The sequence below is a fragment of the Streptomyces sp. NPDC007157 genome (assembly GCF_040634235.1).
Classification (GTDB): domain Bacteria; phylum Actinomycetota; class Actinomycetes; order Streptomycetales; family Streptomycetaceae; genus Streptomyces.
Window position 1 is genome coordinate 115,343 of sequence record NZ_JBEYFE010000003.1, and the last position, 55,597, is coordinate 170,939.

Genomic DNA, 55,597 nt, shown 5'->3' on the forward strand with positions numbered 1-55,597 from the left:
CCAACCGCCTCTACCTGTGGACCGGCACCGCGGGCCCCGGCACCGACGGCACCACGGGCCCGTGGACCGACAACACCCCGGTCACCGGCAACCCGGTGGCGGACTGGACGACCTACGCCGAACGCCTGGAGCAGGCGGGCGTCAGCTGGCGCGTCTACCACAACCCCGACGGCACCGACGACCGGTACGGCGACTACGACGACAACGCCCTGTCGTACTTCCGACAGTTCCACGAGTTCCCCAAGGACGACCCGCGGTACGTCAACGCCATGACGAAGTTCGACCTCACGGCGTTCGACCAGCACTGCAAGGACGGCACCCTGCCCACCGTCTCGTGGCTGGTGGCGCCGTACCTGTTCTGCGAGCACCCGGCGGCCAGCCCCGACTACGGCGCCCACTGGGTGAACACCGCGCTGCAGTCGCTGTTCGCCAACCCCGAGGTGTGGAAGCACACCGTCTTCCTGCTCATGTACGACGAGAACGACGGGTACTTCGACCACGTCATCCCGCCGTCGCCCGAGCCGGGCACCAAGGACGAGTTCGCGAACGGCAAGCCGATCGGGCTGGGCAGCCGGGTGCCGCTGTGGGCGGTCTCGCCGTGGTCGCGCGGCGGCTGGGTCAACTCGCAGGTCTTCGACCACACGTCGGTGCTGCGGTTCCTGGAGCGGGTCACCGGGGTGCGGGAGCCCAACATCTCCGACTGGCGGCGCACCGTCTGCGGTGACCTCACCAGCTGCTTCGACTTCACCCGGCCCGACTACAGCATCCCGAAGCTGCCGGACACGGTCGCGCTGATGGCGAAGGCCGACGCGGGCAACGCGCTGCCGACGGTGAAGATACCCGACCAGCAGTCCATGCCCGCGCAGGAACCGGGACAGCGCCCGCACCGCCCGCTGCCGTACCGCCCGTGGGCCGATGTCACCGTCGACCGCACCACCGGCAAGGTCACCTGCACCCTCACCAACGACGGCGCCGTCGGCTACCACTTCACCGTGCTGCCGAACATCGAACTGCCCTTCACCGGCGTACCGTTCACGGTCCCGCCGCGCTCCTCCCGCACCTACGTGTGGGACGCCGCCACGACCGACGGCCGCTACGACTTCTCGGTGCACGGCGCCGACGGGTTCGTCCGCCGCTTCGCCGGGACGGTGGTGCGCGACGGCCAGCACGATGTGGCGGCGCCGTCCGTGAAAGCGGCGCTGACGCACACCGCACGTCCCCAGGACGCCAGGATCGAGCTGGAGCTGCGCAACGACGGCGGCACCGAGGCGGCCTTCACCGTCACCCCGAACGACTTCGCCGGCCGGGAACAGACCGTGTGGGTCAAGGCGGGCGGCCACTCCCGGCTGACCTGGCACACCGACGAGGGCCGGTACGACATCACCGTCACCGCGGGCACCGGGACCCGGTTCGCCCAGCGTTACGCGGGGACCGTGCACGCAGGCTGAGCGATGCGAGGCGGGGCCGGACACGGGCTGTCGAGTCCGTGTCCGGCCCCTTGTGTGGTCCGGCCCCTTCTGTCGTGGGGAGTCGGGGGGGCGGTGTGCTCAGTGCGAGCCGGTTTCGCGCCGGCCGGGTGGGGTGCCCGGGTGTCCGCCGGGCGGGTGGAGGGTGGTGATGCCGGTGAGGACGAAGTCGATCCCGGCGAGGAACTGCTCGCGGTCGTCGTGCTCGCGCATCTGGTCCGCGACGGCCCGGGTGAACGGGTAGTCGTCGGGGTCGAGCTCCTTCCACGCCGTCGAGACGGCGCCGAGAAACTCCGCTCGGTCCGTGTCGGGGCCGGGGACACCGGCGTTCACGGCGTTCTGGCCCGCGGCGCCGAGGATGTAGTGCAACAGCGCGGAGGTCGCCGTGAACCAGCTGCTCTCGGGCACGCCGAGCGCGCGGACCTGTCGGCCGATGCTCTCGAAGATCCGCGCAGTCACCGTCCCCCAGGGGTTGCGGGAGAGCTGCACGGCGAGCTGGGTGGCCAGCCAGGGGTGTTCCTCGATCGCACCGGACAGGCCGAGCGCGACGGCGCGGATCCCGTCCTGCGGTGAGCCCGCGGGATCGGCGGTATCGATGAGACCGGGGGGATCGGCGGCATCGGCGGCATCGGCGGCCAAGGCTGCCGCGACGACGCCCTCGGTGGCGGCGCCGAGCAGCTCGTCCTTGTTCGCCACGTGCCAGTAGACCGCCCCGGGGCCGGTGGCGAGGCGCTCCGTGAGCGCCCGGAACGTCAGTCCGCTCTCACCGGCCGCGTCGAGCAGTTCGACGGCGGCCTCGACGATGCGTTCCCGCGAGAGCGCCTCTGTGCGCCGCTGTGACCGGCGCGTCCGCGTTGCCATGCCGCCATGTTGACACATCTGGAGCACCGTTCCAACATGGAGCACTGTTCCATTCTGGAACGCCGTACCAGAGATATGGGGGAGAGCCACCATGCGCACTCACGTCACGATCATCGGCGCTGGACTCGGCGGCCTCACACTCGCCCGCGTCCTGCACGTGCACGGAATCCCGGCCACGGTCTACGAAGCGGAGCACTCCGCGACGGCGCGGGCGCAGGGCGGGATGCTCGACATCCATGAGAACAACGGCCGGCCGGCCCTTGAGGCGGCCGGCCTGATCGAGGAGTTCCGCGCTCTCGTCCTGGAGGGCCGCCAGGCGGCCCGGGCCCTCGCCCCGGACGGTGCGGTTCTGCACGACGAACCCGACGACGGCACCGGGGGCCGCCCCGAGGTGCTCCGCGGCGAGCTGCGGAGGATCCTGCTCGACTCGCTCCCGGCCGACACCGTCCGGTGGGGCCACAAGGTCAGCGGTGTCCGTGCCCTCGGCGACGGCCGCCACGAGGTGACCTTCGCCGACGGCGGCTCCGTCACCACGAGCCTGCTGGTCGGCGCGGACGGCGCGTGGTCACGGGTCCGGCCGCTGCTGTCCGACGCGGTGCCCGAGTACGTCGGCACGTCGTTCGTCGAGACCTACCTCTTCGACGCCGACACCCGGCACCCGGCCACCGCGAAGGCGGTCGGCGGCGGGGCGATGTTCGCGCTGGCGCCGGGGAAGGGGATCCAGGCCCACCGGGAGAGCGGCGGGACCCTGCACACCTATGTGGCACTCCGCAGGACGCTGGACTGGTTCGCTGGTGTCGACTTCACCGACACCGGCGCGGCGGCCGCGCGGATCGCGGCGGAGTTCGACGGCTGGGCACCGGAGCTCACCGCGTTGATCACCGACGGCGAGACCGCGCCGGTCCTGCGCCCCCTCCACACCCTGCCCGTCGAGCACCGGTGGGACCGAGTGCCGGGGGTGACGCTGCTCGGCGACGCCGCCCACCTCATGGTCCCGAGCGGCGAGGGCGCCAACCTGGCCATGTACGACGGCGCCGAACTCGGCAAGGCCCTGGCCTCGCACCCCGACGACACCGAGGCCGCGCTCACGGCGTACGAGCAGGCCATGTTCGCCCGCAGCGCCGAGGAGGCCATCGAAGCCGTCCAGCTCCACGAGCTCATGTTCGGCGACGACTCGCCCCACGGCCTGATCGCCATGTTCACCGGAGCCGAGCGGACGTCGTGAGCCACTCGCCGTGCGGCCCGTGAGATCCGTGAGGCGGCCGGGCTGCTCGGCGCCGGGCCGCGTTCCCGAGTGGCGGCACCGGCCCGGTGGGACCAGGCTGGATGCCGGACAGCCCGGCCCTGCCGCGTCGACCCGGCTCCTCGGGAACCGGGCGCACGGGTTTGCCCGGGACCCGCAGGGTCACCCGCAGACAGTAGGAGCCCGAAGACTCCGGAAGCCAAAGACGCGAGCACATCCGTACGGCACCCCCCGGGGCGTGGCCACAGGTGCACCCGCCGGTCCTGGGACAGCGGGAGGACCGGCTGCTCCGTGTGGAGAAAGGCAGACTCATGACGCAGAAACCACCCCTCACCACCACCGACTCCGGTGCCCCCGTCGAGAGTGACGAGCACTCGCTGACCGTGGGCCCCGGGGGGCCGGTCCTGCTGCAGGACGCCTACCTGATCGAGCAGATGGCGCAGTTCAACAGGGAGCGCATTCCCGAGCGCCAGCCGCATGCCAAGGGAAGCGGCGCGTTCGGTCACTTCGAGGTGACCGAGGATGTCAGCGCCTACACCATGGCCGGCGTCTTCCAGCCCGGCACCCGCACCGACCTGGTCATTCGTTTCTCGACGGTCGCCGGTGAGCGGGGCAGCCCCGACACCTGGCGCGACCCTCGCGGCTTCGCGGTGAAGTTCTACACCAGCGAGGGCAACTACGACATGGTCGGCAACAACACCCCGGTGTTCTTCATCAAGGACCCGATGAAGTTCCAGCACTTCATCCGGTCCCAGAAGCGCCGCGCCGACAGCAACCTGCGCGACCACGACATGCAGTGGGACTTCTGGACGCTCTCCCCGGAATCCGCCCACCAGGTCACCTGGCTGATGGGTGACCGGGGCATCCCGCGGACCTGGCGCCACATGAACGGCTACACCTCCCACACCTACATGTGGATCAACGCCAAGGGCGAACGGTTCTGGGTGAAGTACCACTTCAAGACCGACCAGGGGATCGAGTTCTTCACCCAGCACGAGGCCGACCAGATGGCAGCCGTCGACACGGACTACCACATGCGCGACCTCTTCGAGCACATCCGTGACGGCGAATTCCCGAGCTGGACCCTCTACGTGCAGCTCATGCCGTACGCGGAGGCCGCGGGCTACCGCTTCAACCCGTTCGACCTCACCAAGGTGTGGCCGCACAGCGACTATCCGCTGGTCCCGGTCGGCCGGATGACCCTGGACCGCAACCCGACCGACAACCACGCCGAGATCGAGCAGGCGGCCTTCCAGCCCAACAACTTCGTCCCCGGCATCGGGCCCAGCCCGGACCGCATGCTGCTGGCGCGGCTGTTCTCCTACGCGGACGCCCACCGGCACCGGATCGGCGCCAACTACCAGCAGCTCCCGGTGAACGCTCCCGTCGTCGACGTCCACACGTACTCCAAGGACGGGGCGATGGCCTACCGGAAGACGTCCGATCCGGTGTACGCCCCGAACTCCAAGGGCGGTCCGGCGGCGGACCCGGCCCGGTTCGGCCCACCGCCGACCTGGGAGGCCGACGGCAGGATCACCCGCGCCGCCTACGTGTCCCACCCCGAGGACGACGACTGGGGGCAGCCCGGCACGATGGTGCGGGAGGTACTGGACGACGCCGCCCGCGACCGTCTGGTCGACAACGTCGTCGGGCACCTCCTCGACGGCGTCACCGAACCCGTGCTGCAGCGTGCCTTCACGTACTGGTCGAACATCGACGAGACGATCGGCAAGCGCATCGCCGACGGCGTACGGGCCAAGGCCGACGAGAAGGACCCCAAGGCCGCCGAACAGGGCAACCCCGCACGCGGTTCCATGCAGCACAAGGCCTGACCTCGTCCGACTGACCGAACCCCACAGAACAGGAACACGCGCCACGGGCCGAGCGATCCGCTCGGCCCGTGGCGGCGCGTCCGGCCTGTCGTCGGCCATTCCGCCGACGGTTCGGTCGGTGCCGTGGACCCGGCCGGCGCGCGCCTGCACGGCCGCCGGTGCGAGCACCGCGGTGGTGCGCGGACGTGTTCGCCGTCGCGGTGGCGATCGCCGTGGCTGCCTGGTCCCGACTCAGCCGGGTCCACTGACCGGCGGCGTCCGATTCACCCACACCCCGACAGCAGCCCACGCTCCCGAACTTGGTCTGAACCAAAAAGGGAACAATTGTTGACGCGGTCGAACAGGGTGCGTAGGTTCCGGGCCGAGCCGATCGAAGAGCTGTGTCGCCGCGCCGTCGGTGCGGCCCTCCCCCACTCCGGCCTCGAAGGGACTTGCCATGCGTGGTGCCCCGTCCCCCTGGAATGTCATGACCTCGCCAAGACCATGCACCGGACCACGGACGTGGCGGGCGCGCGTCATGGCCGTGCTGGCCTCCCTCGGGCTCGCTCTGGGGCTGCTGCTCGGGCTTCCGGCCGTCTCACAGGCCGCCGGCTCGCTGCCGTGCGACATCTACGCCGCGGCCGGCACCCCGTGCGTGGCCGCGCACAGCGTCACCCGCGCGCTGCTCTCCTCCTACGCCGGCCCGCTCTACCGGGTGACCCGTGTCTCGGACGGCGCGACCACCGACATCGGGCTGCTGACACCGGGCGGGTACGCCGACGCGGCGGCCCAGGACGCCTTCTGCGCGACCGGCGGAGGCTGCCGGATCACGAAGATCTACGACCAGAGCGGCCGGCACAACGACCTGACGCCGGGGCCCGCCGGTACCGCCGGCATGGGCGACGACCGGGGCGCCGACGCCTCGGAGCTCGCCGTCACCGCGGGCGGCCACAAGGTGTACGGCGTCTGGATCTCCCCGGGCGTCGGCTACCGCTACACCGGCGTCGCCTCCGGAGTCGCCGTCGGCGGTCAGCCCGAGGGCGCCTACATGGTGGCCAGCGGTACCCACGTCGGATCCGCCTGCTGCTTCGACTACGGCAACGCGGAGAGCACCCCGGCCGACACCGGCAACGGGCACATGGACGCCGTGTCGATCGCCACCACCTGCTATTTCGCGCCCTGCACCGGGAACGGGCCCTGGGTGGAGGCCGACCTGGAGAACGGCATGTTCCAGGGCGACAACGGCTCCAACACGGCGAACCTCGGCAACAGCAGCACCTTCGTGACCGCCGTCCTGAAGAACAACGGGCAGACCCGGTACGCCCTCAAGGGCGGTGACTCCCGGTCCGGCGGGCTCACCACCTGGTGGGACGGCGCGTTGCCCACCCGGGGCGGCTATCAGCCCATGCACCAGGAGGGCGGGATCATCCTGGGGATCGGGGGCGACAACAGCAACTGGAACCGGGGCACCTTCTTCGAGGGCGTCATGGTCTCCGGCTATCCCACCGACGCCGCCGAGAACGCCGTCCAGGCGAACATCGTCTCCGTCGGCTACAACGGCCGGACGGACGTGCCCAACGGTCCGCAGGGGACGATCACCGGTCCCGGCGGCAAGTGCGTGGACGTGGCGGCGGACGACACCGGTACCGATGGCGCCGCCGTACAGCTGTGGGACTGCCAGACGTATGCCGAGGACCAGCACTGGACGCACAACCCGGACGGTTCGCTGTCCACGCTCGGGCGTTGCCTCGACATCGAGAACAACGGCACGACCGGCGGGGCCAGGCTGGAGCTGTGGGACTGCAACGGGGTCGGCGGCCAGAAATGGGTCCAACAGGCCGACGGCTCCCTCCTCAACCCACAGTCCGGACGCTGCCTCGACTCCCCCAGCGGCGCCACCGCCAACGGCACCCGCCTGCAGATCTGGGACTGCAACGGCTCCACCGCACAGAAGTTCTCGGTGAACGGCGGAGGGCCGGTCAAGGGTCCGGGCGGCGCGTGCGTGGACGTCGCCGCCGACGACACCGGCGCCGACGGGGCCGCCGTACAGCTGTGGGGCTGCCAGTCGTACGCGGTCGACCAGCACTGGTACCACGGTTCCGACAACTCGCTTGCCACGTTGGGGCGTTGCCTGGACGTCGTGGGCAACGGCACGGCGGGCGGCACCAAGGTGGAGCTGTGGGACTGCAACGGGGTCGGCGGCCAGAAATGGGTCCAACAGGCCGACGGCTCCCTCCTCAACCCACAGTCCGGACGCTGCCTCGACTCCCCCAGCGGCGCCACCGCCGACGGCACCCGCCTGCAGATCTGGGACTGCAACGGCTCCACCGCACAGAAGTTCAGTCTGAGCTGAGCGCGGGCGCGAGCCAGGGGCCTCTTCCCGGCCGTGGCAGTTTTCCGTCGAAGGGTGTCACCCATGCCACTGGGAGGTGAAGAGGCCGCTGGCTACGTTCGGTGCGTACCCGGCGGCGGCCGGGTGCTCCGCACTCGGAAGGGCCCGTCATGCACGCCCAGATCGTCCTGTTCGACGGCTTCGATCCGCTCGATGTCATCGCCCCCTACGAAGTACTGTCCGCCGGCGGCGCCGCCACGGACGGGGCGGTGACCGTCGAACTCGTCTCCGCCGAAGGGCCGCGCGAGGTGGTCAGCGGTGTCCTGGGGATCGCGCTGCGCGCCACCGCCGTGCTCCACCCGGACCGCGCCGGACTGGTGCTGGTCCCGGGTGCGGCGGGCCGGATCGGGGACGCCGGTGACGTGCCCGAGCACGCGGCCGGGGCCGCGGAGGTGCGTGCGGACCCGACCGTCCCCGAACTGCTGGGCCGGACGCTGAGCACCGGTCTGCCCACCCTGCTCAAGGCCGCGGCGGAGAATCCCGAGGTGACCCTCACCGCTGTCTGCGGCGGCTCGGTCGTCCTGGCGATGGCAGGTCTGCTGGAGGGACGCCATGCCACCACGCACCACTTGGGCCTCGACCTGCTGGATGCCACCGGTGCGCACGCCGTGCGGGCGCGGGTGGTCGACGACGGCGATCTCGTCACCGGCGCCGGTGTCACCTCGGGGCTCGATCTGGGCCTGTATCTGCTGGAGCGCGAGGTCGGCCCGCGGGTCGCGCTGGCCGTCGAAGAGCTGTTCGCCCATGAGCGCCGCGGCACCGTCTGGCGGAACACCGGGCCGCAGGCCGCCCGCTTCTGAGCCGACGCACCGCTCTGCCCCAGCACCGCACCCCACCGTGAGGAAGTACAACACCATGTCCGCCGAAGGCACTTGGGACCTGTCCATCTCCACCCCCATCGGCACCGTCGAGGCCGTGGCCGAGTTCCGGTACGAGGACGGCGTCCTCGTCGGCACCGCGCGCGGGGCGGGTGAGGAGGTGCCGCTCAGCGATGTCGTCCTCGATGACGGCCGGCTCACCTGGAAGCAGGCCGTCACCAGGCCCTTGCGGCTGAACCTGGCCTTCGCCCTGGCCATCGACGGCGACACGCTGACGGGAACCTCCAAGGCCGGCCGCCTCCCCGCGTCCAGGGTCACCGGCCGACGCCGCACCCTCCCGGCTACTGGTTGCTGAACGCGGCGTCGAAGGACGCCTTCGGCACAGGCCACAGCAGCGAGCGTACGAAGGTCACCGCCTCCGCGGCGCCGTGCAGGCGGTCCATGCCGGCGTCCTCCCATTCGACGGAGATGGGCCCGTCGTAGCCGATGGACTCCAGGGCACGGAAGGCGTCCTCCCAGGGGACGTCGCCGTGGCCGGTGGAGACGAAGTCCCAACCGCGGCGCGGATCGCCCCACGGCTGGTGGGAGCCGAGGACGCCGGCCCGGCCGTTGCGCGGGCGCAGCCGGGTGTCCTTGCAGTCGACGTGGTAGATGCGGTCCTTGAAGTCGGTGATGAACCCGACCGGGTCGATGTTCTGCCACATCATGTGGCTGGGGTCCCAGTTGAAGCCGAAGGCCTCCCGGTGGCCGATGGCCTCCAGGGTGCGGACGCTGGTCCAGTAGTCGTACGCGATCTCGCCGGGGTGCACCTCGTGGGCGAAGCGCACTCCCTCCGCGTCGAACACGTCGAGGATCGGGTTCCAGCGGGTGGCGAAGTCCTCGTAGCCGGCCTCGATGACGGTGGCCGGTACCGGCGGGAACATGGCGACGTAGGGCCAGATGGCGGAGCCGGTGAAGCCGACGACGGTGTTCACACCCAGTTTGCGGGCCACCCGCGCGGCGCGCTTCATGTCCTCGGCGGCGCGCTGCCGTACCCCTTCCGCCTCTCCGTCGCCCCAGACGTACGGGCGCAGGATCGCCTGGTGGCGGAAGTCGATGGGCGCGTCACAGACGGCCTGGCCGGCCAGGTGGTTGGAGATGGCGTGGACCTCGAGGCCGTGCCGGTCGAGGATCTCCAGGCGTGACGCAGCGTAGGCGTCGTCCTCGTCGGCGCGCTTCAGGTCGAGGTGGTCGCCCGACGCGGCGATCTCCAGGCCGTCGTAGCCCCACTGCGCGGCGAGGCGGGCCACCTCCTCGAAGGGGAGGTCGGCCCACTGTCCGGTGAACAGGGTGACGGGGTGGGTGGCTGCGGTCATGTGCGGTCCTCCGTCTCGGGTGCGGTCGAGATCGTCTCGGGTGCGGTCTCGATCGTCTCGGGTGCGGTCTCGATCCAGGTGCCGCGTCCGGCGGCGGAGGCCAGGACGGCCTCGGTGAGCCGGGCGGCGCGCAGTCCGTCGTCGAACGTCGGCATCCCCTCGGGGTGCTTTCCCCGTACGGCGTCGTAGACGTCGGTGACGAACGCCGTGAAGGCGTCCTGGTACCCGAGGGCGTGGCCGGGCGGCAGCACCGACAGGCGGGCCGAGTCGGGGGCGGCGGTCCCGGAGTCGCGCAGCAGCAGCTGCGATCCGTCACGTCTGCCGATCCACAGTTCTTCGGGGCGTTCCTGTTCGAAGCGCACGCTCTGCCGGGTGCCGTGGAGTTCGAGGGTGAGGCTGTTCTTGCGGCCGGGGGCGAGCTGGCTGACGAGCAGGGTGCCCAGTGCCCCGTTGCCGAGTTCGACGAGGAGGGCGGCCGTGTCCTCGTTGCTGACGTGGGCGCCGCCGCGCTCGGCGAAGACCGTCCGGGTGCGCGCCGCCAGGCGGTGGATGCGCTGTCCGGAGACGAACTCGACGAGGTCGCACAGGTGGGAGCCGATGTCGGCGAAGGCCCGGGAGGCGCCGCCCGCTTCCGGTTCGGCGCGCCAGTTGGTGTCGCCGGGGTCGAGGAGCCAGTCCTGGAGGTAGCCGGCGTCCAGGGTGAGGACGGTGCCGAGTTGTCCGTCCGCCACCAGGGCGCGGGCCTGCCGGGCCATCGGGTGGTAGCGGTAGACGAAGGGGACCGCCGCCACCCGGCCGGCCTCCCGGGCGGCCCGGACCAGCAGTTCGGCGTCCGCCGCGGTGGTGGCCAGCGGCTTCTCGCAGATGACGTGCGCGCCCGCGGCCAGCGCCGCCAGGGTGTGTTCGGTGTGCAGGCGGTTCGGGCTGCACACATGGACGACGTCGAGGTCGCCGGCCGTGGTGAGGCCGCGGGCGTCCGGTTCGGACCGTTCGACGCCGAGGGCCTCGGCGGCCCGCTTGCCGCGTTCGGGGGTGGAGCTCGCGAGGGCGGTCGGCCGGCCGCGGGCGGCCCGGCTCGCGCGGGTGTGCACGGCCGCCATGAAGCCGCCGCCGATGAATCCGGCGCGCAGCGGGCGGCTCACAGGGTTGCTCCGTAGGGGTCCCGGTCCTCGGGGACGAGCGGTATCTCGCCCGCGGTACTGGCGACTTGGACGGTCTGGCCGGAGGTGACGGACTCGTCGACACAGACCATGGTGTCCAGGACGTGGTAGCCGAGGTCTCCGGAGGCGATGTGCGGGCGTCCGCCGCGGATGGCCCGGGCCATGTCCAGGACGCCCAGTCCGCGGCCGGCCTCGATGCCGACCGGCGGGACCGTCTCCCATACGGGATCCTGGCCGCGTTGCTGGACCCGGGTGATCCGCACCTCTCCCGCGAAGGTGTTGGGGTCGGGCAGCACCAGCGTGCCCTCGGTGCCGGTGATCTCGACGAACCCGGTGCGGGTGAGCGGGGAGTCGAAGCTGAACACGCTCTGGCCGACCCCGCCGTTCTCGAACTGGGTGAGCGCGGAGACATGGGTGGGTACGGCGACGGCGAACTCGGTGCCCGCCCGCCGGCCGCTCCTGACCGTGCGCACCGTCCGGGCGGTGGAACCGACCGCGGCGACCCGGCTGACCGAGCCGAACAGGCAGACCAGGGCGGTGAGGTAGTAGGGCCCCATGTCGAAGAGCGGACCGGCGCCCCTGGCGAACAGGAACTCGGGGTCGGGGTGCCAGAGGTCGGGTCCCGCGTACTGCATGACGGTCTGCGCGGACAGCGGGGTGCCGATGTCCCCGCGGGCGACGGCCCGCAGTGCGGTCTGCAGTCCGGGGCCGAGCACGGTGTCGGGGGCGACTCCGACCCGCAGCCCGGCCGCGGCCGCCAGGTCGAGCAGGGCGCGGGCGTCGTCCCGGTCGACGGCGATGGGCTTCTCGGACCAGACGTGCTTGCCCGCGGCGAGGATCGCCGAGCTGACCTCGGCGTGGACGGCGGGGACGGTCAGGTTGACGACGATGTCGACGTCCGGGTGGGCGAGGACGTCCGCGGCGGTGCCCCACTCCTCGACGCCGTACTTGCGGGCCTGGGTCTCGGCGCGCACGGTGTCGAGGTCGCCCACGACGGCCACGTGCAGGTCGGGGAAGCGGGTGAGGTTGGTCAGGTACTGGTCGCTGATGTTGCCGGCGCCGACGAGGCCGACGCCGACCGGGTGCTCTGCCGCCATCAGGCGATGCCCTTCCCGTTGAGGTAGGCGACGCCCGCCGCGATGCCCTCGAAGATGTCACCGTCGTAGTGGTCGAACTCGATGACGGCGTACTCGGCGTCCGGGGCCGCCGCCAGCGAGGCGTCGAGCGGTATCTCCCCCCGGCCCGCGGGTACCTGGCGGGTGTCGGCGGCGTCGAAGGGGGCGCCGGAGGTGAACGGGTCGTCGATGACGGGGCCGTCCTTCACATGCAGGGCGCGCACCCGGGAACCCAGGCGGTTCAGCAGCGACACGACGTCGTAGCCGCCGGCCGAGGCCCAGAACAGGTCTATTTCCAGGGCGACTTCGGGAGCGAGCAGGTCGGCGAAGCGGTCGAAGGCGTTGACGCCGGCGACGGTGTGGACGAACTCCTGCGAGTGGTTGTGGTATCCGACGCGCAGCCCGTGGTCGGCGGCCCGTTTCGCGGCCTCGTTCAGGAGCCCGGCGGTACGGGCGATCTCCGTCTCGTCGGCCCAGCGGGCGGCGGGGACGAACGGGTCGAAGAGGATCTCCACGCCCAGTCGCCGGGCGGCCCGGAAGGTCTCGTCGAGGGTGGGCGCGGGTGCCCCGTCGGCCGTGGCCCGTTCCGGGGAGAGGAAACCGGCGTGTCCGGTCGGCGCGGACAGGCCGTGCCGGGCGAGCGCGTCGGCCAGTTCGCCGGCGCGGTGCACGAAGCCGAAGGCCTCGACCTTGCTCAGTCCCAGAGCGGCGAGGCGGCCCAGGGCCGCGTCCTCGTCGGCTTCCAGAGCGTGGCGGACGGAGTAGAGCTGCACCGACATCCGCGGTGTCGACATGTTGGGCTCCTCTCGATACGGACGGCCGCACAACAGAATACCGACAGGGGTGCTGGTTTCTAGAGGGCGACTAGCATCTCCGTATGGCAAAGGCGACCGCGCGGCAGGGGACGGCCCCACGGAACTACCCCAAGGGGGAACGCCGGCGCGCCCAGATCATCGAGGCCGCGTTCACCGCGTTCGGGCAGGTCGGCTACCGCAACGCGAGCATGGTCCAGCTCGCCGCGGCCTGCGATGTCTCGCGCGCCGGCCTGCTCCACCACTTCCCGACGAAGGAGTCACTGCTCGAAGCGGTTCTGGAGGAGCGGGAGCGCCAGGACGACGCGCACTTCTTCGGGTCGGGCGCGGTCAACCGCGACGGCCTGGAGTACTTCGCCAGCATGATCCGGCTCGTCGCGCACAACCAGGCCAACCCGCTGATCGTGAGTCTGTTCGCGGTGCTGTCGAGCGAGGCGACCGCGGCCGACCACCCGGCGCGCCCGTACTTCGTCGCACGCTACGAACGCACCCGCCGGCAGATGCAGTTGGCCGTCGACGACCTGGTACGACGCGATCTGCTGCGCCCCCACGTGGACGCGTCGGGGCTGGCGGCGGACCTGATCGCGTTCATCGACGGCCTGCAGATCCAGTGGCTGCTCAGCCCGGACGCCATCGACATGCCGGACCACCTGCGCAAGCTGCTGCGTGGCCTCATCAGCGTCGAACTGCCTTAGGCCGCCGCCGGAATCGGCCCGGGAGCGGTGTGCTTGAAGGCCGGCCATGGACGGCTCCGCCCGCGCACGACGGCCGTGTCGTCCTGCTGCGCCGCGAGACCGTCACCGACTTCGTACCCGCCGAGCGGGACGGTCACCGGCAGCCCGTCGCCCTGATCGACCGCACCGGTGACCGCGGCCCGGTCACAGCCCGAACAACCGGGCCGCGTTGTCGTGGCACACCGCCCGCAGCCACTCCTGTCCGAGGTCCAGACGTTCCAGGGCCTGGAGCTGGTGGACATACGGATAGGGGATGTTGGGGAAGTCGGATCCGAGCAGGACGCGGTCGCCCAGGTCGGCGACCCGGGACAGGGCGCCGCGGGGGTACGGCATGAACCGCTCGGTGAAGTCGGTGAACACCATCGTCGTGTCCAGCCGTACCTCCTCGAACCGTTCGGCGAGGCCGAGGAAGTCCTCGTACTCGGCCATCCCCATGTGGGCGACGATCAGCCGCAGCCCAGGATGCCGCGCCAGCACCCGTTCGATCGGCTCGGGGCCGGTGTGCTCGCCGGGCGAGGGACCGGAACCGCAGTGGATCACCACGGGAATCCCGGCCTCGGCCAGCAGTCCCCACGCCGGCTGGAGGAGTTCGTCGGCCGGGTCGTACGCCCCCACCTGGACATGCGCCTTGAAGACCCGGGCGCCTGCCTCGACGGCCTCGCGGACGTACGTCTCCACGCCCGGTTCGGGGTACAGGGTCGCGGTGTGCAGACAGTCGGGGGTGCGCTGGGCGAAGTCGGCGGCCCACTCGTTCAGCCACGTCGCCATGCCGGGCTTGTGCGGATAGAGCATCGCGGTGAAGGCCCGGACGCCGAACTCCCGGAGCAGGGCGGTGCGTTCCGCCTCCTCCTTCCGGTAGGTGATCGGCCACTCCAGTCCGCCGAGCGACTCGCCGTTCGTGTCGAAGTAGTTCCAGACCTTGCGCAGGACACGCTCGGGCATGAAGTGCGTGTGGACGTCGACCAGTCCGGTCAGTCCGAGCCGCTCCCGGAAACGGCGGATCTCGGCGGCCTCCGCACGCGTGGCCGCCTCGCTCATGCCCTCCGGCGCGCCGGTGGCATCGCCCGGCACCGGTACTCCCGGGCGGTCGGAGGGGGCCTGGACGGGGACCGGTGCGGCAGGGCCTGCGGAGGCTGCGCGGTGATCGTTCATCCCCCCACGATCGGTGCTGGTGAACGCCGAGTCCAGGGGCTTCGCCCACAGTCCGTCCACGGTGCGGGCGGGAGGGCGGCACCCCGTCGTGCGGGGGCCGTCCTCCCTACACGTCGGCCCGAGCCGCGTGCGGTCCTCAGGACAGGTAGCCCTCCACCTCGGACGCCGAGCGGACGTTCGCCTCGGTCGGGTCCTGTCCCGCCGCGACCCTGGCCCGGCGCTGCCGGAGCAGGTCCCAGCACTGGTCGAGCTCGGTCTCCAGGTGTGCCAGGCGGGCGTGCTCGGTCGTTCCGTCGATCTCCTCCTGCGCCAGGCGCTCACGCAGGTCCTTCTCCTGACTGATCATTTCCGTGATGCGGCCGAGTATCTGCTTCTCGGCGTCGGCCTCTGGTCCTGTCATGGCTGCCTCTTTCCTGGCGACGGGGGCGGATCACCCCTACGACGGGACGCTCGCCGTTTCGTCCGCCCCTCTCCCCCACCTTCTCCCACTCGGCCCCCAGCCGCATCGGTCGGTCGACCGCACCTGCCTGACCCGCGGGCGCCGGGTGTACGGTGACCGGCGGAAAGCGGTTGCCGCAAGCCGGAAGCGCAGGGAGGACCACCGCCGATGGCGTCGACGTCGGAACGACCGCTCGACCACCGCTACCGGGGCGAACATCCCGTCCGCACCCTCCGCTACCTCCTGCGCGCCGACCGCCGCAGCCTGACGGCGGCGGTCCTCGTGTTCACCGTCAAACACAGCCCCGTCTGGTTGCTGCCGCTGATCACCGCCTCGGTCGTGGACACGGTCGTACAGCACCGGGAGATATCCCGGCTCTGGACGGCGGTGGGGATCATCATGGCGATCCTGCTGGTCAACTACCCGCTGCATGTGCTGTATGTGCGGCTGCTCTACGGCAGCGTGCGCCGGATGGGCACCACGCTGCGCTCGGCGCTGTGCACCCGCATGCAGCAACTGTCCATCGGCTACCACTCCCGGGTCAGCGCCGGTGTCCTCCAGGCCAAGGTCGTGCGGGACGTCGAGACCGTCGAGCAGATGGTCCAGCAGACCGCCGAACAGGGCCTGGGCGCGCTGACCGTGCTGACCGGCGGGCTGGTGATCATCGCCGTCCGCACACCGGAGTTCCTGCCCGTCTTCCTGGTCGTGGTGCCGGGCGCGACCCTGATCGTGGCCCGGCTCCGGTCGCGGCTGCGGACCCACAACGAGCACTTCCGGCACGAGGTGGAGACCCTGTCCTCCCGGGTGTCCGAGATGACGCGGCTCATCCCGGTCACCCGCGCCCACGGTCTGGAGGGCAAGGCGCTGCGCCGCATGGACGGCACCCTGAGCCGACTGCTCACCTCCGGGATGCGCCTGGACCTGGTCAACGGCCGCTTCGGCTCGCTGGCCTGGGTGGTCCTCAACACGATCGGCGTCGCCGTGCTCGCCGCCGCCGCGCTGGTGTCGTACTACGGCACGTGGGGCGTCTCCGCCGGTGACGTCGTCATGCTGAGCGCCTTCCTGACCACCCTCACCAACTCCACGACGACGCTGACGAGCCTGGCGCCGGTCGTCACCAAGGGGCTGGAGTCGGTGCGTTCGGTCGGTGAGGTGCTGCAGGCGCCCGAACTGGAGGACAACGAGGGCAGGGCGGAGGTCACCGCCGTCCGCGGTGCCGTCGTGTTCGAGCGGGTCGGCTTCGCCTACGAGGACACCGACCGCGCGGCGGTGGCGGACTTCACCCTCGATGTGGTGCCGGGCGAGACCGTCGCCCTGGTGGGCGCCTCGGGTGCCGGCAAGTCCACCGTGCTCAACCTCGTCATCGGGTTCATCCGGCCCACCGCCGGCCGGCTGCTCCTGGACGGCACCGACATGAGCGGCCTCGATCTGCGCACCTACCGGCGGTTCGTCTCGGTCGTCCCGCAGGAGTCGATCCTCTTCGACGGCACCATCAGGGAGAACGTCGCCTACGGCATGGAGGACGAGGCCGACGAGGGGGCGGTGCGCGCGGCGCTGCGCGACGCCAACGCGCTGGAGTTCGTGGACCAGCTGCCCCAGGGCCTGGACACCGTGGTCGGCGAGCGCGGCGCCCGGCTCTCCGGCGGCCAGCGCCAACGCCTCGCCATCGCTCGGGCGTTGATCCGTGATCCGCGGGTCCTGGTGCTGGACGAGGCCACCTCGGCGCTGGACACCCGCTCCGAGGCGCTGGTGCAGCAGGCCCTGACCCGTCTGCTGCGCGGTCGTACCACCTTCGTGGTGGCCCACCGGCTGTCCACCGTCCGCGGCGCCGACCGCATCGTGGTGATGGACGACGGCCGTATCCGCGAGATCGGCACCCACGAGGAACTGCTGCACCGGGGCGGCGCCTATGCCGCGCTGCACGGTGGGCAGGTGGCCTGACCGACGCGCCCGGGGACCCATGGCGACCCGGCATCCCGGTCCACGGAATCCGCCTACCGGCATGCGGGTGACCGGAGCGGTCGGGGCGGCCCGCGTGCCGCGCTCGGAGAGAGCGCCGGGCCCGCTCACGGCATGCTGGAACCATGATGGTGCTCGCCGTGGTCTTCGCCGTCCTGGGTGCCGTCAGCAACGCGACGGGCACGGCCTTCCAGCGGAAGGCCGCGTCGACGCTGCCCAGCGGGGGCGGGGTGCGCCTGCTGCTCGCCCTGGCCCGGCGGCCCGCCTGGGCCATCGGGATCACCGGTGTCGTGGGGGCCGCGGTGTTCCAGGCGCTGGCCCTGGTGAACGGCCCGATGGCGCTGGTCCAGCCGCTGTTCATGCTGGAGCTGCCGTTCGCCCTGCTCATCGCCATGCCGCTGATGCACCGGCGGCCGAATCCGCAGGGCTGGTGGGCGATCGCGGTGGTGGTGTCCGGCCTGGCCCTCCTGCTCGGCTCGGCGGCCCCGTCCGGCGGCCGGGAGCAGGCGTCCATGCAGCGCTGGATCCCGGCCCTGGCCCTCACCGTGGGGGCCATCGCCTGCATCGTGCTGCTCGAACGGTCCTCGTCGTCGCCGCTGTTCCGCGCGGCGGCCCTGGCATCGGGTGCCGCGATCGGCAACGCGCTGACCGCCGCGCTGATGAAGTCGGCCACCGGCCGGCTCGCCGACGCGGGCCTGCCCGCCTTCCTCACCACCTGGCAGACCTACGGCTTCGCACTCGCCGGGGTCGCGGCGCTGATCCTCTTGGAGAACTCGTTGCAGGCCGGCCCGCTCGTCGCGTCCCAGCCCGCGCTGACCATCGGCGACGCGTCGGTGAGCCTGCTGCTGGGCGTCGTCCTGTTCGGCGAGTCGGTGCGCACCGGCTGGTGGCTGCTGCCCGAGGCGCTCGGCGCGGGGCTGATCACGTGGGGCGTGGTACGGCTGACCCGCGTCGTACCCCACCTGACGGACGTCGTGCACTGAGACGTCATGCCGTGGGGGGCGGTTCAGTGGCCGTCGACGGTGAGCCTCGGGGCGGCGGTGACGATCGCGTGCACGGTCTCGGTGACCAGGCGCCGGTCCAGGGGGGCCTCGTCGAAGGCGCGGTGCATCGGCCAGCCCTCGATCAGCGCGTCGAGCGCGCGGGACACCCCGGGCGTGAAGTGCAGGGCGAGGCTGTCCCTGCTGCGTTCGAGCCAGGTGCGGGTGGTCGCGGACACCGCCGCGTTGTGGTTGGCGTAGGCGTACATCTCGAAGATGAGCGTCATGTCGCGTTCCGTCGCGTACGCCGGTCCGCAGATCAGCTCGACGACGGCCGCCTCGGCCTCGGCCGTCGAGGCGGCGGACTGCAGGGTCCGCCGGTAGAGCCGGGACATGGTGTCCGACAGCCGGGCGAAGGCCTGGGCCAGCAGGTCCGCCATCCCGTCGAAGTAGTACGTCAGCGAGCCGAGCGGGACCTGCGCCCGCGCCGCGATCCTCCGGTGGGTGGTGGTGTGCACACCGCCCTCGGCGATCACGTCGAGGGCCGCATCCAGAATGCGCTCCTTGCGTCCGGGGTCGTTCGGGATCTCGCGTCGTGTGCCGGTCACGCCCTCAATCTGCCATGGGTTGCGCCGCCCAGAGTGTGTACGGACGTACAAGCAAGTGTGTACATTCGTACAGACTCATGCACGGACCCAACGGGCACATCTGGAGCCAGCAGCCATGACCGCCGACCTCACCCGGCGCCGTACCGCCGTCTTCGTCCTGTTCTTCGTCCCCGGCCTGACCATCTCCTCCTGGGTCACCCGCACCCCGGACGTGCGGGACATGCTCGGCGCCTCCACCGCGCAGATGGGGCTGATCCTGTTCGGGCTCTCGGTCGGCTCGATGGCCGGCATCCTGTGCTCGGGGGCGCTGGTGGCCCGCTGGGGCGCCCGGCTCGTCGTCCTCGCCGGCACGTCGGCGATCGCCGCCGGCGCCGCGCTGATCGGCATCGGAGCCGCCGCCGGCGCCGACCTCGGCGTCGCCCTGGGTCTCGGCCTGTTCGGTCTCGGCATGGGCGGCGGCGAGGTGGCCCTCAACGTGGAGGGCGCGGAGGTGGAGCGGTTGCTCGGCCGCTCCACGATGCCCGCCATGCACGGCTTCTTCAGTCTCGGCACCGTCGTCGGCGCGGTCGCCGGCATGTGTCTGACAGCGGTCGGCTTCCCCGTGCTGGTCCATCTCGTCACGGTCGCGGCCGTGGTCCTTGTCGCACTCGCCCTGGTGATCCGGAGCGTCCCCTCCGAGGTGGGCCGGCGGACCGCCGCCCAGCGCCGCGCGCCGGGCACGGCACGGGCCGCGGTGTGGAAGGACCCCACGCTGCTGCTCATCGGCTGCGTCATCCTCGCCCTCGCCATGGCCGAGGGCACCGCGAACGACTGGCTGCCGCTGGTCATGGTGGACGGGCACGGTTTCGACGCCGCGCTGGGCTCGGCCGTGTACGCGGTGTTCGCCGCCGCGATGACCGTCGGACGCTTCGTCGGCGGGCGTTTCGTGGACCGGTTCGGGCGGGCGGCGGCGCTGTGCGGGAGCGCGCTCGTCGGGGCCGCGGGCCTGACCCTGGTGATCTTCGTCGACAACCAGGGCGTGGCGGCTGCCGCCGCCGTCCTGTGGGGCCTCGGGGCGTCGCTCGGGTTCCCCGTCGCGCTCTCCGCGGCGGGCGACTCCGGCGCCGACTCCGCCGCCCGGGTCGCGCTGGCCGCGACCGTCGGCTACGTCGCCTTCCTGGTGGGCCCGCCCTCCCTCGGCTACCTGGGTGAGCACTTCGGGCTGCGACACGCCCTGATCCTGGTGCTCGCCCTGGTGGTGGCCGCCGTGTTCGCGACGCCTGCGGCCCGGTCGCCGCGGCGGGTACGGGACGCGGAACCGGTACGCGGGTGAGGGCCGACGGCGAGAGCCGCCGATCCGCGGTGGGTCCCGCCGTCACTCCGCCGGCCGGGAACCCGGGGTGTGGCCGAAGGCCCGCCGGAAGGCGTCGATGAACGCGCTCGCCGACGACCACCCACAGGCGTGAGCCACCGCCGTCACCGGGGTCCGCTCGGCGAGCAGGACCAGCGCGTGCTGGAGGCGCAACTGGGTGCGCCACTGCGGGAAGGTCATGCCGAGGTCGCCGCGGAACAGCCGGGACAGGGTGCGGTCACCGGCTCCGACGACACGGCCGAGTTCCTTGAGCGTGCGGCCGTCGGCCGGGTCGGCCTGGAGGATCGCGCACACGTCGCGCAGCAGGGGCGCGGTGGGGGTGGGCAGGTGCAGCGGCTGCTGCGGTGAGGCCCGCAACTGGTCCAGCAGGACGGCGCGCAGCCGGGCCCGTTCGGGGCTGTCGTCGTCCTCGCCACGGGTGTAGGCGATGATCAGCTCGCGCAGCAGCGGTCCCACGGCGAGCACGGTCGGGGCGCCGAGCGCCAGGGGATTCTCGGTGGCGGGCAGTCCGATGAAGTGCAGTTCGAGTTCGCCGTGGGCGCGGTGCGCGTGGACGGTACCGGCCGGCACCCAGATGGCGCGGTTGCCGGGGGCGACCCAGGAGCCCGCGCCGGTTGTCACGGCCACCACGCCCCGACCGGCGTAGACGATCTGGTGGTCGTCGTGCCGGTGGGCGTCGATGGCGTGGCCCGCGGCCAGCGATCGGGTGTGGGTGAGGGCGGTGGCCTCGTGGCGGATTTCCGTCATCACTTGGCAGATTACCGGAAGCGCGACAGGCCGTCGGGCTCGGAACATGGCGAGGTGCGAAGGAATACATCGATCACTCTGCTGTCCGCCGGCCATGCCTGTGTCGACATCTACCAAGGTGCCGTGGCGGCACTGCTGCCGTTCTACGTCTCCGAGCGCGGCTACTCCTACACGGTCGCCTCCGGTGTCGTACTGGCGGCGTCCGTGCTCTCCTCGGTGGCGCAGCCGCTGTTCGGGGTGCTGACCGACCGCTGGCCGATGCCCTGGCTGCTGCCGGTCAGCACGCTGCTGAGCGGTGCCGGTGTCGCGCTGAGCGGGGTGAGCGGCTCCTACCCGCTCACCCTCGTGTTCATGGCCCTGTCCGGGATGGGAGTGGCCGCCTACCATCCCGAGTCCGCCCGGGTAGCCCGTATCGCCAGCCGGGGCAGCCACAGCGCGATGGGGGTGTTCGCTACCGGCGGCAACATCGGCTTCGGGCTGGCACCGCTGATGGTGGGTGCCGTCGTCGGCGCGGGCGGGCTGCGCTGGACACCGGTACTGGTGGTACCGGCGCTGGCCGGTACCGCGCTGTGCCTGCCGGTGCTGCGTGCGCTCCACGCCGACAAGTCCCCCGGTACCGCCGCGCCGGTGCCGGCCGGGACCGACGACGTCGCGTCCTTCGTACGGCTGTCCCTGGCCGTGGTGTTCCGGTCGATCGCGTTCGTGGGTCTGAGCACCTTCATCTCGCTCTACGCGGAGCAGCGCACGGGCGGTGGCACCGCCACCGGCACCGCGGCCCTGACGGTGCTCTACCTCGGGGGCGCGTGCGGTTCCGTGCTGGGCGGGTCCCTGGCCGGCCGCTGGGACCGGGTGACCGTCTCCCGCTGGTCCTACGTACTGACCGTGGTGGCCGTCGCGGGTGTGGTGTGGGTGCCGGGGCCGGCGCTCTACCTGTTCGTGGCGCTGGCGTCGGTCGGCCTGTATGTGCCGTTCTCGCTCCAGGTGACGCTCGGGCAGGACTATCTGCCCTCGCGGATCGGGACGGCCGGCGGGGTCACCCTCGGCCTGACCGTGAGCATCGGAGGCCTGGCCGGACCCGCCCTCGGCAGCCTCGCCGACGCCACCACCCTGCAGACCGCGCTGGCGCCGCTGGTCCTGATGCCGGTGCTGAGCCGGCTGCTGTTCGGCACCCTGCGCGAGCCCGGCAGCACCCGGCCGCGCGCCACGGCGTCCGGTACCGGGGACGGCGACGACGCCGCCGTTGCGACCGCACCGGGACGCCGCTGACCGAGCCGCCACGCACTCCCTCCCGGGCGGGCCGACGTCGGCTTGTGCCGGTACGCAGACCGGCGGCGTCGCGCACGACGCCTGCTCGCACGGGCCCGCTACCGCCAGCCGCCGAAGGCGCGACGTCGAAGGCACGACGTCGAAGGCACGACGTCGAGAGCAGGCTCAGGCCGGCCAGACGCGGGCGGCGTAGTCGAGGAAGTTGCGGCCGAGGATCTTCTCGATGCGTTCGGAGCGGTAGCCGCGCTTCTCCAGGAGGCGGATCAGGTCGCGGAACTGGTCCACGCCGCGCAGGTCCACGACGAACGGGTAGGTGTCGGCCCGTTCGCCGGCCGCGCCGACGCCGGCCGCCCGGCGGGCGGCGACGTGTTCGGCGAGAGCCGCGCGATAGGCGTCGAGGTCGTCCACGGCGGTGACGCTGCCGTCGGTGCCGATGCCGACGTGGTCCTCGCCGCAGACGTCGACCGCGTGCACGATGTGGTCGACGACGTCGGCGGCGGTCGCGTGTCCGGTCGGGTTGAGGAAGGGCATGAAGTAGATGCCGACGAAGCCGCCGCGGTCGGCGACCAGCCGGAGTTCCTCGTCCGTCTTGTTGCGCGGCAGGTCGACCAGGGCACGGCAGCCGGTGTGGTTGATCGAGACGGGCTGCCGGGAGTGCCGGGCCGCGTCCAGGCAGGTGTTCTCCCCGCTGTGCGAGAGGTCGACCATCAGGTGGTGGTCGTTGAGGGACTCGACGACCCGGCGGCCGAAGGGGGTCAGGCCACGGTTGGCGGTGGCCATGGAGCCGTCACCGAGGTGGTTGGCCTGGTTGTAGGTGAGCTGGACGACCCGTACGCCGGCCTCCGCGAAGCCCGCGACCCGGGCGGGGTCCTCGCCGACGGCGACGGCGTTCTGGAAACCGTAGATGACGCCGATCCGCCGCTCGTGGTGGGCGCGTCGGATATCGGCGGCCGTACGGACCTTGAGCAGGTCGGCCGGGTGCGCGTCGATGATCCGGTCCCAGACCGCTATCTCGTCGAGCGTGTGCTCGTACGGCGGCAGGTCGCCCATGGTGTAGCCGAGGGTGATGTTGACGGCGGTCAGGCCGGAGGCGCGGGCGTCGGCGATCGCGCGTGCGTCGACGGCGAGTTGACCGCTGGAGGGGTTGAGCTGGGTGGCGGCGGCCAGGGCCGCGGGGGCGTTGGGGTTGTCGAGCTGTCCCAGCGCGTTGACGATCACGGGGTGGGTGGCGGTCACTTGGCGTCCTTCTCGAACTCGGCGCGGTCGAATCGGCGGCCGCGTTTCACGGTGAGGGTGAGGGTGCGCAGGTTGGCGATGTCCTGGAGGGGGTCCTCGTCCAGGACGGCGAAGTTCGCGAGTTTTCCGGGTTCGACGCTGCCCATGTCCGCCTCGGTGCCGGCGGCCCTGGCGCCGACCAGGGTGGCCGAGCGCAGGACGTCGGCGGTGGGGATGCCGCAGCGGTCGGCGAGGAAGGCGAGTTCGCCGTAGAGCGCGGGGAAGGGGTCCCTCGGGTCGGTCTCGAAATCCGTGCCGGTGCAGACGCCGACTCCGGCACGGTGTGCCTGGGCGGTGACGGCGGCGGCCAACTCCGCGTTGAGACGGGCCCGTTCGGCGGACTCGGCGGTGTCTCCCCGGAGCTCGTCACTGGTCCACATGGACGCGGTGGCGTCGAGGACGGTGCCGCGACGGCGCATCTCGGCGAAGAGGGCGGCCAGTTTCGGGTCGTCGCCCGTGGCGAAACGGTCGTGGTCCACCCGGGGTTTGGTCTTGTAGCTGCTCAGCGGCTCGGTGGGGTTCTCGAAGGCGAGCAGGGTGACGTGCGAGACGCTGTCCACGCCCGCGGCGACGACCTCGCCGGGCGCGGCCGGGAAGACGGTGGCGTGCGCCCAGACGGCGATGCCCTGGCGGTGCGCCTCCGCGGTGACGGCGGCGACGGTCGCGGCGTCCAGGTCGGCATAGACCTTGATCGCGGCGGCATGGGTGCCACGGGCCAGGGCGACGGCGATCGTGAGGTCGGTGTCGGGGGTCACGGCCTGCATCCAGGGGACGGCGCCGGGTACGGCGCCCCGGGAGACCTCGTGGGTGCGCGGGTCGTCGAAGAACGTCGGCCCGGCCATGAGCGCCGCGTAGCGGATGTCGGGGCCGGGGATCTCGCCGACCAGGGTGGCCCGGGCGAGGTCGCCGATCTGGCGCAGGTCGTCGGCCATGTCGCGGACGGCGGTGACCCCGCTGTGCACCAGGCGCCGGAGCACCGCCTCGGCGACGGGCCGGTCGGGCGGGGTGGCCAGATGCTGGTGGGTGTCGATCAGGCCGGGGACCACGAACCGCCCGTCGAGGTCGACACGGGGCGCGTCGGCCGCGAGCGGGGGCAGCGGATCGCCGTCGCCGATGACGGTGTGGATCCGGGCGCCGTCCGTGACGATCGTGGTGTCCGGGCGGGGCCGGTCCCCGGTGCCGTCGAAGAGGGTGGCGCCGCGGTAGACCGTGACGGTTCCGGCGGGCGGTGCGGCCCAGGGGGTCGGGGCGCCCGGGGGCAGGTCGGTCATGGTCACCTTCGGTCCGCGAGACGTGCGCTGTTACGCTCTGCGTAACAGCTGTATCGTGTGATGAAACGCAGGTACTGTACTCCGCGACCGGCGGATCGCCGCAAGGACCCGAACCGGACAGGACACCGGGCGGGACGCCGGGCGGGTCGCGGGCCGGGACGCCGGACAGGCCACCGCACACGCAGGACGCGGATCAGGACGCCCCGGTCCGTGGCCGCACCGTGGACGAGAGGGAAGAACCGCTGTCATGCCCGTCGCACCCCTTACCCCGGCGCCGCCCCGGTCGGCCGTGGACAAGGCGCTCGACCTGGTCGAGGCCGTCTCGCGCGCACCGCACCCGGTGCGGCTGACCGATCTGGCCGCGGAGGTCGGCCTGCACCGGGCCACCGCCTACCGGATCCTGCTGGACCTGGTCCGGCGGGGCTGGGTACTGCGGGCCGGTGACCGATATCTGCCCGGTGCCGCGGTGCTGCGGATGTCCGCCTCGGCCGCGGGCAACTCGCTGACCGCGCTGGCCCGTCCGGTGCTGGAACGACTGTCCACGGCGACCTCCATGATGGTCAACCTCCAGGTGCTGGAGGAGGGCGGCGCCCGGGTGATCGACGTGGTCAGGCCCGAACGGCTCGCGATGATCAGCCACTTGCGGGGCGAGCTGCTGCCCGTACGGCGGTTCGCCGGGCCGCTGGCCCTGGTCGCCGCGCTCGAACCGGAGGCGAGGAGACGGTGGCTGAACGGGCTCGGGGAGGACGCCGGCGAGGTGGCGCGGGAGCTGGCCGAGGTGGAGCGGACCGGTGTCGCCGTGGAGCACGGCCGTAACGACAAGCTGGTCGCCTCCGTCAGCCGGGCGGTGGTGCCGGACCCTGGCGCTCCGGTGTGCGCGCTGACGGTCGTAGGACCGGACGCCGAGTTCGACGGGCCGAAACTGGCGGCCGTGCGGCGGGAGTTGCGCGCGGCCACGGACGAGCTGGTGTCGGTTCTGACCGCCGGCACGGCGGAGGCCGGCCGGTGAGCGGCATGCTGGTACTGGACCGCCGGCAGACGGCTGCCGCGTTGCCACCGGACGCCGTCCTCGACGCGGTGGCCCGGGCGCTTGTCGCCGTCGCCCGCGACCAGGTCTCCGTCCCGCCGCGCATCGCCGCCCTCACACCGACCGGCCTGCTGGGCGCCATGCCCGGTTACGTCCCGGGGCTCGGCCTGGCCGCGAAGCTGGTGACCGTGACCGCCGATCCCCGACACCCCGGACGCGGTTTCCACCGGGGGCTGGTGGCGCTGTTCGACGAGCACGACGGGCGGCCGCTGGCGCTGGTGGACGGCGAGTCGCTGACCGAGGTCCGCACGGCGGCGTCCGCCACGCAGAGCGCGCTGGCCCTGGCCGCCCGCCCCGGTCTCGGCCGGGTGGCGGTGGTGGGGACGGGCGCCCAGGCACGCGCCCAGTTGGCGCTGCTCGCGGCGGTGCGGCCGGACGCCGAGGTGACGGTGGCCGGCCGTGATCCGCTGCGGGCCGGTGCGGCTGCGGCGCTGTATCCCGGCGCGCGGGTCGCCACCGGCATGGAGGACGCCGTACGCGAGGCCGATGTGGTGTTCTGCTGCACCGGCGCCACCGCTCCCGTCATCCGCCGCGAGTGGCTCGCTCCCGGCGTCCACGTCTCCTCGGTCGGCGGCTCCCAGGGGCCCGAACTGGACCCGGGCACCGTACGGGACGCGGTCCTGTTCACCGAGTGGACCGGCGCGGCCACCGCGCCGCCGCCCGCGGGCGCCCATGAGCTCCAGGACCTTTCCCCCGGACGGCCGGTGACCCTCCTCGGGTCCGTCCTGGACGGCGACCACCCGGGGCGGGGTGGTGACGCCGACGTCCTCACGGTCTTCAAGTCCACCGGCCACGCGGCGCTCGACGTGGCGGCGGTCCGGGTGGCCTATGACGTGGCGCTCGAACAGGGGTGGGGAGTGCGCGTGGACCTGTGACGGGCGGGTCCGCTCACAACGGCGGCCGCCGGCCCGGGAGGTGACACCGTCCCGGCCGCGGACCCGGCCGGCATCTCCGTCCCGGCAGGTGTTCCCCACCGCCCCGGATTTTCCCCGACAACGCACCGATCCGGACTCATTGCTTCACCGTACACCTAGATGCATAATGCCGTTATGGAGAACCGGGTCGAAGATCGGGACGGCTCCGACGAGCCGACGGGTGCCGAGGATCCCGCCGGTTCGGCGGAGCAGTTGATGATCGCCGTGGAGCAGCTGGTGCGCCATGTGCGTCACAGCGCCACCGCCGGCGGTCTGAGCACCGCCGCCTCCGCCGCGCTGGGCCGGCTGGGCCGGGAGGGTCCGCTGCGGCTGACCGAACTGGCCCGCGCCGAAGGCGTCTCGCAGCCGGGGATGACCCAGCTCGTCGGCCGGCTGGAGCGCGCGGGGCTGGTGGCGCGCAACGCCGACCGCACCGACGGCCGGGGCGTCCTGGTGGAGATCACCGGGACCGGACTCGAAGTCTTCCGGCAGCGGCGCTCCGAACGCGCCCACGCCCTGCGGGAACTGATCGAGGAACTGACCGAGCCCGAGCAGCGGGCCGTCCGGCTCGCCCTGCCCGCCCTGGCCCGTGCGATCGAGGGACGCCGGGCCCGCGACTGACCCCTCCGCTCCTTCCCCCCTATAGCCGTCCCGTCCGTCCGCATCCGGAGAGAGGACCGTTGATGAGTGCTCCGCACCCGAGGACCGCAAGCCCGTTCAGGCAGCCGAAGGCCGTGTGGGCCGTGGCGTTCGCCTGTGTCATCTCGTTCATGGGCATCGGCCTCGTGGACCCGATCCTGCCCGCCCTGGCCACGAGTCTGCACGCCTCCCCCAGCCAGGTATCGCTGCTGTTCAGCAGCTATCTGATCGTGACCGCGGTCGCGATGCTGATCGTCGGCTGGGTGTCCAGCAGGATCGGCGCCAAGCGCACCCTGGTCGCCGGGCTGGCGATCATCGTGGTGTTCGCCGCGCTCGCCGGCACCTCCGGCTCGATCAACGGCATCGTCGGCTTCCGCGCCGGGTGGGGACTCGGCAACGCCCTGTTCATCGCCACCTCGCTGGCCGTCATCGTCGCCTCGGCGAGCGGTGGTTTCGCCGGCGCGATCATCCTCTACGAGACCGCCCTGGGCCTCGGCATAGCCGTCGGCCCCCTGCTGGGCGGCGAGTTGGGGGCCATCAGCTGGCGGGGTCCCTTCTTCGGCGTGGCCGTCCTGATGGCGATCGCGCTCGTCGCGACGCTGGTCTTCGTGCCGGCGCTGCCCAAGCCGGAACGCCGTACCTCACCGCTGGCACCGATCACGGCGCTGCGCCACCGCGGTCTGCTGACCATGGGCATCATGGCCCTGCTGTACAACTGGGGCTTCTTCACGATGCTCGGCTACGCGCCCTACCCGATGGAGCTGGACGCCCATCAGCTGGGGCTCGTCTTCACCGGCTGGGGTCTGCTGGTCGCCGCGTTCAGCGTCTTCTTCGCGCCACGTCTGCAGGCCCGCTTCGGCACCGCGCCCGTGCTGTACGCCAACCTCGTCGGCCTCGGCGCGGTGATGGCCGTCATCGCCGCCGGGGTGGACACCCCGACGGTCGTGATCGTCGCCGTCGTCGTCAGCGGGATCTTCATCGGCGTCAACAACACCTTGACCACGCAGGCGGTGATGGTGGTCTCGCCGGTGGAACGACCGGTGGCCTCCTCCGCGTACGGCTTCCTGCGGTTCATCGGCGGCGGCCTGGCGCCGTACGTCGCCGGGAAGCTCGCCGACGCCACCGATCTGAGCGTGCCGTTCTACCTGGGCGCCGGCACCTTCCTGCTGGCGATCCCGGTCCTGGCCAGCGGGCATCGGCTGCTGCGCGAGGCGGAGTCCCGCCTCGGCGGCGGGGAGCCGGTCGCCCCGGCCCTCACCCCCGTGGGGCGGCGGGTCGCGCCCGGCACCGGCCCGGTCGTCGTGGCCGTCGGCAATCACGAGCAGGCCGCCGCCATCGTCGACGCCGCCGCCCGGCTAGCGCGGGACACCGGCAGCCCGCTGGAGGTGGTGCACGTCCAGCAGACCGCCGTGGTCGAGGAGCAGGCCGCGGAAACCGAGACCGCCGAGGAGGCCCGGGCCGCCGTGACCGCCCATCTGGACCGGCTCGCCGCCCAGGGGTTCGCCGCCACCGGCCAGGTACTGGACAGTGTCGGCGATCACGCCGCCGCGGGACGGGTGCTGGCCCGGCACGCCGCCGAGGTGCACGCCCGTGCCGTCGCCGTCGGGCGTTCGCCGCGCGGTCCGCTCGCCCAGTTCGCCGACGGCAGTCTCACCACGGCCCTCGCCCATGCGGCGACCTGCACGGTCGTCCTCGTCGACCCGGCCGACGCGCCCCTGCGCCTGACGGCGTCCACCCTCGTGGAACTGCGCGGCGACACCCCGGCCTGATCCCGTGGTCCGGCCGGCCGGCGGCGCTCAGCAGGCGGGACGGTGGTCCTCGACGACTGCGCGGTCCGGTCGGCCGGCGGAGCTCAGCCGGCGGGGCGGTGTTCCTCGACAGCGCGGTCCACGATGCCCTCGCCCACGGCCGCGGAGGCGCGGCCCTCCTGCGAGGTGACCACCTTCGAGGGGCGGTCGCCGCGGTCCAGGACGCCGCCGGTGACGGCCAGCGCCAGGCCGGCCATCGCAAGGGCCGCGCCGACCAGGTTGGGGGCCGCCCAGCCCCAGCCCGCCGAGATCACCAGGCCGCCGAGCCAGGCGCCGGCCGCGTTGGCCATGTTGAAGGCGGAGTGGTTGGAGGCCGCGGCCATCGTCGGCGCGTCCTTCGCGTTCATCATCAGCAGCATCTGGACCGGCGTGGTGATGAGCGCGCCCATCGCACCGATGAAGGTGACGGTCACCAGGGCCGGCACCGTGCTGTGGACGGTGAAGTAGAACGTTACCAGCGCGGCCGCCAGCAGGATGATCCCGGCGTACAGCGTCGGGCGCAGGGCCCGGTCGGTGAGGGGACCCGCGGCCAGGGTGCCGAGGGTCATGCCGACGCCGTAGAGGGCGAGGACCGCGGTGGTCGAGGAGTCGGAGATGCCGGTCAGGTGCGTCAGCATCGGGACGAGGTAGCTGTAGACGGCGAAGAAGCCGCCGAACCCGACGACTGCGGTGCCGAGACCGATGAAGACCTGCCGGTTGCCCATCGCCCGCAGTTCCCGCCGGATTCCTGCCTGCGGGCCGCGCGGCTGGTAGGGCACGAGGAGGGCGAGCGCGGCGAGCGCCACCAGGCCGATGACGGCGACCGCGCAGTAGGCGTACCGCCAGCCAAGATGCTGGCCGAGGGCGGTACCGGCGGGGACACCGACAATGTTCGCGACGGTGAGGCCGAGGAACACGCTGGAGACGGCACGTGCCGCACGCTCCGGCGCCACCAGCCGGGAGGCGACGACGGCGCCCACGCCGAACAGGGCGCCGTGCGGCAGCCCGGCCAGGAAGCGGGCCGCGAAGAGCAGGCCGAAGTTCGGGGCGAGCGCGGACGCCGTGTTGCCCACCACGAACAGCCCGGTCAGCAGGAGCAGCAGCCGCTTGTGGGACACCCGCGCGCCGATGCCCGTCAGCACGGGGGCACCAACGACGACGCCGAGGGCGTAGGCGGAGACGAGGTTGCCGGCGTGCGGTACCGAGACACCGAGCCCGTCCGCGATCTGGGGCAGCAGGCCCATGGTGGCGAACTCGGTGGTGCCGATGCCGAACGTGACGACGGCCAGGGCAAGCAGAGCCAGAGGCATGGTGGGTGAGCGAACCTTTCGGGGACGGCGGTCCGGGGACGGGGAGCGGGACGGACCGGGAGGTGTTTTCGGCCTCCGGGGCCCGTCGCGCCGAGCGCCCTTGCCCAGCACACCCCCGAAAACGTTGCAGCGACACGGCCCGGGGCGGCATTCCACGATTGGCTGAAACAGGAGGGTGACCTGCGTCACGACCGGTGCGGCCAGGGCCGGGGCCTCGGCGCGCCCCACCCGGCGAAGGCGCGACCGGACCCGGCCGGGCCGGGGATCCTGGCGCCCGGCCGGCCAGGATCCGGCGGCGCCGCGGCAGGGTCGCGGTCCGGACGGACGGTGCGTGCGGCCATCGGCCGATTCAGGCGCCGGTGGCCTTCTGGCACTCCGCGCACAGCCCCCACCAGGTGATCTCGGCCTCGTCGACAGCGAAGCCCAGGTCCTTCTCGGGGGTGAGACACGGCGCCGCACCGACGCTGCAGTCGATGTCCTCGATCAGACCGCAGCGGCGGCAGACGAGGTGGTGATGGTTGTCGCCGACCCGCAGCTCGTACCGGGCAGGTGAACCGGCGGGCTCGATACAGCGGACGAGTTCCGCCTTGGTCAGGTCGTCCAGGACGTTGTACAGGCCCTGCCGGGAGAGTCCGCCGGCCGCGGCGGCGTCCGCGCCGATGCGCGCTTCGAGGTCCGCCGCGGTGGAGTGCGGACGGCCTTGCAGCGCGGTCAGCACCGCCCGGCGCTGGGCCGTGCTGCGCAGCCCCTTGCGTTTGAGCAGGTCACCCACCAGCTGCTCCATGGTCATTCCCCTCCGCGGATCCGGGCAGCGCTGCCACGCGCCCACGGTGCCGGCCCGGCCCACGATACAACCCAGAGTTGACACAGTCAGTTCTGGGCGAACGGCCCTAGGAGGCTTCCGCCGTACGGCAGGAGCCGCAGACGAGACGCCGGGCGGGACGGACGCTCGTCATGGGGATCACGCCGATCGGCCGCTGGACGGTCGTCCGCAGGATCCGCGAGTGATCGGCACAGGTGAAGAGCCCGCAACGGGTGCAGGCGCCGATCCCGATGGTGTCGTCACGCCCGTCCTGGGCGCAGTCGTAACAGTGCATGGTGCTTCCCGAAGAGAACTGGCCCACTCGCCTTGCGAAGTGGGGTGCGTGGAATCCGCATCCCGCCGACGCCGTACTGCGCACCCTCGGGCAGAGAAGAGGCGTTTCAGGCTGGTATTGACCTCTGCCAGGCGATCTTGACCGTTTGCCATGTGAGTTTGACCAGGCCAACAGCTCCGCAGCGGGGCTGGCTAGGCTCAGCCTTCATGACCGACAACGCTGACGCGCCCAAGCGCCCCTTCCTCGTTCTGCACGACTACGGGATGGGCGGTTCATGGTGGTGGGTCCGAGCGCGTTCCAAGCGGGAGGTTCTCGAAACGTTCGCCTGGGTTGAGGTGGTCACCGACCCGGACGCTGTGGCCCGGTCTCGGGATGAGGGCTTGGAGGAAGTCGACATCGACGGTCCTCGAATGCCTCCTGGACTGGATGATCTGCGCGCCCAGCGTGACGCCCAGCGTGAGTGTGAAGGCTTCGGTGCGCTTGCAGAGAGGAACGTAGTATTCCTGCGGCGTCGCTGGGACGAGGAGGGCGATGAACCGGTCGTCTATCTGATGGAGGTAGGGTCCGACGGGCGTCGGATTCGCCAAGTCGAGCTGGCCGAGGACGGAACCGCCGTGCGCAGCGGCCCTGACGATTGGCCGTTCGACCCACCGATCGTGGACCTCTTCGACCCTGTGCTCTCGAGAGAAGAGATCAGCCGGAGCGAGTTCGAGGAGCACTGGACGACAGCTCGCCATGCAGATGCTGAATCGTAGGGGCAGACCCGGTCGGCTCACCTGGTTACGTGCCGTCGTCTTCGATGGCGTCCGGGTTCTCGTAGAGAGCCAGCTCAGCTTGTTGCGCACGAACGTTCCTGCCGTGGCAACGGGGTGAACAAGCGCTGCGAGGGCTGACCGCGGGCCGGATGAACTGGGCTCCGCAGCCGGGGCAGGGCAGGACCTGCTTCTGGTCCAGGAGGATGCCGTTGCTGGAGGGTGCGCTCTTCAGGAGGTCGTCTCTGCGTCGGCATCGGGCCGAGCACCACCAGGGAGCCGGGCCGGCCTCGACGTTCGGTCGGGGCGGGCGGCCGCAGTACTCGCAGAGCAGGAGGTCGGGCGGCGGCGGTGGCGTGCGTTCGAGGACGTCCTGGAGTGTTCGACGGGGTCTCGTCCGGTCGCGGCAGCGAGGCGGGACCAGCTGAGGGCGCCGGCCGTCATGGGAGGGTCGCAGAGGTAGGCGCGCAGGTAGAAGGGCTTGAGGTAATTCGCCTGCGCGAGGCGTGCGATGAAGGTCTCGGCACCTTCGCAAGGGCGAGGGAAGACCTGGATCGGCAGTGCCACGACCGGACGGTCCAGTCCGTGCGCCGGTGGGTTCACCGGGTGGCTCTTCTGGGCTGGGGAGCCTGGGTGCTGGCGGTGACGTCCAGGGGGATGGCTTCCAGTCCGGCTTGGGTGATCTTCTCGGTGCCGGTGAGGATGGCGTCGATCGCGGCTCCGCGGATCTGGTGGGAGAGGGCGCCGATCATGCCGCCGGTGCGGTCGTGGAGGTAGCGGTCCAGTCCGGCGAGGGTGCCCGGCTTGTGGTGGTGCAGCAGCAGGGTGTCTTCCATCGTCTTGACCAGGCCCTTCCACTCGTCGTTGTAGGGGAAGGGATGGGTGGGGATGAGGGTGAAGCGTCTGGCGATCTGCGCGCCACGGGTGCCCGAGAGGATCGAGCTGTGCTCGATGTCGATGCCGGCGTAGATGAACGTGGCGGGGATGCGCTCGGAGAAGTACTTCAGGGTGTCGGAGACCTCGGCGCCCTGGCGGGTGGTCAGGGAGATGTTGTGGACTTCGTCGACGATCACGAGGGCGGTGCGGGCGGTGGTGCAGATGCCGATGGCGGCCTCGATGATGTCGGTGGTGTTGAGCCGGCGGTGCACCGGCAGGCCCAGGAAGCGCGCGAACTCCGCGGCGATCATCCGGGCGGTCGCCGCGGGCGGGACGGTGATGTAGAGGACCGGGATGCGGCCGTGGGCGTCGGGGTGGACATGGCGGTCGTTGAGCTCGTGCGCCAGGCCGAGCTGGGTGAGCGTGATGGTCTTCCCGGTGCCGGCCGGGCCGGAGACGATAAGGCCCCGGCGGGCGCTGATCGCGTGCCGGTTCAACATGACCAGGCGGCGGACCGTGGTGACGGTGTGGCGGACCGTGGAGGTGGCCACGACCATCAGGCGGGCGTGATGGTCGATGCGCAGGTCGTCCAGCTTCAAGCGGGTTTTCCTGGGCAGCTTGGCGTACGACTTCGCCGACGGCGCCGGTATGTGGGGCGGCTTCGGGCCGCCGGCCACGAACCGGCGCCAGCCGTCCTTCGTGGTCAGGTGCTGCCCGGCCTCATCGGTGTCCAGCAGCGTCATCGTCGTCTCCAGGGATCTTCGAGCGGGTCGAACAGGCCGAGCGGGATCACGTCGGCGAGCTTCTCCCCGGCCTCCGGCTCGGGTGCGGGGCGGGGGCGGGCTCGTCAGCGCTCTGAGCGGGCAGCGGGGTCGACGGCCCGGCTGCCTTGGTCCGGGCGGCGACCCGGCGGTCGCGCCTGGTCGCCTTGGGCTTCGGTTCGCCCCGCCGGACCGGCGTGGGCCCGGGTGAGCAAGGAGGCGACCGCGTCGGCGATCTCCGCCTCGGTGGCGCCGGGCATCTGGTGACTGACGTGGTCCCAAGGTCAGATCGCCGAACGGCACCGGCGCCCGGTGCAGCTGCTTCCAGGTCGCCTGGATCCATCGGCGCCCGTCGGCGCGGTGGTCGCGTACCCAGATCTGGGAGATGTCGTAGGGGTCGCGGTGGACCTCCCAGCATCAGCCGATCCCGCTCCAGCCACCTCTCGTAGCCCACGTGGGCACCCACCGTGACCGAGTAGTACAGACCGGCGAAACTCTCCCCGCCCTTGGCCCAGCGGAACCCCGGACCGGATCGGCCGCCTCGAACCGACGGTTCCAGCCCTGACCCAACGGCAACCGGCGGCGCTGCCCGGACTCGACAAACCCCAGCTCAAAGGCCGACAGGACGGCATCGCCGTACGCCAGCGCGGCACCAGCCACGGTCTCCTCCCACCAGACGAGACCCACCGGTCAAGATCAAGTGGCAGAAACCTACTGGTCGTCAAGATCACTTGGCAAACGAGCAAGATCCCCTGTCAGAGGTCAGGGATGGCCATGTGCCGCGGAGAGCGTTCACCCCTGGGCACACATCGAACATAGCCCGCTAGTTTTGACAGAGTCAACTTCAGAGTCGGAGAGAAATCGTCCGAGGGGTCTGGACCACCGACACTTGTTCACCTACTGTCTAGACATGCCTGGACAGGTTCATAAGCACCATCGCATCGCCCGCGTCCTCGCCGACGAGATCCGAGCCGGGGTCCACGCCGACGGCAGCCGGCTCCCCGGGGAGCACGCGCTGACCGAGCGGTTCGGCGTCAGCCGGACCACCCTTCGGCAGGCTCTTCAGGTTCTCGGCGAGGAGGGCCTCATCGCCACCCACGCGGGGATCGGCTCGTTCGTCACCTTCGACGGGACGCCGATCGACAACCGCCTCGGCTGGACCCGGTCGCTGGCCGAGCAGGGCACGGAACTCACCACCGAGATCCTCCGCTTCGAGGAGGTGACCGATCCGGAGCTGGCCGCCCGGCTGGGGCTCACCTCGCAGGCGTTCATCGCGCTGGACCGGGTCAGACGGCTGCCCGACGGGCCGGGCGTCTCGCTGGAGCGCAGCCGGGTGCCGGCCACCGGGAGCCTGGCCGGGCTGCCCGAGCGCGGTCTCGACGGCGGTTCGCTCAGCCGGGCCCTGATCGCGGCGGGCCGGATCACCGACTCCGGTGAGGGAGTCGTCTCGGTGCGCGGGCTGGCGGCGGACGAGGCGGGCGCGCTGCACCGCTCCCCCGGTGAGTCCTTCCTCCGCCTGGACCAGGTGTACCGGGCCGCCGACGGCTCGGTGGTCGAGCAGGTCAGCAGCCTGCTCGATCCCGCCCACTTCGAACTGCACGTCCGCTCGGGCCATGGAGGCCGCTCGTGACCGACCGACTCGACCGCGCCCTGGGCGCCTTCTACGGACTCGCCCTCGGTGACGCCCTGGGCATGCCCACCCAGGTGATGTCCCGGGAGGACGTCGTCCGGGTCTACGGCACCGTCACCGGCTTCGAGGCCGCCCGGCCCGACAATCCGGTGAGCGCGGGCATGCCCGCCGGGTCCGTCACCGACGACACCGAACAGGCCGTCATCGTCGCCCGGCTCATCGACGAAGGCCACGGGCGGATCGATCCGCTGCGCCTGGCCCATGAACTGCTCGACTGGGAGAAGGAGATGAAGGCCAAGGGGTCCTTCGATCTCCTCGGTCCGTCCACGAAGGCCGCGCTGGACGCGGTGGCCCGTGGCGTCTCCCCCCAGGAGGCGGGCCGCAACGGCACGACGAACGGCGCGGCGATGCGCGTCACCCCGGTGGGGATCGCCTTTTCCGCCGACCCGCTCGACCCGTTCGTCGACCGGGTGGTGGAGTCGTGCCAGGTCACCCATGACACGACGATCGGCATCGCGGGCGCGGCGGCGGTGGCCGCCGCCGTCAGCACCGGAGTGGGCGGCGGCTCGCTCGACGAGGCCGTCCGCGCCGCGGTGACCGCCGCCCGCGCCGGTGCCGGGCGCGGCCACTGGATCGCCGGGGCGGACATCGCCGCCCGGATCGAGTGGGCGTGGCAGCTGGTGCGGGACCTCCCGGAGGCGGAGGCCCTGGACCGGGTGGTCGCGCTCGTCGGGACCAGCGTGGCGAGCCAGGAGTCGGTGCCCGCCGCCTTCGCGGTGCTCGCCCTGGCGGACGGCGATCCATGGCGGACCGCGCTGCTCGCCGCCAACCTCGGCGGCGACAGCGACACCATCGGCGCGATCGCCGGGGCCGTGGCCGGCTCGGTCGCCGGCCTCCGCGCGCTGCCCGCCGACGCCGTACGCACCCTTCGCACCGTCAACTCCCTGGAGCTGGAGTCCCTGACGGCCCGTCTGCTCACCTTCCGCTGATCCGTCCGTCCCTCACCAGGGGAGCGCGTCGTGTGCGCCGCCCTGGACCGCGACACCACCCGCCCTTCCGCACCGCACCCTGCAAGGAGGTTCCGTCATGGCCGTTTCGAAGACGAACGATCGCGTCGGTGCCATCGAGACCCGTGGGATCGAACCGGTCCCCGACAGTGAACGGCACGGCCACGCCGGCCAGATGTTCTGGACCTGGTTCGCCGCCAACATCAGCATCCTCGGACTGCCGCTCGGTGCCACCCTGGTGGCCTTCCGCGGTCTGGACATCTGGCAGTCGGTACTCGTCGCCGTCCTCGGATCGTTCGGTTCCTTCGCCCTGGTGGGCGCCCTGAGCCTGGCGGGCAAGAAGGGCGGCGCCCCGGCTCTCACCCTGTCCCGCGCGGTCTTCGGACAGCGGGGCAACGCGGGTCCGACCCTGATCACCTGGCTGAGCCGGGTCGGCTGGGAGACCATCTCCACGACCACCGCGGCCTACGCGCTGCTGGCCCTGCTCGACACGGCGTTCGGCATCCGGCGGAACACCGCGCTCACCCTCGTCTGCCTGCTGGTGTTCATCGCCTGCACGCTGCTGATCAGCGGCCTCGGCCATGCCACCATCATGTGGATCAACAAGTGGGCCACGGTCATCTTCGGCGTCCTCAACCTCGTCGTGATGGGCTTCCTGATCTCGACCGTCGACTGGAGCAAGGTCCTCGACGCCCCGGCGGGGCCGGCCAGCGCGGTGGTCGCCGGTGTGGGGTTCATCGCCTCCGGCACGGGCATCGGCTGGGCCAACGCCGGTGCGGACTACGCCCGTTACCTGCCCCGCGCGATCCCGGGCCGACGGCTCGTGGTGGCCTCGGCGTTCGGCGCGGGCATCCCGCTGGTGCTGCTGATCTCGCTCGGCTCACTGCTCTCCGCGGGCGACCCGACGCTGGCCACCGCCTCCGACCCGGTCGCGGCGATCAACGCCATGCTGCCGTCCTGGATGGCGATCCCCTACCTCGTCGCGGCCTTCGGCGGACTGCTGATGTCGAACCACCTCTCCACGTACTCCGCGGGGCTCACGATGATCACCCTCGGCCTGCGGGTGCCGCGCGCCTACGCCGTCGCCATCGACGTCGTGGTCATGTTCGCCGGCGGCATCTACTTCATGCTGATCGCCGACGACTTCTACGGCCCGTTCTCGACCTTCCTGACGCTGCTGGCCGTGCCCATCTCCGCCTGGATCGGGGTGGTCGCGGTGGACTCGCTGCGCGGCCGCACCTACGACCCGCAGGCCCTGATGGACACCACCCGCTCCAGCGCGTACTGGTACACGGGCGGCCTGCGAGTGCCGGCCGTGTCCGGCTGGGCCCTGGCCATCGTGGCCGGTCTGCTCTTCACCAAGGCGTCCACCAGCGCGACCGACGTCTGGTTCGCGGGCCCGCTCTGCGACACCTGGTTCGGCGTCAACGGCCTCGGCTGGGCCGTGTCCATGGCCGTCGCCGCCGCGGTGTACGCGCTCTTCGGCCGACGGGACCCCGCACCGGCCGACGGCGGCGAACCCGCCTCCGCGCGCCTCCAGGGAGCCGGACGATGACCGGGCGAGTGGTCCTCGCCGGGAACGTCATCGCCGATCTGGTGATCGAGGTGCCCGCGCTGCCGGAACGCGGCGGCGACGTCATCGGCACCCGGACCGAGACGACCGCCGGCGGCGGCTTCAACATGCTGGTGGCGGCCCGCCGCCTGGGCACGGAGGCCGTCTACGCCGGTCTGCACGGCACCGGACCGCACGGTGACCTCGTCCGCGCGGCGCTGGCCGCCGAGGACGTCGGAACCCTGCTGCCGGCCCGCACGGACCGCGACACCGGCTTCACGGTGGCCCTGGTCGACTCCGGCGGCGAGCGCACCTTCGTGACCAGTTTCGGGGCCGAAGCGACCCTGGCCCCGGCCGACGCGGCCGCCGTCGCGGCCCACCTGCGGCCCGGTGACCTTCTCCAGCTCTCCGGATACGGGCTGGCCCTGCCGGGCAACGGCCCGCTGTTGGCCGGCCTCGCCGCCGCGCTGCCCGCCGGGATCACCCTCTGCCTCGACCCGGGGCCCCTGGTCGCCGACATCCCCGAGCGCCTCCTCTCCCCCGTCCTCGCCCGGGCCGACTGGCTCAGCGCCAACGCCCGCGAGGCACGCATCATGACCGGGCACGAGGATCCCCGCACCGCGGCGGCGGCTCTCCGGCAACGGCTGGCGACCGGGGCCGGTGTGCTCGTACGGGCCGACAAGGACGGCTGCTGGCTTGCCGCCCCCGGTCGGCCGCCCGTGCACGTACCGGGGTTCCCGGTCACGGCGGTCGACAGCAACGGCGCGGGCGACGCCCACGTCGGTGCGTTCCTCGCCCTGTTGGGCCAGGGGCTCGACCCACTGACGGCCGCGCGCGGCGCCAACGCGGCGGCGGCGTACGCGGTGACCCGGCGGGGCCCGGCCACGGCGCCCGACCGGACGGAGCTGGCCGCGTTCCTGGCGGGCGACCCTCTCGCCGAGACGATCACCGGCTCCGCGATCCGCTGAGACGCGCCGGTTCCGGACTCGCGGCGACCGCTCCACACCTGTATCCGAAGCCGTCGGCGGAGATCCTCAGGAGATCTGGTCGAGCAGTTCCTGACGGTGTGCGGCGACCCAGGGCTCCAGCCACTCGCCGCACGCCGAGCCGCACGGCACCACGCGACCCGTCAGCGGCCATGAAGCCGCGCTCCGGGAACCGATTCCTCTGGGAGCTGACCCGAGTCTTCCTATGGGAGGGCCGGAACGTCCGGCCCCGAGGACGGAGAACACCATGCGCAAGCTCATCGCGGGGGCATTCGTCACGCTTGACGGCGTGGTCCAGGATCCGGGCGGCTTCAGCGAGATCAAACGCGGCGGCTGGGCACTGGACTACTTCGACGACGCCTCGCGCCGGCGGGCCACCGACGCTCTCCTGGCGAGCGACACCTTCCTGCTGGGGCGGGCGACCTTTGAGATCATCGAGAAGGCCTGGTCGCGCAACACCGGGCCGTACGCGGAGGCGATGAACAGGATTCCCAAGCTCGTGGTGACGAGGACGCCGCGCGGCCCGTTGCCCTGGAACGCCACCGCCCTCACCGGCGAAGCCGCGCAGACGGTCGCCAAGCTCAAGCAGGAGCCCGGCGGCGACATCGTCATGTACGGCAGCTCCACGTTGATGCGAACTCTGCTCCAGCACAACCTGATCGACGAGCTGAACCTCGGCGTACACCCCGTTCTCGTCGGCGAGGGAGAGCGGCTCTTCGAGAGCGCGCTGCCGGGCTCGCTGCGGTTCGTGGCCGCGACGCCGAGCGCGACAGGAGTCGTCACGCTCACCTACGCCCCGTAGTGTCGATCGGAATGGGAGATTTCGCGACGGACACGGAACCCTACCGACGTGAGCTGCTGGCGCACTGCTATCGCATGCTCGGATCGGTGGACGACGCCGAGGACGTGGTCCAGGAGACCTACCTGCGTGCGTGGCGTTCGTACGAGGCGTTCCAGGGCAGGTCGTCGGTGCGCACCTGGCTCCACCGGATCGCCACCAACGCATGCCTGTCCGCGTTGTCGCACCGCAGTAGGCGTTTCCTGCCGTCGGGACTCGGCGGCCCTTCCGACGACCCCATGACGCCGCCGATGCCCGCGGACTCGCAGTGGGTTCAGCCCGTTCCCGACTCGATGCTCGACCCGGCAGCGATCGTCACGGCGCGCGACAGCCTGCGGATCGCGCTGATCGCCACGCTCCAGGAGTTGCCGGGCCGCCAGCGGGCGGTGTTCCTCCTGCGCGACGTCCTGGCGTGGCCGGCGTCGGACGTCGCGCAGGTGATGGGCAGCAGCACGGCAGCGGTCAAGAGCACGCTGCAGCGCGCGCGTGCGCGGCTGGCACAGGTGCCTCCCGACGTCGAGCAAACGGTCGAGCCCGGCGAGCTGAGCGCCGTCCTCGCCCACTACATCGCGGCGGTCGAGGAGGCCGACGGCGCGGCGCTCGAACAGGTGCTGCGTGTCGACGCCAGCGTCGAGGCGACGCCTTGGCGCACCTGGTTCTCCGGCCGCGCCACCTGCCTGCCCTATCTCGTGCGGCAGGTCCTGGGCTCGCCGGGCACCTGGCGGTTGCTGCCGACCGGCGCGAACGGCCAGCCCGCGGTGGTCGCCTACCACCGTGGTCAGGCCTACGGCGTCCTCCTGCTCACCGTGACCTCGGCGGGCATCGCGAGAATCAACGCGTTCGGGGATCCGGGACTTGTCAAGCGGTTCGGCTTTCCTGCGTCCGTGTGAGCGCGAGGACCCGCAGTCCATTCGTCCCTCCCGGAAGCTGCCGGGCCACGGCAGACATCCGGGAGGGAGGCGTTCGCCTGCCGGAACTCGGCCGGTCCACTGAACCTCGAACGACTGACGTGTCGTCAATTCTCGTGGCGGGAGAAGGAATTCCTTCAGGAACACTGGCGCAGCGCACGTCCCACCGGATATCTCATGCCTCTGACAGCGTTGGTACCTCGTGTCAGAGTGAAGGGAAATCCCGTGCGACTGCGCCCCCTGCGCGTCCTGTGCTGTTCCGCCGTCCTCGCCGTGTCGGCGCCCGCCCTGCTGCCGGGCACCGCCTCGGCGGCCGTCCCCGTCTCCTCGGTCTATCTGCAGAACCTCGTCACCGGCCTCAACGCGGCCGACAGCGGTGGCACCGTGGCGGCCCACAACCCCAAGGGCAACGAAGACCACCAGCAGTGGACGGCCGTCGCGGTCGGCGGCGGCCACCAGCTGCGGAACACCGACGAGTCCGGCACCTGCCTGGGACGCAGCGGCACCGCCGCGGTGACCGCCGCCTGCGGCGCGGACGGCACCACCTGGAGCATCACGGCCGACGCCGACGGCACCTACACCGTCGCCGTCCCCGGCACCTCGCAGTACCTCACCGGCTCGGCCTCCGGCGCCGTACAGCTCGGCTCGGCGGGCGACCTCGCGCGCTGGTACCTCACCCCGGTCTCCTACGCGACCACGGCGATGCCCTCCGCCGACACCCGCGCCCTGGACCAGGTCACCTTCCTGACCGCGCACAACGCCTTCGCCAACGGCTCCGACGGGAACTTCGCCTCGTTCCCGGTCAATCTGTTCCCCAACCAGAACTACGGGATCAGCCGGCAGCTGTCCGACGGTGTCCGCGGTTTCATGCTCGACGACTACACGGTCTCCGGCCAGGCCGTGCTCTGCCACAACAGCTGCGACGGCGTGAGCAACCCCGTCCCGCTCGCCACCGATCTCCAGCGGATGGTCGACTTCCTCAAGGCCAACCCCGGCCAGTTCGCCACGGTCTTCCTGGAGGACTACGCCTCCTCGGACGTGCTGAAGTCCTCCCTGGCCTCGGTCAACGGCCTCTCCGACGTGCTGTACCGGCCGGACCAGGAGGGTGTGGCCGCCAAGGGCTGGCCCACGATGGCCGATCTCGCCGCCCGCGGCAAGCAGCTGCTGATCTTCAGCGACCGGACCCGGGCGAGCGACAGCGCCAACGGCTGGGCCACCCGTGACACCTTCGGCGTGATGTACCAGCGCGAATGGACCGTGGAGAACTACTGGTCCATGGGCGGCGGCATAGGCGACTCCGACTGGTCCTGCTACAGCCGCTGGGGCACCGACAGACCCCTCACCACCGACTCGGCGGCCTTCCACCCGCTGTTCGTCATGAACCAGTTCCGGGACTACCCGATCAGCTCCACCGCCGCCACCGACAACGGCAAACTCCTCAACCGCGCCCAGAACTTCTGCACCCCCGCCGCCCGCAAGAAGCCCAACTACCTCGCCGTGGACCGTTACGACACCGGATCGCCCACCCCGCTCACGACCGTGGGCACCCTCAACACCTACATCCTCGCGCCGGGCCAGTGACAGAACCCAGGTAGCGGCCGACGTTCTTCAGTACTCGGCGACGCCCGTGCGACGAGGGGGTGTGGGAGGCAAACGCCTGACCAACTCCTTCCGATGCGTTGGCCCGGAGTTCATCAGCCACCCCTGATGCACCCCACCTCGCGGGGCCCACAGTGAACGGCAGGCCCGTCCTCACGGCCGGGCCTGCCGTCACTCCCGCAAAGGTTCTCGCCCCCGAGAACTTGAGAAAGGAGCATCCATGGCCGAGTTGACCCGTCGCAGACTCCTGGGCTCCGCCGCCGGCGCGCTCGGCGGCGCCGCGGCCCTCTCCCTGCTGCCGCCCAGCGTCCAGCAGGCCGTCGCCGCCGGACCGCCGAGGAACAGCTCGCTGCGCGACATCGAACACGTCGTCATGCTGATGCAGGAGAACCGGTCCTTCGACCACTACTTCGGCACCCTCTCCGGCGTCCGCGGCTTCGCCGACCCGCACGCGCTGAGGCTGGACAACGGGCGGTCCGTCTTCTACCAGCCCGACGCCGTCAACCCCAGGGGCTACCTGCTGCCCTTCCACCTCGACACGCACACGTCGAGCGCGCAGGCCATCCCGTCCACCAGCCACGCCTGGTCCGTGCAGCACCAGGCCTGGAACAACGGGAAGATGGACCAGTGGCTGCCGGCCCACCGCAAGGCCGACGGCGTCAACGGCCCCTATGTGATGGGCTACTACACCCGCGAGGACATCCCCTTCCAGTTCGCCCTGGCGGAGACCTTCACCATCTGCGACAACTACTTCTGCTCGGTCTTCGGCCCGACCTGGCCGAACCGGCTGATGTGGATGACCGGGAGCATCGACCCGGGCGGCACCCAGGGCGGCCCGATCATCAGCAACGTCGCGCCCACTCCGTACCGCTGGACCACCTACGCCGAGCGCCTCCAGGCGGCCGGCGTCAGCTGGAAGGTGTACCAGGAGGAGGACGACTACGGCACGAACATGCTGGAGCAGTTCGCGACGTTCAAGAGCGCGCAGCCCGGCTCCGACCTGTACGAGCGGGGCGTACGCCCGCAGCCGCACGGCACCTTCGAGGACGACGCCCGCAACGACCGGCTCCCGACGGTGTCGTGGATCTGCCCCACCAGCTACCAGTCGGAGCACCCGGACTACCTCCCGGCCGCCGGCGCCGACTACGTGGCCTCCAAGATCGAGGCCATCGCCTCGAACCCGAAGGTGTGGCGCAAGACAGCGTTCATCCTCAACTACGACGAGAACGACGGCCTGTTCGACCACGTGGTCCCGCCGACCCCGCCCGCGGGCACCAAGGACGAGTTCATCCAGGGCCTGCCGATCGGCGGCGGCTTCCGGGTCCCGGCCATCATCGTCTCCCCCTGGACGGTGGGCGGCTGGGTCGCCACCGAGGCCTTCGACCACACCTCCGCCCTGCAGTTCCTCGAACGGTTCACCGGTGTCGAGGAGTCGAACGTCAGCGACTGGCGCCGTGAGACCTTCGGCGACCTCACCTCCGCCTTCCGGTTCCGCGAGCGCCGACCGCGCCCGCCCCGGCTCCCCCGCAACACGGCCGCGCAGCTGGAGAAGGCGAAGGAGGAGGTCGCCACCCTCCCCAAACCCACGCTCCCGCAGGCCGACCAGAGTTACCCGCACCAGGAGAAGGGCCACCGCCCCCACACCTGACCGCCCCCGCACCCCGCCACCGCGGTCGGTGGCGGGGTGTCGGGCGAACGGGCCGTCCGTTCGGCGGCGCGCGCCGAACGGAGTCCGTCCTACGGCTTGGCGGCCGGCTCCAGTGCGCCGACCGCCGCGGCGGCCGCGGACGAGTCCTCGCCGTAGAAGATGTCGATGTCGACCTCTTCGCCGCCCATCGTCAGCGTGTCCCAGGCCCCGCTGAGGACCAGCATGCGCAGCGTGGCGGGCTGCAGGGTGCGCAGGCGCTCCAGGATCGCCTCGTCGTCCGGCATGCCCTCCAGCCGGAGGGCCAGACGCGCGCGGATGGCCTGCATGCGCTCCAGCAGCGTCTTGGTGTCCGCCTCACGGTCGGGCTCCTCGGGGATCCCGTCGATACCGTGGCCGATGATGTCCTTGATGGCCCAGGTGACGCCCTGGTCGTCGGTGGTGACCATCGCCTTCCAGGCCCGGCTCTTGTGCCGGTACTGGAGCATCGACATGGCCGCCTCGTGCCGCAGGAAGTCCGCGTCCCGGAACGGCCGCCCGTTCCACGCCCCGTTGAGGGACCGGGCCAGCGAGATCGCCGACGCCAGACCGCTGTTGAGGCCACGGCCCGGCCAGAAGTGGATGGCGTTGGCGGCGTCACCCAGGAGGAAGCCGTAGGTGCCCGGGGAGTTGGCGGTGGGCGGCAGCAACTCGGCCGAGAATCGCGGGCGTTGCACCATGTCGAGGCGGAAGCTGGTGACCGCCGACAGGTCGTCGGACTCGACCCCGAACAGCAGCAGCCCCTCGCGCACCCGGCGCCACAGCGGTGAGCCCTTGACCAGGGCGGGCAGGAACAGCGTGCCGTGGGTCGCGCACTGGAAGTCGCCGTACTCGTCGCGGTCCATCAGGCACGGCCGGGAGGCGATGCACTCCTCGAAGACCCGGCGGACCGGGTCCAGGCCGATGACCTCCGCGGCCTCGGCGTCGGTCAGCCGCATGTTGAGGAAGCCCTCGCCGCGCAGCGAGTTCAGCAGGAAGCGGTTCTGGGCGACGGTCAGCAGCACCGCCATGGGGTCGGTCAGGCCGGACTTCACCCGCAGGCCGAGGACGACGTCCTGGAGGTGGCGCCCGTCGAGGGAGTAGATCGACTCGTCGGCCTTGCCGAAGCGGGCGGCGAAGCGGTCCCGGGTGCGCGAGCGGCCGCCGTCGCAGATCGCGAGCACGTGCTGGGTGGCGAGCGCCTCCTGCTGTTCCTCCGCGTCGAACCGGGAGGGTATGAGCCGGATCCGGTCCCGCTTCTCGTTCGCCAGCTCCAGCAGCCGGTCCTCGATATAGGCGATGCGCATGTTGCGCGGGTGGTTGTCGCCGACCGAGTCCGGGCCGGAGGGCCACATCTCGGTGAAGTGCTCCGGGTCGAAGAGGCGCTCGCGGACCTCCTCCGGCCAGGCGAGGTACTGGCGGCTCTGTACGGTCACCACCTGCAGACGCCGTACGTTGCCTTCCTCCGGGCTCTTCCAGACGATGTTACGGCCCTGCTTGCGCCACCTGCCGTCGTAGACGGTGATCTGTACCTGGGGGCCGAGGAAGTGCTCGAGGAGCAGGGCGAACGACAGGCCGACCGGACCGCCGCCGGCCACGGTGACCCGCAGGACGGGTCCGCGTTCGCTCTCCTGCGTGCCGTGCGTCACGGATCGCGGCAGGGAGAGCGCCATCAGCGTCTCCATGGCGTCCGCGACCTCGAAGCGGAACTCCTGGTCGCCGAGGGATATCTCGTCACCGGGCTGCAGCAGCCGGGACTCCACTTCCTCGCCGTTGACCAGGGTGCCGTTGCTGCTCTCCAGGTCACGCAGCACGTAACCCTTGTCCTCGTCGAAGACGATCTCCGCGTGGAAGCGGGAGACGCTGAGGCTGGAGATGACGACGGTGTTCTCCGAGTTGCGTCCGAAGGTGACGCGGGTGTCCAGGACCGGGATGCGCTCCCCCGCCAGCAGACCTTCGAGTCCGACCAGCACCGGTGCCACGGCACTTCCTTCCACAAGCTTGTCATGTTGTTGAACCGGGACACCGATCATGCGCTATGGCGCGGCAGTTCCCAAGTCGGCATGCGGCTCCGTCCCCCGACCGCCCCGCAGGCGAGCATATACTTGCTTAACCAAGTATTTCCAGTGCACGCTTCGGTACAATCCCTGCCGATCTGACGGGAGTTCGTCGGTTTTCGGCCAGTGCGGACCAGCGGCGTGGAAGCCCTGAGCGGGCCGGGCGGATGCCGCCCGGCCCGCCGAGCCCGGGTCAGCGGCCGTGGCCGTCGGAGCGCTTGCGGTGCAGGGTGAAGTTCTCGAAGACGGACAGTTCGCCGTGCGGCTTGTTCACGTTGTAGTACGTGACGTGCATCCGGGTGGTGTCACCGGGGTGCCGGCCGGGGTCGACGGTGAACGCGGCGAAGCCGTAGGGGTGTTCGGTGTCCCGGACGCCCGTCCACACCGCCTGCTCCTTGACATAGGTGGAGGTGCGCTTGCCGTTGGAGCCGGGGGACGCCGACACGGCGGTGATCACCTTGGCCGTGCCGTCCTTGAAGAAGCTCTGGTTGGTGGTTCCCGAGACGCCTCCGCCGCCGAGGATCATGTGCACGGTGCCGAGGCCGGCGTCGATGTCGTCGGTGGCCCGGGAGACCGGGTTGGGGGTGAGGGTCTCGCTGCCGGTCACCACACCGCGCACGGCCAGCGAACGCTCGTAGTTGTGCTCGTGGCCGCAGAGCACCAGGTCGACGTCGTACCGGTCGAACAGCGGGCCGTACTTCTCGCGCAGCCCCAGGTCCGCGCCGTTCGCGTCCGACGAGCTGATCATGACCTGGTGCATGGCCACGACCACCCAGTCGATGTCCTGCGAGGAGCGCGCCGCCTTCAGCTCCCTTTCCAGGAAGGCGAGCTGGCGGCCACCGGAGTAGCCGCTGATGTAGACGTCACCGCCGTCCTGCAGGCAGTTGTCGTCGTTCTGCAGCACGATCACCCGCACCGAGCCGGCCGTGAACGCGTACCAAAGGCCCGCGAGTTCGGCGTCCGTCTCGGTGGACGGGAGGGAGAAGTAGGTCTGGTAGGCGCCGAGGCCGATCGGGCCGTTGGCCTTCTCGATCTCGTGGTTGCCGGCCGCCGGCATCCAGGGGCGGAAGCGCGCCGAACGGGTGTTGTTGGTGAAGAAGTTGTTCCAGGTCCGCACCCGGTCGACGTCCAGGTTGGCGTAGCAGAGGTCGCCGTTGAGGAGGTGGAACAGCGGGGCGACCTGCTCGATACCGGTGACGATGTCCTTCGTCGCGGGCGTGGAGTTGGCGTCCAGGGCGACGGTGCCGTCGGCCGACCAGGTCACCTGCGGGGCGGACTGGTCGCCGAAGCTGGTGAAGGTGACCGGCCGGCGTCCCCGCGGAGCCGTGCGGAACGTACCGCTGTCGGGGGTCGCTCCCTCGTGCGTGGCGAGGTAGAGGTAGTCCGTGTCCGGGGCTAGCCCCTTCAGCAGTGCGTGGTGGACGTAGACGGTGCGGTCCGAGGTGCCGTCGACGTAGGTGACGGTTTCGGCCTTCTTGCTGGAGCCGAAGCCGTGTTCCAGGGTGCCGTAGCGCACGACGGGCTTGGTCACCGGCCGATCCGTGATCCACGACACCGTCATCTGGGTGCGCGGGTCGGCCCCGAAGGTCAGGTGCAGGCCCTGGACGGGGGGCGCGCCGGAGGAGTCCGCGGTGAGGTGGAAGGCCGGAGCGGCGTACGGTGCGGCCTGCGCCGTACCCGCGCCGAGCAGCCCGGTGGCCGCGCCCGCCCCCGCGGTCCCCAGCAGGCCCAGCGCGTGACGACGACTGAACCCCTCCGGACCTTCCGCCGATCTGCCCTCTGTTGAGTCTGCCTGTGTGGTCATGACGCCCTCCCGACGAACAGCTGAGCTGACAACGACCGCACCCTGACCCAGCCCAACTGCTCCCACATGAACACCACATGACCACACGGCCATCACGCGTCAGGCATCAGGCCGCCAAGACCGACCCATGTCCTCGCCTTTACCGGAATCCGCCCTGGTCTTGACCAATCCCGCTCCCCGAGCCAATCGGGCGAGACCCATGTCACACCCGGCTTCCTGTCACACATCGCGGTCCACTCCGGTCAATCATGTGCAACCGCCGCACAGCAAGGAGATCACCGTGGAATCGCGACTCGACTACTTCGGCCACCCGCTCGCCGGGAAGGTGCTGCGGCACATCAACTCGGCCGGCAAGGCCGTCTCGGACTCGACGCTGCCGGCCACGATCCAGGAGCTGGTGAAGATCCGCGCCAGCCAGATCAACGGCTGCGGTTTCTGCACCGACATGCACACCAAGGACGCCGCGGTGGCCGGGGAGACCGCGCAGCGCCTCCACCTGGTCGCGGCGTGGCGTGAGGCGAAGGTGTTCACCGAGGCGGAGCGCGCCGCGCTGGAGGTGGCGGAACAGGGCACCCGAACCGCCGACGCGGCCGGGGGCGTCTCCGACGAGGTGTGGGCCAACGCCGCCAAGCACTTCGACGAGGAACAGCTCGTCGCCCTGATCTCCCTGGTCGCCGTCATCAACGCGTACAACCGGATCAACGTCATCAACCAGCAGCCCGCCGGGGACTACCAGCCCGGCCAGTTCGGATGACCGACGCCCACCGCACGGCCGTGCCGTCCGCTCCCTGCGAAGGAGACGGCACGGCCGCGCCGCGTTCCGTCAGCCCGCCGTGGGGCGTGGGGCGCGCAGATGGGCCCGCTCGGCCAGTTCGCCCTCGTCGACCAGCTCCAGCATCGGCTTGCCCGGCCCACACATCATGGTCACGACGAACCGGGTCCGCGCATCCGTCAGGGCGTTGCCGTCCTGGTAGTGGATCACGTCACCACCCGGCTCCCAGAACGTCCCGCCGGCCTCGACCACCCGCTCGGGCTCGCCCTCCAGCTCGAAGCGGACCGCTCCCTCGATGACGTACCCGAACGCGGGTCCCGAGTGGCGGTGCGGCGGGGTTCCCGGGTCTCCGGGCTCCCACTCGACGTAGATGGTCATCGCCGAGGCGCCCTCGGGGACGGCGATCGGTGCGGCGTCCTGCAACACCGTCACCGCCGTCTTCCACCCTTCCGGACGGGGCTGCCCGCCGGGCCCGTCCGCTGCGTTCCTGTCCGACATGGTGGGGCACCTCCGTGGAGTCGTCGTCCCTCGGTACCGGCCTTCGCCATGGATGCCCGAGGAGACGTGGATCTGTGACACGGAGGGACCGGATCATGCCCCTCTGTGCCGTTCTGCGCGGTGCCAGCTTGTAGCATGATGATCCAACTCTGGAGGACATCGATGCGCGGCGGTGAGAACGGGGGCTCGGGCTCCCTCGACCAGGCGACGGAGGAATTCCTCGCGGCGCGTCCCCAGCTCTTCGGTATCGCGTATCGCGTGGTCGGCAGCGCCGTGGAGGCGGAGGACATCGTCCAGGAGGCGTGGCTGCGGTGGCAGAACACCGACCGTGCCGACATCCGTGAGCCGGCCGCGTTCCTGGCCACGGTCACCACCCGGCTGGCGATCAACTTCACCCAGTCCGCCAAGGTACGCCGGGAGTCGTACGTCGGCCCCTGGCTTCCCGAGCCCGTCGACACGAGCGCGGACCCACAGCTGGGCGCGGAACGCGCGGAGGCACTCGACCTGGCGGTTCTCCTCGTCCTGGAGAAGCTGAACCCCGTGGAGCGGGCCGCCTACGTGCTGCGGGAAGCGTTCGACTACACCTACGGGCGGATCGCGGACGTCGTGGAGACCAGCGAGGCCAACGCCCGCCAGCTGGTGAGCCGAGCCCGCAGGCGTCTGGCGGCGGAGCGCCGGGAGCCGGTGGACTCCGCCAAGCACCGGCGATTCCTGGAGGTGTTTCTCGCCGCCGCGCAGAACGGCCGCCTCTCGGTGCTCGAAGAGGTGCTCACCGAGGACGTGGTCAGCTACGCCGACGGCGGCGGAATGCGCGGAGCGTCCAGGATTCCGGTCGTCGGGCTCCCGCATGTCTCCCGGTACCTCGTCGCCTTCGCACCGCGTTTCTGGCCCGGGACGGACGTCCGCTGGGTCGAGGCCAACGGCAGGCCGGCGGTCCTGATCTCGGCCGGCCAGAACCCGGTGGCGCTGCTGTCGGCCGATGTGTCGGAACGCGGCATCGAACGCCTCATGTGGGTGATGAACCCGGCCAAGCTGGCCCCCTACGTGTCGTCGCTGGACGGCTGAGCCCCCTCGTCCAACAGGCCGCACGCCCGGGCGACAACGGATGATTTTCCTCGACTTCCCGGACGGGCTGTCACAGGCGGAGGACCTGCCCGGTCTCTTCTGGTGCAGACACCAGAAACACTCCGAGAGGAACTCCGTCATGAAGGTCGTCGTGATCGGCGGTACCGGACTCATCGGTTCGAAGCTCGTCAGCAGGCTCGGCGAGGACGGGCACGAGGCGGTCGCGGCCGCGCCCAGCACCGGCGTCAACACCCTCACCGGGGAGGGGCTGGCCGAGGTCCTCGAGGGCGCCTCGGTACTGGTCGACGTGTCCAACTCCCCTTCGTTCGAGGACCGGGCCGTCCTGGACTTCTTCCGCACCTCCACGGCCAACCTCCTCCAGGCCGAGGCGGACGCCGGCGTGCGGCACCATGTGGCGCTGTCCGTGGTGGGCACCGACCGGCTCCAGGAGAGCGGCTACTTCCGGGCCAAGAAGGCCCAGGAGGATCTGATCAAGGCGTCCGGCATCCCGTACTCCCTCGTCCACGCGACCCAGTTCTTCGAGTTCGCGAAGGGGCTGGCCGACGGGATGACCGAGGGCGACACCGTGCGCCTGCCGGACGCCAGGATCCAGCCCCTCGTCTCCGACGACGTGGCCGCGGCCGTGGCCCGCGCCGCGGTGGGCGCGCCGGTCAACGGCGTGGTGGAGGTCGGCGGCCCCGAGGCGTTCCAGCTGGAGGAGTTCATCCGGATCGCGCTGGACGCGGCGAACGACCCCCGCAAGGTCGTCACGGACCCGGAAGCGCGGTACTGGGGGGCCGAGCTGCGGGAGAACACGCTGCTGCCCGGCCCGGACGCGAGCCTCGGCGAGGTCAGGTTCACCGACTGGCTCGCGCGGCAGCGGTAGGCGTCGACGGGTGGTGGCCCCCGTGAGTGACGACGGAGGGGGGCCACCTCCCGGCCGCCGAGCGCACTCAGGAGCGCCGCGGATGCCATGGCCCCGCTTTCGGGCCCTACGCGCCCCGGCTCACGACGTGCCGACCAGTACCGCGGTGACGCACAGCGCCATCGCCACGGTGATCAGGATCATCGCGGTCAGCGTCCCGCGCAGCCAGTGTCCGAAGCGGGCGCGATGCCGCTGTTCCACCACGTCGATGCTCGTGGCGATGTGCTCCGTCACCATGCGGGCCACATAGGTCTGTTCCGCGAGGTACCAGCGTTCGATGTCCGTCCGCTGGTCCTGCGTCAGTCCCGGCTCCTGCGCGGTGAAGTCCGCGACCCGTCGGCGTGCCGCTCGCAGATGAGCCTGCTGGTAGAGGAAGTCCTGGATGTCGGTCAGGCCGCGGGCGGCCTCCTCGTTCGTGTCCATGGTGTGCTCCCCAGGTGAGGCGGCGGCTGTCCGGCCGGTCACTGTGGTGTGGGCGCGGGGTACGCGCGTCAGCGCCGGGAGGAGAGCAGCGCGCACGAACGTTCGGGCCGGGACTGGTCGGGCCGGCGATCTCGCGAACGCCGCGCAGAGAGCTGGAGCAGACAACCTCGACGTCCAGCGTGGCAACATCCGCGTGAAGCCGCAAGGGCACCGGCACAGCGGTGTCCTGGGCGTCTCTCCGCACGGGGAGAGAGGCCGCGCGGTGCTCTCCGCGAACTACGTCAATTGACGGAATCGGTCTTGGCGGCAGCCGTCCAGCTTTCTTCGCGTGGCCGCGACGGTCGGACACGCCGAGGGAGAAGCCATGAGTGCGGAATCGCGGAACGTCGTTCTCGTCCACGGAGGCTTCGTGGACGGATCCGGCTGGCAGGGGGTCTACGACGTCCTCAAGCGGGACGGGTACGACGTCGGCATCGTCCAGAACCCGACGCTGTCGCTGGAGGGGGACGTCGCGGCGACGCGGATGGTCCTCGACGCGCAGGACGGCCCGGTCGTCCTGGTGGGGCACTCCTACGGCGGTGCCGTGATCTCCGAGGCGGGCAGTCACCCGAAGGTCGCGGCGCTCGTCTACATCGCCGCGTTCGCGCCCGACAAGGGCGAGTCGGTGAGCACGCTCATCGCCGACCCGCCGCCCGGCGCCCCCGTGCCGCCGATCCTGCCGCCCAGGGACGGCTTCCTCTTCCTGGACCGCGAGAAGTTCGCGGACTCCTTCGCCGGTGACGTGCCCGCCGAACTGGCGGCGTTCATGGCCGACTCGCAGGTCCCGTGGGGCCTCGACGCCCTCAACGGCGCCGTGTCCGAACCCGCCTGGCGGGTGAAGCCGAGCTGGTACCTCGTCGCCACCGACGACCGTATGATCCCGCCGCCGGCCCAGCGGGCGATGTCGGAGCGGGCGGGGTCGACCGTCGTCGAGGTTCCCGGCAGCCACTCCGTGTACGTGTCGTGGCCGGACGCGGTCGCCGACCTGATCAAGCAGGCCGCCGCCGGTGACTGACCCCGCGGCGTCCCGCGCGCGGCCGGGGTCCGGGCAGCCCCCGCGATCCCGGCCGCTGCGGCATGCCCGGGGGGCGTCGCGGCCCAGCGGAGGCCACGCGGTCCGTGCCGCCGCGGCGCACGTCGCCGGTGTCGTCGCGCCCTCCCGGCGCGACGCACTGACCGACGACGGCGCCGGACCCTCACGGGGACCTGCTCTCCTCGTGTCGGTGGCCCCGGGCCTACGCTCCGCCGAACCGGGCCTGCCCCAGGTCGCGCAGGAGTGCGATCTCGGCCATGTGGTGGACGAGTTCGAGGTTGGTCTCCCACAGCACGTCGACGAACGGATCGTCGGGGTCGGAGCCGGACGGGTACTGCGAGAAGCCGACCGTGTCGAGCTGCTCGTCGGTGACGGCGGCGACACTCGTACGCCAGCGGTCCACCGTCGCCCAGAACCGGTCGAGTGCCGAGGCGGCGTCCGGGGTGAAGTCGACCAGCAGCTCCGGGTGGAGCCGCCGGTCGCCGAAGGTCCACTCCCAGCGGCCGGCGAAGCACGAATGCAGATGTCCGAGCCGCCAGGCGATGGTGGTGACCGGGGTCCGATCGGGCTCCGGCGGCCCGGTGCGGCCGAGGATCTCCTCGACCCGCCCGACGTCGACGCTCCAGTCCTCGGCGATCTTGGCGACGGGCATGCCCGCGGCGACCTGCCGGGCGAGCTCGGCGTACTCGCCGGCCGGGATGTCGGGGGCGCCCTTGTCGAGCACCCAGTCACCGGGGCCGTACGCCCCTGGTGTCGTCGCCTCCTCCCGGCGCCGGATCGACCAGCAACCGGGCACCGGCTCCCACAGGTACTCCTCGTCACCGAGCCCCGTCAGCCGCACCTGGGCCAACTCCCTGGCGCGGTCGAACTGGTCGAGCAGCAAGCCCGAACGGCCCGTCCCCATGCGTCGCTCCCTCCGCCGTCTCCTGCCCTGCCACGCCCGGACGGAGACTAACGACCCGGCGGCACGGGGCGCGACGGATTTCGGAGCCGGCGGCCCTGGGCCGCTGCCGGTCAGCTGTCGTAGTCGACCGTCAGCTTCTCCGAGACCGGGTACGTCTGGCAGGTCAGCACATAGCCGGCCTCGACCTCGGCCGGTTCCAGGGCGTAGTTGCGGCGCATGTCGGCTTCGCCGTCCGTGATCCGTGCCCGGCAGGTGCCGCAGACGCCGCCCTTGCAGGCGAAGGGGAGGTCCGGGCGGATGCGGGCGGCGGAGTCGAGAATCGCGGTGCCGCGCGGCAGCCGGGCGGTGGTGGAGCGGCCGTCGAGGGTGACGGTGACCTCGCTGGCCGGGCCCGTCGCCGCCGCCTCCTCGTGCCGGACGGGTTCGATCGGCTCGTCGGCGAAGAAGAGCTCCTGGTGGATCCGCCCGCCGGGGACGCCCAGCCCGGCCAGGACCTGCTGGGCGTCGAGCACCATGCCGTGCGGTCCGCACAGCCACCAGTGGTCGGCGGAGGGTACGTCGACCAGCCCCGCGACGAGGGCGGCGAGGCGGTCGCCGTCGAGGCGGCCGGAGAGGAGTTCGGCTTCGCGGGGCTCGCGCGACAGGACGTGGGCGAGGTGGAAACGGGTGCGGTACTCGTCCTTCAGGTCGGCCAGTTCGTCGGCGAACATCACGGTGTCGGTGCGCCGGTTGCCGTAGAACAGCGTGACCCTGGAGCGGTCGTCGGCCGCCAGGACGGACTCGGCGATGGACATCATGGGGGTGATGCCCGAGCCCGCGGCGATCAGCACATGGTGGCCGGGCACGGTGAGGTCGGGGGTGAAGGCTCCGGTCGGGGCCATCACCTGCACGATGTCGTCGGGCCGCACCTCGTGGACCAGCCAGGAGGAGAAGAGCCCGCCGGGCACCTCCCGGACACCGATGCGGGGCGGGGCGCCGACCGGGGAGCAGATCGAGTAGGAGCGGCGCTCGTCGCGCCCCTCGATCTCGCGGCGCAGGGTGAGCGACTGCCCGGGGCCGAAGGCGAACTCCTCCGCCAGGGCCTCGGGGATGTCGAAGGTGACCGCCACGGCGTCCTCGCACAGGCGCTGGACGGCGGCGACGCGCAGGGGATGGAAGGCTGGGCGGCGCCGGCGGACTGTCGTCGCGGGGGCACCGGCGGTCGGTGCCATCAGCTCTGCCATCAGATCTCCTTGACGTACTCGAACGGCTCGCGGCAGGCCAGGCACCGCCACAGTGCCTTGCAGGAGGTGGCCGCGAAGCGGGAGGTCTCCTCGGTGTCGGCCGATCCGCAGCGCGGGCAGGTGACCGTGCGCCGGGTCGGTGACAGGTTCAGCGGGACGGGACCCGCGGGGTGCCGCGGTGCCGTCGTGGGCGGAGCGATGCCGTGTTCGGCGAGCTTGCGGCGCCCTTCGGGGGTGATCCAGTCGCTCGTCCACGGCGGGTCGAGGACCGTTCGGATCTCGACGCGGTCGAAGCCGGCGTCCCGCAGACGGGCCGCGACCCCGGCCCGCATCTCGGCCATGGCGGGGCAGCCCGAGTAGGTGGGGGTGAGACCGGCGACCACCGTGCCGTCGGCCTCGATCGTCACGGTCCGCAGTACCCCGAGGTCGGCCAGGGTGAGCATGGGAAGTTCGGGGTCGGGGACCTGTTCTGCGAGGTGCCGGGCCCGCCGGACGTCGGACAGGACGGTCACCATGTCGCCTCCGGGTGGGCGCGGGCCACGCTCTGCAGCTCGGCCAGGAGCGGGGCGAGGTGTTCGGTGTGTGCGCCGTGCCGGCCGTGGCCGGGCAGGGCCGCGGTGTGCGGCAGGGGGA

Annotated in this window: 51 protein-coding genes (2 of these 51 cut by a window edge); 28 read left to right on the forward strand and 23 right to left on the reverse strand. The window is 71.5% G+C overall.

What is annotated here, in order from left to right:
• A protein-coding gene (locus ABZ642_RS06090; protein ID WP_360477861.1) for a phosphocholine-specific phospholipase C crosses the window boundary here: on the forward strand, positions 1 to 1,448 show its 3' portion. The gene continues 526 nt to the left of window position 1, outside the view; only the last 1,448 of its 1,974 coding nucleotides appear in the window; the start codon falls outside the window, past its left edge; the stop codon is at positions 1,446 to 1,448.
• A 99-nt stretch (positions 1,449 to 1,547) separates the two neighbouring features.
• On the opposite strand, the gene ABZ642_RS06095 is transcribed toward ABZ642_RS06090, so the two are convergent.
• On the reverse strand, positions 1,548 to 2,327 hold the full coding sequence (locus ABZ642_RS06095; RefSeq protein ID WP_360477864.1) for a TetR family transcriptional regulator: 780 nt from the start codon (positions 2,325 to 2,327) through the stop codon (positions 1,548 to 1,550).
• Between the two features lie 91 nt (positions 2,328 to 2,418).
• Between ABZ642_RS06095 and ABZ642_RS06100 the strand changes: the two genes are divergently transcribed.
• The 5 genes from ABZ642_RS06100 (at position 2,419) to ABZ642_RS06120 (ending at position 8,946) form a co-directional block, all read left to right on the forward strand.
• Positions 2,419 to 3,552 (forward strand): NAD(P)/FAD-dependent oxidoreductase, encoded by a 1,134-nt coding sequence (locus tag ABZ642_RS06100; RefSeq protein ID WP_360477867.1) that lies wholly within the window; start codon positions 2,419 to 2,421, stop codon positions 3,550 to 3,552.
• A 329-nt stretch (positions 3,553 to 3,881) separates the two neighbouring features.
• A complete protein-coding gene (locus ABZ642_RS06105; RefSeq protein ID WP_360477870.1) occupies positions 3,882 to 5,402 on the forward strand; it encodes a catalase in 1,521 nt (506 codons plus the stop codon).
• Positions 5,403 to 5,919: 517 nt separating this feature from the next.
• Complete coding sequence (locus tag ABZ642_RS06110; RefSeq protein WP_360477873.1) at positions 5,920 to 7,734, forward strand: arabinofuranosidase catalytic domain-containing protein; 1,815 nt, start codon at positions 5,920 to 5,922, stop codon at positions 7,732 to 7,734.
• A gap of 149 nt (positions 7,735 to 7,883) precedes the next feature.
• Positions 7,884 to 8,573 (forward strand): DJ-1/PfpI family protein, encoded by a 690-nt coding sequence (locus ABZ642_RS06115; RefSeq protein WP_360477876.1) that lies wholly within the window; start codon positions 7,884 to 7,886, stop codon positions 8,571 to 8,573.
• Positions 8,574 to 8,628: 55 nt separating this feature from the next.
• On the forward strand, positions 8,629 to 8,946 hold the full coding sequence (locus ABZ642_RS06120; protein ID WP_360477879.1) for a hypothetical protein: 318 nt from the start codon (positions 8,629 to 8,631) through the stop codon (positions 8,944 to 8,946).
• Here ABZ642_RS06120 and ABZ642_RS06125 read toward each other — a convergent pair.
• From ABZ642_RS06125 to ABZ642_RS06140, 4 genes are read right to left on the reverse strand one after another with little or no spacing between them, the layout of a single operon-like run.
• Positions 8,933 to 9,946 carry a sugar phosphate isomerase/epimerase gene (locus tag ABZ642_RS06125; protein ID WP_360477882.1) on the reverse strand — a complete coding sequence of 338 codons (1,014 nt, stop codon included), beginning with the start codon at positions 9,944 to 9,946 and terminating at the stop codon, positions 8,933 to 8,935. The two genes, ABZ642_RS06120 and ABZ642_RS06125, sit on opposite strands and share 14 nt — an antisense overlap.
• A complete protein-coding gene (locus ABZ642_RS06130) occupies positions 9,943 to 11,088 on the reverse strand; it encodes a Gfo/Idh/MocA family oxidoreductase (protein WP_360477885.1) in 1,146 nt (381 codons plus the stop codon). Before ABZ642_RS06130 ends, ABZ642_RS06125 begins: the two co-directional genes overlap by 4 nt.
• Positions 11,085 to 12,203: a Gfo/Idh/MocA family oxidoreductase gene (locus tag ABZ642_RS06135; protein WP_360477888.1), complete on the reverse strand. Its 1,119-nt coding sequence runs from the start codon at positions 12,201 to 12,203 to the stop codon at positions 11,085 to 11,087. Before ABZ642_RS06135 ends, ABZ642_RS06130 begins: the two co-directional genes overlap by 4 nt.
• Positions 12,203 to 13,015 carry a sugar phosphate isomerase/epimerase gene (locus ABZ642_RS06140; protein ID WP_360477891.1) on the reverse strand — a complete coding sequence of 271 codons (813 nt, stop codon included), beginning with the start codon at positions 13,013 to 13,015 and terminating at the stop codon, positions 12,203 to 12,205. The genes ABZ642_RS06135 and ABZ642_RS06140 overlap by 1 nt, the downstream gene beginning before the upstream one ends.
• A gap of 83 nt (positions 13,016 to 13,098) precedes the next feature.
• Between ABZ642_RS06140 and ABZ642_RS06145 the strand changes: the two genes are divergently transcribed.
• Positions 13,099 to 13,728 carry a TetR/AcrR family transcriptional regulator gene (locus ABZ642_RS06145; RefSeq protein ID WP_360477894.1) on the forward strand — a complete coding sequence of 210 codons (630 nt, stop codon included), beginning with the start codon at positions 13,099 to 13,101 and terminating at the stop codon, positions 13,726 to 13,728.
• 183 nt (positions 13,729 to 13,911) lie between these two features.
• Here the strand turns inward: ABZ642_RS06145 and ABZ642_RS06150 are convergent, their stop codons facing one another.
• Positions 13,912 to 14,805, reverse strand: a complete 894-nt coding sequence (locus tag ABZ642_RS06150; RefSeq protein ID WP_360478878.1) for an amidohydrolase family protein — start codon at positions 14,803 to 14,805, stop codon at positions 13,912 to 13,914.
• 250 nt (positions 14,806 to 15,055) lie between these two features.
• Entirely contained in the window at positions 15,056 to 15,319 is a 264-nt protein-coding gene (locus tag ABZ642_RS06155; RefSeq protein WP_360477897.1) for a DUF2630 family protein, read from the reverse strand.
• A 207-nt stretch (positions 15,320 to 15,526) separates the two neighbouring features.
• Between ABZ642_RS06155 and ABZ642_RS06160 the strand changes: the two genes are divergently transcribed.
• Both ABZ642_RS06160 and ABZ642_RS06165 read left to right on the forward strand, forming a co-directional pair.
• Entirely contained in the window at positions 15,527 to 17,299 is a 1,773-nt protein-coding gene (locus ABZ642_RS06160; protein WP_360477899.1) for an ABC transporter ATP-binding protein, read from the forward strand.
• A 143-nt stretch (positions 17,300 to 17,442) separates the two neighbouring features.
• Positions 17,443 to 18,300: a DMT family transporter gene (locus ABZ642_RS06165; protein ID WP_360477902.1), complete on the forward strand. Its 858-nt coding sequence runs from the start codon at positions 17,443 to 17,445 to the stop codon at positions 18,298 to 18,300.
• A 23-nt stretch (positions 18,301 to 18,323) separates the two neighbouring features.
• On the opposite strand, the gene ABZ642_RS06170 is transcribed toward ABZ642_RS06165, so the two are convergent.
• Positions 18,324 to 18,905 (reverse strand): TetR family transcriptional regulator, encoded by a 582-nt coding sequence (locus ABZ642_RS06170; RefSeq protein ID WP_360477905.1) that lies wholly within the window; start codon positions 18,903 to 18,905, stop codon positions 18,324 to 18,326.
• Positions 18,906 to 19,020: 115 nt separating this feature from the next.
• Here ABZ642_RS06170 and ABZ642_RS06175 point away from each other — a divergent pair, with 115 nt between their 5' ends.
• A complete protein-coding gene (locus ABZ642_RS06175) occupies positions 19,021 to 20,217 on the forward strand; it encodes an MFS transporter (protein WP_360477908.1) in 1,197 nt (398 codons plus the stop codon).
• Between the two features lie 42 nt (positions 20,218 to 20,259).
• Here the strand turns inward: ABZ642_RS06175 and ABZ642_RS06180 are convergent, their stop codons facing one another.
• Positions 20,260 to 21,003 (reverse strand): helix-turn-helix transcriptional regulator, encoded by a 744-nt coding sequence (locus ABZ642_RS06180; protein ID WP_360477911.1) that lies wholly within the window; start codon positions 21,001 to 21,003, stop codon positions 20,260 to 20,262.
• 54 nt (positions 21,004 to 21,057) lie between these two features.
• Between ABZ642_RS06180 and ABZ642_RS06185 the strand changes: the two genes are divergently transcribed.
• Entirely contained in the window at positions 21,058 to 22,269 is a 1,212-nt protein-coding gene (locus ABZ642_RS06185) for an MFS transporter (RefSeq protein WP_360477914.1), read from the forward strand.
• A 165-nt stretch (positions 22,270 to 22,434) separates the two neighbouring features.
• On the opposite strand, the gene ABZ642_RS06190 is transcribed toward ABZ642_RS06185, so the two are convergent.
• Both ABZ642_RS06190 and ABZ642_RS06195 read right to left on the reverse strand, forming a co-directional pair.
• Positions 22,435 to 23,505: a membrane dipeptidase gene (locus ABZ642_RS06190; RefSeq protein ID WP_360477917.1), complete on the reverse strand. Its 1,071-nt coding sequence runs from the start codon at positions 23,503 to 23,505 to the stop codon at positions 22,435 to 22,437.
• Positions 23,502 to 24,815, reverse strand: a complete 1,314-nt coding sequence (locus tag ABZ642_RS06195) for an amidohydrolase family protein (RefSeq protein WP_360477920.1) — start codon at positions 24,813 to 24,815, stop codon at positions 23,502 to 23,504. Before ABZ642_RS06195 ends, ABZ642_RS06190 begins: the two co-directional genes overlap by 4 nt.
• Positions 24,816 to 25,062: 247 nt before the next feature.
• Between ABZ642_RS06195 and ABZ642_RS06200 the strand changes: the two genes are divergently transcribed.
• The 4 genes from ABZ642_RS06200 to ABZ642_RS06215 all read left to right on the forward strand — a co-directional run bounded on the left by ABZ642_RS06200 (position 25,063) and on the right by ABZ642_RS06215 (position 29,224).
• On the forward strand, positions 25,063 to 25,824 hold the full coding sequence (locus ABZ642_RS06200) for a helix-turn-helix domain-containing protein (protein ID WP_360477923.1): 762 nt from the start codon (positions 25,063 to 25,065) through the stop codon (positions 25,822 to 25,824).
• 5 nt (positions 25,825 to 25,829) lie between these two features.
• The gene (locus ABZ642_RS06205) at positions 25,830 to 26,777 is read left to right on the forward strand and encodes an NAD(P)-binding domain-containing protein (protein WP_360478881.1); all 948 of its coding nucleotides are present in this window, start codon (positions 25,830 to 25,832) and stop codon (positions 26,775 to 26,777) included.
• Between the two features lie 255 nt (positions 26,778 to 27,032).
• Entirely contained in the window at positions 27,033 to 27,437 is a 405-nt protein-coding gene (locus ABZ642_RS06210) for a MarR family transcriptional regulator (RefSeq protein WP_360478884.1), read from the forward strand.
• A 62-nt stretch (positions 27,438 to 27,499) separates the two neighbouring features.
• Positions 27,500 to 29,224, forward strand: coding sequence for an MFS transporter (locus ABZ642_RS06215; RefSeq protein ID WP_360477926.1), 1,725 nt, complete (start codon positions 27,500 to 27,502; stop codon positions 29,222 to 29,224).
• A gap of 83 nt (positions 29,225 to 29,307) precedes the next feature.
• Here the strand turns inward: ABZ642_RS06215 and ABZ642_RS06220 are convergent, their stop codons facing one another.
• The 3 genes from ABZ642_RS06220 to ABZ642_RS06230 all read right to left on the reverse strand — a co-directional run bounded on the left by ABZ642_RS06220 (position 29,308) and on the right by ABZ642_RS06230 (position 31,649).
• A complete protein-coding gene (locus tag ABZ642_RS06220; RefSeq protein WP_360477929.1) occupies positions 29,308 to 30,552 on the reverse strand; it encodes an MFS transporter in 1,245 nt (414 codons plus the stop codon).
• A 349-nt stretch (positions 30,553 to 30,901) separates the two neighbouring features.
• On the reverse strand, positions 30,902 to 31,336 hold the full coding sequence (locus ABZ642_RS06225) for a Fur family transcriptional regulator (protein ID WP_360477932.1): 435 nt from the start codon (positions 31,334 to 31,336) through the stop codon (positions 30,902 to 30,904).
• A gap of 106 nt (positions 31,337 to 31,442) precedes the next feature.
• On the reverse strand, positions 31,443 to 31,649 hold the full coding sequence (locus tag ABZ642_RS06230; RefSeq protein WP_360477935.1) for a DUF2180 family protein: 207 nt from the start codon (positions 31,647 to 31,649) through the stop codon (positions 31,443 to 31,445).
• Positions 31,650 to 31,855: 206 nt separating this feature from the next.
• On the opposite strand from ABZ642_RS06230, the gene ABZ642_RS06235 reads away from it, so the two are divergent.
• Positions 31,856 to 32,404: a hypothetical protein gene (locus tag ABZ642_RS06235; protein ID WP_360477938.1), complete on the forward strand. Its 549-nt coding sequence runs from the start codon at positions 31,856 to 31,858 to the stop codon at positions 32,402 to 32,404.
• Between the two features lie 596 nt (positions 32,405 to 33,000).
• On the opposite strand, the gene ABZ642_RS06240 is transcribed toward ABZ642_RS06235, so the two are convergent.
• Positions 33,001 to 34,020, reverse strand: coding sequence for an ATP-binding protein (locus ABZ642_RS06240; protein WP_360477941.1), 1,020 nt, complete (start codon positions 34,018 to 34,020; stop codon positions 33,001 to 33,003).
• Positions 34,021 to 34,948: 928 nt separating this feature from the next.
• On the opposite strand from ABZ642_RS06240, the gene ABZ642_RS06245 reads away from it, so the two are divergent.
• The 8 genes from ABZ642_RS06245 to ABZ642_RS06280 all read left to right on the forward strand — a co-directional run bounded on the left by ABZ642_RS06245 (position 34,949) and on the right by ABZ642_RS06280 (position 44,206).
• Positions 34,949 to 35,668, forward strand: a complete 720-nt coding sequence (locus ABZ642_RS06245) for a GntR family transcriptional regulator (protein ID WP_360477944.1) — start codon at positions 34,949 to 34,951, stop codon at positions 35,666 to 35,668.
• Positions 35,665 to 36,657, forward strand: a complete 993-nt coding sequence (locus tag ABZ642_RS06250; RefSeq protein ID WP_360477947.1) for an ADP-ribosylglycohydrolase family protein — start codon at positions 35,665 to 35,667, stop codon at positions 36,655 to 36,657. The genes ABZ642_RS06245 and ABZ642_RS06250 overlap by 4 nt, the downstream gene beginning before the upstream one ends.
• A 97-nt stretch (positions 36,658 to 36,754) precedes the next feature.
• Positions 36,755 to 38,230: a cytosine permease gene (locus ABZ642_RS06255; RefSeq protein ID WP_360477950.1), complete on the forward strand. Its 1,476-nt coding sequence runs from the start codon at positions 36,755 to 36,757 to the stop codon at positions 38,228 to 38,230.
• On the forward strand, positions 38,227 to 39,195 hold the full coding sequence (locus tag ABZ642_RS06260; RefSeq protein ID WP_360477954.1) for a PfkB family carbohydrate kinase: 969 nt from the start codon (positions 38,227 to 38,229) through the stop codon (positions 39,193 to 39,195). The genes ABZ642_RS06255 and ABZ642_RS06260 overlap by 4 nt, the downstream gene beginning before the upstream one ends.
• 265 nt (positions 39,196 to 39,460) lie before the next feature.
• The gene (locus ABZ642_RS06265; RefSeq protein WP_360477957.1) at positions 39,461 to 40,015 is read left to right on the forward strand and encodes a dihydrofolate reductase family protein; all 555 of its coding nucleotides are present in this window, start codon (positions 39,461 to 39,463) and stop codon (positions 40,013 to 40,015) included.
• 11 nt (positions 40,016 to 40,026) lie between these two features.
• Positions 40,027 to 40,941, forward strand: coding sequence for an RNA polymerase subunit sigma-70 (locus ABZ642_RS06270; RefSeq protein WP_360477960.1), 915 nt, complete (start codon positions 40,027 to 40,029; stop codon positions 40,939 to 40,941).
• A gap of 243 nt (positions 40,942 to 41,184) precedes the next feature.
• Complete coding sequence (locus ABZ642_RS06275) at positions 41,185 to 42,540, forward strand: RICIN domain-containing protein (protein ID WP_360477963.1); 1,356 nt, start codon at positions 41,185 to 41,187, stop codon at positions 42,538 to 42,540.
• A gap of 238 nt (positions 42,541 to 42,778) precedes the next feature.
• Positions 42,779 to 44,206 carry an alkaline phosphatase family protein gene (locus tag ABZ642_RS06280; RefSeq protein ID WP_360477966.1) on the forward strand — a complete coding sequence of 476 codons (1,428 nt, stop codon included), beginning with the start codon at positions 42,779 to 42,781 and terminating at the stop codon, positions 44,204 to 44,206.
• Between the two features lie 89 nt (positions 44,207 to 44,295).
• Here the strand turns inward: ABZ642_RS06280 and ABZ642_RS06285 are convergent, their stop codons facing one another.
• Entirely contained in the window at positions 44,296 to 46,203 is a 1,908-nt protein-coding gene (locus tag ABZ642_RS06285) for an FHA domain-containing protein (RefSeq protein WP_360477969.1), read from the reverse strand.
• 268 nt (positions 46,204 to 46,471) lie between these two features.
• Positions 46,472 to 48,082 (reverse strand): metallophosphoesterase family protein, encoded by a 1,611-nt coding sequence (locus tag ABZ642_RS06290; protein ID WP_360477972.1) that lies wholly within the window; start codon positions 48,080 to 48,082, stop codon positions 46,472 to 46,474.
• Positions 48,083 to 48,362: 280 nt separating this feature from the next.
• Between ABZ642_RS06290 and ABZ642_RS06295 the strand changes: the two genes are divergently transcribed.
• The gene (locus tag ABZ642_RS06295) at positions 48,363 to 48,836 is read left to right on the forward strand and encodes a carboxymuconolactone decarboxylase family protein (protein ID WP_360477975.1); all 474 of its coding nucleotides are present in this window, start codon (positions 48,363 to 48,365) and stop codon (positions 48,834 to 48,836) included.
• Between the two features lie 69 nt (positions 48,837 to 48,905).
• On the opposite strand, the gene ABZ642_RS06300 is transcribed toward ABZ642_RS06295, so the two are convergent.
• Complete coding sequence (locus ABZ642_RS06300; RefSeq protein ID WP_360477978.1) at positions 48,906 to 49,352, reverse strand: cupin domain-containing protein; 447 nt, start codon at positions 49,350 to 49,352, stop codon at positions 48,906 to 48,908.
• Positions 49,353 to 49,514: 162 nt separating this feature from the next.
• On the opposite strand from ABZ642_RS06300, the gene ABZ642_RS06305 reads away from it, so the two are divergent.
• Together ABZ642_RS06305 and ABZ642_RS06310 are read left to right on the forward strand one after the other, a co-directional pair.
• Positions 49,515 to 50,417, forward strand: coding sequence for an RNA polymerase sigma-70 factor (locus ABZ642_RS06305; RefSeq protein WP_360477981.1), 903 nt, complete (start codon positions 49,515 to 49,517; stop codon positions 50,415 to 50,417).
• A gap of 139 nt (positions 50,418 to 50,556) precedes the next feature.
• Positions 50,557 to 51,303 carry an SDR family oxidoreductase gene (locus tag ABZ642_RS06310; RefSeq protein WP_360477984.1) on the forward strand — a complete coding sequence of 249 codons (747 nt, stop codon included), beginning with the start codon at positions 50,557 to 50,559 and terminating at the stop codon, positions 51,301 to 51,303.
• Between the two features lie 120 nt (positions 51,304 to 51,423).
• On the opposite strand, the gene ABZ642_RS06315 is transcribed toward ABZ642_RS06310, so the two are convergent.
• Positions 51,424 to 51,765: a hypothetical protein gene (locus ABZ642_RS06315; protein ID WP_360477987.1), complete on the reverse strand. Its 342-nt coding sequence runs from the start codon at positions 51,763 to 51,765 to the stop codon at positions 51,424 to 51,426.
• 364 nt (positions 51,766 to 52,129) lie between these two features.
• On the opposite strand from ABZ642_RS06315, the gene ABZ642_RS06320 reads away from it, so the two are divergent.
• Positions 52,130 to 52,819 carry an alpha/beta hydrolase gene (locus tag ABZ642_RS06320; RefSeq protein ID WP_360477990.1) on the forward strand — a complete coding sequence of 230 codons (690 nt, stop codon included), beginning with the start codon at positions 52,130 to 52,132 and terminating at the stop codon, positions 52,817 to 52,819.
• A 220-nt stretch (positions 52,820 to 53,039) separates the two neighbouring features.
• Here the strand turns inward: ABZ642_RS06320 and ABZ642_RS06325 are convergent, their stop codons facing one another.
• From ABZ642_RS06325 to paaC, 4 genes are all read right to left on the reverse strand, one after another.
• Positions 53,040 to 53,741 carry a DinB family protein gene (locus ABZ642_RS06325; protein WP_360477993.1) on the reverse strand — a complete coding sequence of 234 codons (702 nt, stop codon included), beginning with the start codon at positions 53,739 to 53,741 and terminating at the stop codon, positions 53,040 to 53,042.
• Positions 53,742 to 53,851: 110 nt separating this feature from the next.
• Complete coding sequence (gene paaE / locus ABZ642_RS06330) at positions 53,852 to 54,952, reverse strand: 1,2-phenylacetyl-CoA epoxidase subunit PaaE (RefSeq protein WP_360478887.1); 1,101 nt, start codon at positions 54,950 to 54,952, stop codon at positions 53,852 to 53,854.
• An 11-nt stretch (positions 54,953 to 54,963) separates the two neighbouring features.
• Entirely contained in the window at positions 54,964 to 55,479 is a 516-nt protein-coding gene (gene paaD / locus ABZ642_RS06335; RefSeq protein ID WP_360477996.1) for a 1,2-phenylacetyl-CoA epoxidase subunit PaaD, read from the reverse strand.
• Positions 55,473 to 55,597, reverse strand: the final stretch of a protein-coding gene (gene paaC, locus ABZ642_RS06340) for a 1,2-phenylacetyl-CoA epoxidase subunit PaaC (RefSeq protein ID WP_360477999.1). It continues 706 nt past the right edge of the window; only the last 125 of its 831 coding nucleotides appear in the window; its start codon lies off the right edge, out of view; its stop codon occupies positions 55,473 to 55,475. The genes paaD and paaC overlap by 7 nt, the downstream gene beginning before the upstream one ends.

Bases quoted from the DNA above. Each gene is read 5' to 3' on its own strand.
- ABZ642_RS06095 (WP_360477864.1), bottom strand. From the start codon at position 2,327: ATGGCAACGCGGACGCGCCGGTCACAGCGGCGCACAGAGGCGCTCTCG.
- ABZ642_RS06100 (WP_360477867.1), top strand. From the start codon at position 2,419: ATGCGCACTCACGTCACGATCATCGGCGCTGGACTCGGCGGCCTCACA.
- ABZ642_RS06105 (WP_360477870.1), top strand. From the start codon at position 3,882: ATGACGCAGAAACCACCCCTCACCACCACCGACTCCGGTGCCCCCGTC.
- ABZ642_RS06110 (WP_360477873.1), top strand. From the start codon at position 5,920: ATGGCCGTGCTGGCCTCCCTCGGGCTCGCTCTGGGGCTGCTGCTCGGG.
- ABZ642_RS06115 (WP_360477876.1), top strand. From the start codon at position 7,884: ATGCACGCCCAGATCGTCCTGTTCGACGGCTTCGATCCGCTCGATGTC.
- ABZ642_RS06120 (WP_360477879.1), top strand. From the start codon at position 8,629: ATGTCCGCCGAAGGCACTTGGGACCTGTCCATCTCCACCCCCATCGGC.
- ABZ642_RS06125 (WP_360477882.1), bottom strand. From the start codon at position 9,946: ATGACCGCAGCCACCCACCCCGTCACCCTGTTCACCGGACAGTGGGCC.
- ABZ642_RS06135 (WP_360477888.1), bottom strand. From the start codon at position 12,203: ATGGCGGCAGAGCACCCGGTCGGCGTCGGCCTCGTCGGCGCCGGCAAC.
- ABZ642_RS06140 (WP_360477891.1), bottom strand. From the start codon at position 13,015: ATGTCGACACCGCGGATGTCGGTGCAGCTCTACTCCGTCCGCCACGCT.
- ABZ642_RS06145 (WP_360477894.1), top strand. From the start codon at position 13,099: ATGGCAAAGGCGACCGCGCGGCAGGGGACGGCCCCACGGAACTACCCC.
- ABZ642_RS06150 (WP_360478878.1), bottom strand. From the start codon at position 14,805: ATGAGCGAGGCGGCCACGCGTGCGGAGGCCGCCGAGATCCGCCGTTTC.
- ABZ642_RS06155 (WP_360477897.1), bottom strand. From the start codon at position 15,319: ATGACAGGACCAGAGGCCGACGCCGAGAAGCAGATACTCGGCCGCATC.
- ABZ642_RS06160 (WP_360477899.1), top strand. From the start codon at position 15,527: ATGGCGTCGACGTCGGAACGACCGCTCGACCACCGCTACCGGGGCGAA.
- ABZ642_RS06165 (WP_360477902.1), top strand. From the start codon at position 17,443: ATGATGGTGCTCGCCGTGGTCTTCGCCGTCCTGGGTGCCGTCAGCAAC.
- ABZ642_RS06175 (WP_360477908.1), top strand. From the start codon at position 19,021: ATGACCGCCGACCTCACCCGGCGCCGTACCGCCGTCTTCGTCCTGTTC.
- ABZ642_RS06180 (WP_360477911.1), bottom strand. From the start codon at position 21,003: ATGACGGAAATCCGCCACGAGGCCACCGCCCTCACCCACACCCGATCG.
- ABZ642_RS06195 (WP_360477920.1), bottom strand. From the start codon at position 24,815: ATGACCGACCTGCCCCCGGGCGCCCCGACCCCCTGGGCCGCACCGCCC.
- ABZ642_RS06200 (WP_360477923.1), top strand. From the start codon at position 25,063: ATGCCCGTCGCACCCCTTACCCCGGCGCCGCCCCGGTCGGCCGTGGAC.
- ABZ642_RS06205 (WP_360478881.1), top strand. From the start codon at position 25,830: ATGCTGGTACTGGACCGCCGGCAGACGGCTGCCGCGTTGCCACCGGAC.
- ABZ642_RS06210 (WP_360478884.1), top strand. From the start codon at position 27,033: ATGATCGCCGTGGAGCAGCTGGTGCGCCATGTGCGTCACAGCGCCACC.
- ABZ642_RS06215 (WP_360477926.1), top strand. From the start codon at position 27,500: ATGAGTGCTCCGCACCCGAGGACCGCAAGCCCGTTCAGGCAGCCGAAG.
- ABZ642_RS06220 (WP_360477929.1), bottom strand. From the start codon at position 30,552: ATGCCTCTGGCTCTGCTTGCCCTGGCCGTCGTCACGTTCGGCATCGGC.
- ABZ642_RS06225 (WP_360477932.1), bottom strand. From the start codon at position 31,336: ATGGAGCAGCTGGTGGGTGACCTGCTCAAACGCAAGGGGCTGCGCAGC.
- ABZ642_RS06230 (WP_360477935.1), bottom strand. From the start codon at position 31,649: ATGCACTGTTACGACTGCGCCCAGGACGGGCGTGACGACACCATCGGG.
- ABZ642_RS06235 (WP_360477938.1), top strand. From the start codon at position 31,856: ATGACCGACAACGCTGACGCGCCCAAGCGCCCCTTCCTCGTTCTGCAC.
- ABZ642_RS06240 (WP_360477941.1), bottom strand. From the start codon at position 34,020: ATGACGCTGCTGGACACCGATGAGGCCGGGCAGCACCTGACCACGAAG.
- ABZ642_RS06245 (WP_360477944.1), top strand. From the start codon at position 34,949: ATGCCTGGACAGGTTCATAAGCACCATCGCATCGCCCGCGTCCTCGCC.
- ABZ642_RS06255 (WP_360477950.1), top strand. From the start codon at position 36,755: ATGGCCGTTTCGAAGACGAACGATCGCGTCGGTGCCATCGAGACCCGT.
- ABZ642_RS06260 (WP_360477954.1), top strand. From the start codon at position 38,227: ATGACCGGGCGAGTGGTCCTCGCCGGGAACGTCATCGCCGATCTGGTG.
- ABZ642_RS06265 (WP_360477957.1), top strand. From the start codon at position 39,461: ATGCGCAAGCTCATCGCGGGGGCATTCGTCACGCTTGACGGCGTGGTC.
- ABZ642_RS06270 (WP_360477960.1), top strand. From the start codon at position 40,027: ATGGGAGATTTCGCGACGGACACGGAACCCTACCGACGTGAGCTGCTG.
- ABZ642_RS06280 (WP_360477966.1), top strand. From the start codon at position 42,779: ATGGCCGAGTTGACCCGTCGCAGACTCCTGGGCTCCGCCGCCGGCGCG.
- ABZ642_RS06290 (WP_360477972.1), bottom strand. From the start codon at position 48,082: ATGACCACACAGGCAGACTCAACAGAGGGCAGATCGGCGGAAGGTCCG.
- ABZ642_RS06300 (WP_360477978.1), bottom strand. From the start codon at position 49,352: ATGTCGGACAGGAACGCAGCGGACGGGCCCGGCGGGCAGCCCCGTCCG.
- ABZ642_RS06305 (WP_360477981.1), top strand. From the start codon at position 49,515: ATGCGCGGCGGTGAGAACGGGGGCTCGGGCTCCCTCGACCAGGCGACG.
- ABZ642_RS06310 (WP_360477984.1), top strand. From the start codon at position 50,557: ATGAAGGTCGTCGTGATCGGCGGTACCGGACTCATCGGTTCGAAGCTC.
- ABZ642_RS06315 (WP_360477987.1), bottom strand. From the start codon at position 51,765: ATGGACACGAACGAGGAGGCCGCCCGCGGCCTGACCGACATCCAGGAC.
- ABZ642_RS06320 (WP_360477990.1), top strand. From the start codon at position 52,130: ATGAGTGCGGAATCGCGGAACGTCGTTCTCGTCCACGGAGGCTTCGTG.
- ABZ642_RS06325 (WP_360477993.1), bottom strand. From the start codon at position 53,741: ATGGGGACGGGCCGTTCGGGCTTGCTGCTCGACCAGTTCGACCGCGCC.
- paaE (WP_360478887.1), bottom strand. From the start codon at position 54,952: ATGGCACCGACCGCCGGTGCCCCCGCGACGACAGTCCGCCGGCGCCGC.
- paaD (WP_360477996.1), bottom strand. From the start codon at position 55,479: ATGGTGACCGTCCTGTCCGACGTCCGGCGGGCCCGGCACCTCGCAGAA.